The 54,575-nt window shown below is 58.7% G+C and carries 47 protein-coding genes and 1 other annotated feature; of the genes, 7 read left to right on the top strand and 40 right to left on the bottom strand.

What is annotated here, in order from left to right:
* From WC509_06755 to WC509_06695, 13 genes are all read right to left on the bottom strand, one after another.
* Positions 1 to 482 (bottom strand): ABC transporter transmembrane domain-containing protein (locus WC509_06755; protein MFA5007149.1); only part of this gene is annotated, 482 nt, incomplete at its 3' end.
* Positions 479 to 2,188 carry an ABC transporter ATP-binding protein gene (locus WC509_06750; protein MFA5007148.1) on the bottom strand — a complete coding sequence of 570 codons (1,710 nt, stop codon included), beginning with the start codon at positions 2,186 to 2,188 and terminating at the stop codon, positions 479 to 481. The genes WC509_06755 and WC509_06750, both read right to left, overlap by 4 nt.
* Positions 2,185 to 2,628, bottom strand: a complete 444-nt coding sequence (locus WC509_06745) for a MarR family transcriptional regulator (GenBank protein ID MFA5007147.1) — start codon at positions 2,626 to 2,628, stop codon at positions 2,185 to 2,187. Before WC509_06745 ends, WC509_06750 begins: the two co-directional genes overlap by 4 nt.
* Before the next feature lie 143 nt (positions 2,629 to 2,771).
* Positions 2,772 to 3,395: a CatA-like O-acetyltransferase gene (locus tag WC509_06740; GenBank protein MFA5007146.1), complete on the bottom strand. Its 624-nt coding sequence runs from the start codon at positions 3,393 to 3,395 to the stop codon at positions 2,772 to 2,774.
* Positions 3,396 to 3,414: 19 nt separating this feature from the next.
* Positions 3,415 to 4,302 (bottom strand): hypothetical protein, encoded by an 888-nt coding sequence (locus WC509_06735; protein MFA5007145.1) that lies wholly within the window; start codon positions 4,300 to 4,302, stop codon positions 3,415 to 3,417.
* A 17-nt stretch (positions 4,303 to 4,319) separates the two neighbouring features.
* The gene (locus WC509_06730) at positions 4,320 to 4,901 is read right to left on the bottom strand and encodes a hypothetical protein (protein MFA5007144.1); all 582 of its coding nucleotides are present in this window, start codon (positions 4,899 to 4,901) and stop codon (positions 4,320 to 4,322) included.
* Between the two features lie 65 nt (positions 4,902 to 4,966).
* Complete coding sequence (gene fba, locus WC509_06725) at positions 4,967 to 5,839, bottom strand: class II fructose-1,6-bisphosphate aldolase (protein MFA5007143.1); 873 nt, start codon at positions 5,837 to 5,839, stop codon at positions 4,967 to 4,969.
* 139 nt (positions 5,840 to 5,978) lie between these two features.
* Positions 5,979 to 7,295, bottom strand: a complete 1,317-nt coding sequence (locus WC509_06720) for a TldD/PmbA family protein (GenBank protein ID MFA5007142.1) — start codon at positions 7,293 to 7,295, stop codon at positions 5,979 to 5,981.
* A 2-nt stretch (positions 7,296 to 7,297) separates the two neighbouring features.
* Positions 7,298 to 8,695, bottom strand: a complete 1,398-nt coding sequence (locus WC509_06715; protein ID MFA5007141.1) for a TldD/PmbA family protein — start codon at positions 8,693 to 8,695, stop codon at positions 7,298 to 7,300.
* A 121-nt stretch (positions 8,696 to 8,816) separates the two neighbouring features.
* Entirely contained in the window at positions 8,817 to 10,310 is a 1,494-nt protein-coding gene (locus tag WC509_06710) for a carboxypeptidase M32 (GenBank protein MFA5007140.1), read from the bottom strand.
* Between the two features lie 46 nt (positions 10,311 to 10,356).
* On the bottom strand, positions 10,357 to 11,316 hold the full coding sequence (locus tag WC509_06705; GenBank protein MFA5007139.1) for a DUF4097 family beta strand repeat-containing protein: 960 nt from the start codon (positions 11,314 to 11,316) through the stop codon (positions 10,357 to 10,359).
* Positions 11,276 to 11,635, bottom strand: coding sequence for a PadR family transcriptional regulator (locus WC509_06700; protein ID MFA5007138.1), 360 nt, complete (start codon positions 11,633 to 11,635; stop codon positions 11,276 to 11,278). The genes WC509_06705 and WC509_06700 overlap by 41 nt, the downstream gene beginning before the upstream one ends.
* Positions 11,636 to 11,943: 308 nt before the next feature.
* Positions 11,944 to 12,279, bottom strand: coding sequence for a hypothetical protein (locus WC509_06695; protein MFA5007137.1), 336 nt, complete (start codon positions 12,277 to 12,279; stop codon positions 11,944 to 11,946).
* Between WC509_06695 and WC509_06690 the strand changes: the two genes are divergently transcribed.
* The gene (locus WC509_06690) at positions 12,272 to 13,876 is read left to right on the top strand and encodes a hypothetical protein (GenBank protein MFA5007136.1); all 1,605 of its coding nucleotides are present in this window, start codon (positions 12,272 to 12,274) and stop codon (positions 13,874 to 13,876) included. The two genes, WC509_06695 and WC509_06690, sit on opposite strands and share 8 nt — an antisense overlap.
* Before the next feature lie 273 nt (positions 13,877 to 14,149).
* Here WC509_06690 and WC509_06685 read toward each other — a convergent pair whose 3' ends face one another.
* The 5 genes from WC509_06685 to WC509_06665 form a co-directional block, all read right to left on the bottom strand.
* Entirely contained in the window at positions 14,150 to 15,757 is a 1,608-nt protein-coding gene (locus WC509_06685) for a CTP synthase (protein MFA5007135.1), read from the bottom strand.
* A 126-nt stretch (positions 15,758 to 15,883) separates the two neighbouring features.
* Positions 15,884 to 16,399 carry a DNA-directed RNA polymerase subunit delta gene (gene rpoE / locus WC509_06680; GenBank protein ID MFA5007134.1) on the bottom strand — a complete coding sequence of 172 codons (516 nt, stop codon included), beginning with the start codon at positions 16,397 to 16,399 and terminating at the stop codon, positions 15,884 to 15,886.
* A 22-nt stretch (positions 16,400 to 16,421) separates the two neighbouring features.
* Entirely contained in the window at positions 16,422 to 16,784 is a 363-nt protein-coding gene (locus tag WC509_06675) for a DUF1934 family protein (GenBank protein MFA5007133.1), read from the bottom strand.
* Positions 16,785 to 16,847: 63 nt separating this feature from the next.
* Complete coding sequence (locus WC509_06670) at positions 16,848 to 17,831, bottom strand: bifunctional oligoribonuclease/PAP phosphatase NrnA (protein ID MFA5007132.1); 984 nt, start codon at positions 17,829 to 17,831, stop codon at positions 16,848 to 16,850.
* 1 nt (position 17,832) lies between these two features.
* Positions 17,833 to 18,771, bottom strand: a complete 939-nt coding sequence (locus tag WC509_06665) for a bifunctional oligoribonuclease/PAP phosphatase NrnA (GenBank protein MFA5007131.1) — start codon at positions 18,769 to 18,771, stop codon at positions 17,833 to 17,835.
* A 183-nt stretch (positions 18,772 to 18,954) separates the two neighbouring features.
* Here WC509_06665 and WC509_06660 point away from each other — a divergent pair, with 183 nt between their 5' ends.
* Entirely contained in the window at positions 18,955 to 20,595 is a 1,641-nt protein-coding gene (locus WC509_06660) for an endonuclease (protein ID MFA5007130.1), read from the top strand.
* A gap of 82 nt (positions 20,596 to 20,677) precedes the next feature.
* Here WC509_06660 and WC509_06655 read toward each other — a convergent pair whose 3' ends face one another.
* The 14 genes from WC509_06655 to WC509_06590 all read right to left on the bottom strand — a co-directional run bounded on the left by WC509_06655 (position 20,678) and on the right by WC509_06590 (position 40,309).
* Complete coding sequence (locus WC509_06655; protein MFA5007129.1) at positions 20,678 to 21,898, bottom strand: Fic family protein; 1,221 nt, start codon at positions 21,896 to 21,898, stop codon at positions 20,678 to 20,680.
* A 142-nt stretch (positions 21,899 to 22,040) separates the two neighbouring features.
* On the bottom strand, positions 22,041 to 23,345 hold the full coding sequence (locus WC509_06650) for an O-antigen ligase family protein (GenBank protein ID MFA5007128.1): 1,305 nt from the start codon (positions 23,343 to 23,345) through the stop codon (positions 22,041 to 22,043).
* A gap of 203 nt (positions 23,346 to 23,548) precedes the next feature.
* Positions 23,549 to 29,392 (bottom strand): immunoglobulin-like domain-containing protein, encoded by a 5,844-nt coding sequence (locus WC509_06645; GenBank protein ID MFA5007127.1) that lies wholly within the window; start codon positions 29,390 to 29,392, stop codon positions 23,549 to 23,551.
* A 20-nt stretch (positions 29,393 to 29,412) separates the two neighbouring features.
* Positions 29,413 to 30,918, bottom strand: coding sequence for a thermonuclease family protein (locus WC509_06640; protein ID MFA5007126.1), 1,506 nt, complete (start codon positions 30,916 to 30,918; stop codon positions 29,413 to 29,415).
* A gap of 43 nt (positions 30,919 to 30,961) precedes the next feature.
* On the bottom strand, positions 30,962 to 32,668 hold the full coding sequence (locus WC509_06635) for an extracellular solute-binding protein (protein ID MFA5007125.1): 1,707 nt from the start codon (positions 32,666 to 32,668) through the stop codon (positions 30,962 to 30,964).
* 50 nt (positions 32,669 to 32,718) lie between these two features.
* On the bottom strand, positions 32,719 to 33,648 hold the full coding sequence (locus WC509_06630) for a carbohydrate ABC transporter permease (protein MFA5007124.1): 930 nt from the start codon (positions 33,646 to 33,648) through the stop codon (positions 32,719 to 32,721).
* A 12-nt stretch (positions 33,649 to 33,660) separates the two neighbouring features.
* Positions 33,661 to 34,563, bottom strand: coding sequence for a sugar ABC transporter permease (locus tag WC509_06625; protein ID MFA5007123.1), 903 nt, complete (start codon positions 34,561 to 34,563; stop codon positions 33,661 to 33,663).
* Between the two features lie 14 nt (positions 34,564 to 34,577).
* Positions 34,578 to 35,657, bottom strand: coding sequence for an ABC transporter ATP-binding protein (locus WC509_06620; GenBank protein ID MFA5007122.1), 1,080 nt, complete (start codon positions 35,655 to 35,657; stop codon positions 34,578 to 34,580).
* Positions 35,658 to 35,803: 146 nt separating this feature from the next.
* Positions 35,804 to 36,142, bottom strand: a complete 339-nt coding sequence (locus tag WC509_06615; protein ID MFA5007121.1) for a hypothetical protein — start codon at positions 36,140 to 36,142, stop codon at positions 35,804 to 35,806.
* 101 nt (positions 36,143 to 36,243) lie between these two features.
* Positions 36,244 to 36,843, bottom strand: a complete 600-nt coding sequence (gene recR, locus WC509_06610) for a recombination mediator RecR (protein ID MFA5007120.1) — start codon at positions 36,841 to 36,843, stop codon at positions 36,244 to 36,246.
* Position 36,844: 1 nt separating this feature from the next.
* On the bottom strand, positions 36,845 to 37,150 hold the full coding sequence (locus WC509_06605) for a YbaB/EbfC family nucleoid-associated protein (GenBank protein MFA5007119.1): 306 nt from the start codon (positions 37,148 to 37,150) through the stop codon (positions 36,845 to 36,847).
* A gap of 15 nt (positions 37,151 to 37,165) precedes the next feature.
* Complete coding sequence (gene dnaX, locus WC509_06600) at positions 37,166 to 39,052, bottom strand: DNA polymerase III subunit gamma/tau (protein ID MFA5007118.1); 1,887 nt, start codon at positions 39,050 to 39,052, stop codon at positions 37,166 to 37,168.
* A 27-nt stretch (positions 39,053 to 39,079) separates the two neighbouring features.
* Positions 39,080 to 39,772, bottom strand: coding sequence for a phosphoenolpyruvate-utilizing N-terminal domain-containing protein (locus tag WC509_06595; protein ID MFA5007117.1), 693 nt, complete (start codon positions 39,770 to 39,772; stop codon positions 39,080 to 39,082).
* A 57-nt stretch (positions 39,773 to 39,829) separates the two neighbouring features.
* Entirely contained in the window at positions 39,830 to 40,309 is a 480-nt protein-coding gene (locus tag WC509_06590) for a hypothetical protein (protein MFA5007116.1), read from the bottom strand.
* Between the two features lie 68 nt (positions 40,310 to 40,377).
* Here WC509_06590 and mnmE point away from each other — a divergent pair, with 68 nt between their 5' ends.
* Positions 40,378 to 41,727 (top strand): tRNA uridine-5-carboxymethylaminomethyl(34) synthesis GTPase MnmE, encoded by a 1,350-nt coding sequence (gene mnmE, locus WC509_06585; GenBank protein MFA5007115.1) that lies wholly within the window; start codon positions 40,378 to 40,380, stop codon positions 41,725 to 41,727.
* A gap of 118 nt (positions 41,728 to 41,845) precedes the next feature.
* Here the strand turns inward: mnmE and WC509_06580 are convergent, their stop codons facing one another.
* Positions 41,846 to 42,661, bottom strand: coding sequence for a tRNA 2-thiocytidine biosynthesis TtcA family protein (locus WC509_06580; protein MFA5007114.1), 816 nt, complete (start codon positions 42,659 to 42,661; stop codon positions 41,846 to 41,848).
* Positions 42,662 to 42,830: 169 nt separating this feature from the next.
* On the opposite strand from WC509_06580, the gene WC509_06575 reads away from it, so the two are divergent.
* From WC509_06575 to WC509_06560, 4 genes are all read left to right on the top strand, one after another.
* A complete protein-coding gene (locus WC509_06575; protein MFA5007113.1) occupies positions 42,831 to 43,214 on the top strand; it encodes a hypothetical protein in 384 nt (127 codons plus the stop codon).
* 6 nt (positions 43,215 to 43,220) lie between these two features.
* Positions 43,221 to 43,682, top strand: coding sequence for an NfeD family protein (locus WC509_06570; protein ID MFA5007112.1), 462 nt, complete (start codon positions 43,221 to 43,223; stop codon positions 43,680 to 43,682).
* Positions 43,679 to 44,347: an RDD family protein gene (locus tag WC509_06565; GenBank protein ID MFA5007111.1), complete on the top strand. Its 669-nt coding sequence runs from the start codon at positions 43,679 to 43,681 to the stop codon at positions 44,345 to 44,347. The genes WC509_06570 and WC509_06565 overlap by 4 nt, the downstream gene beginning before the upstream one ends.
* A gap of 106 nt (positions 44,348 to 44,453) precedes the next feature.
* Entirely contained in the window at positions 44,454 to 45,422 is a 969-nt protein-coding gene (locus WC509_06560) for an SPFH domain-containing protein (protein ID MFA5007110.1), read from the top strand.
* A gap of 94 nt (positions 45,423 to 45,516) precedes the next feature.
* On the opposite strand, the gene WC509_06555 is transcribed toward WC509_06560, so the two are convergent.
* From WC509_06555 to WC509_06525, 7 genes are all read right to left on the bottom strand, one after another.
* On the bottom strand, positions 45,517 to 47,007 hold the full coding sequence (locus WC509_06555) for a metallophosphoesterase family protein (GenBank protein ID MFA5007109.1): 1,491 nt from the start codon (positions 47,005 to 47,007) through the stop codon (positions 45,517 to 45,519).
* A 70-nt stretch (positions 47,008 to 47,077) separates the two neighbouring features.
* Complete coding sequence (asnS, locus tag WC509_06550) at positions 47,078 to 48,484, bottom strand: asparagine--tRNA ligase (GenBank protein ID MFA5007108.1); 1,407 nt, start codon at positions 48,482 to 48,484, stop codon at positions 47,078 to 47,080.
* A gap of 1 nt (position 48,485) precedes the next feature.
* Positions 48,486 to 49,196, bottom strand: a complete 711-nt coding sequence (locus tag WC509_06545) for a DNA alkylation repair protein (GenBank protein ID MFA5007107.1) — start codon at positions 49,194 to 49,196, stop codon at positions 48,486 to 48,488.
* Positions 49,197 to 49,234: 38 nt separating this feature from the next.
* Positions 49,235 to 49,439: a binding site (T-box leader), on the bottom strand.
* A gap of 988 nt (positions 49,440 to 50,427) precedes the next feature.
* Entirely contained in the window at positions 50,428 to 50,964 is a 537-nt protein-coding gene (locus tag WC509_06540; GenBank protein MFA5007106.1) for a hypothetical protein, read from the bottom strand.
* 10 nt (positions 50,965 to 50,974) lie between these two features.
* On the bottom strand, positions 50,975 to 52,543 hold the full coding sequence (locus tag WC509_06535) for a recombinase family protein (GenBank protein ID MFA5007105.1): 1,569 nt from the start codon (positions 52,541 to 52,543) through the stop codon (positions 50,975 to 50,977).
* Between the two features lie 157 nt (positions 52,544 to 52,700).
* Positions 52,701 to 53,237, bottom strand: coding sequence for a hypothetical protein (locus WC509_06530; GenBank protein ID MFA5007104.1), 537 nt, complete (start codon positions 53,235 to 53,237; stop codon positions 52,701 to 52,703).
* On the bottom strand, positions 53,230 to 54,575 hold a 1,346-nt coding region (locus tag WC509_06525; protein ID MFA5007103.1), incomplete at its 5' end, for an RHS repeat-associated core domain-containing protein. The genes WC509_06525 and WC509_06530, both read right to left, overlap by 8 nt.

The raw sequence follows: 54,575 nt of genomic DNA, 5'->3' as shown, positions 1-54,575 counted from the left end.
TTGGACAGCGAGGCGTTGATCGTGTCGATGTCGTAGGAGATGACGCTGATGATGTCGCCCGTCTGATGCCGGTCGAAGAACCCGACCGGCAGCGAGGCGAGCTTGTCGAAGGCGTCCTTGCGCATCCGGTAGACGATGTTCCGGCTCAGCCGGATCATCAGGAGCGCGAGCAGGTATCCCAGCGCCGACGACATCACGTAGAAGCCGACCATCATCCCGACGTAGCGGAAGACGACCGCGAAGTCGACGCTTCCGGCCCCGGGTTCGATCGCGTCGATCGCGTAGCCGGACAGTTTCGGACCGACAAGCGAAAGAAGGTTGCTCGCGACGCTCAGGACGAAGGCCAGAAGCAACAGCCATTTGTACGCATAGAAGTATTTTCCGAGGCGGCGGAGGATAAGCGTCGTCTTGACGGTGGGACGTTCGAACTTGCCGCTTCCGGCGATGCCCTTGCCGAAATCGGGACCGGTCTTCGGACTCATCGCGCCGTCCCTCCCATCTGCACTTCGTAGATCTCGCGATAGCTCGCGCAGGACGAGAGCAGTTCGCGGTGCGTGCCGTAGCCGATGGCCTTTCCCTCGTCGAGGACGAGGATCGCGTCGGCGTTCTTGATCGTGCTCACGCGCTGGGTGACGATGATCGAGGTCGTGTCGCCGTACTCCTTCGACAGCGCGCGGCGGAGGGCCGCGTCGGTCTTGTAGTCGAGCGCGCTCGAGCAGTCGTCGAGCAGCAGGATCTCGGGGTGGGCGGCGAGCGCGCGGGCGATCAGAAGACGCTGCTTCTGGCCGCCGCTCAGATTCGCGCCCTTCACCGTCAGGACGTGATCCAGTCCTTCCGGCCGTTCGGCGATGAAATCGGCCTGGGCGGTCTTCGCCGCGGCGACGATTTGCTCGTCACCGAGCGCCCGGCCGAAGTCGATGTTCTCGCGGATCGTGTCCGCGAACAGGAAGTCGTTCTGGAAGACGACGCCGAACTTCGTGTGAAGGACCTCCGTAGGCATGCCGTCGAGGCGGTCGCCGTCGATCCGGATCTCGCCCCGGTCGGGGTCGTAGAACCTTAGGAGCAGTTGCAGAAGCGTGGTCTTGCCGCTGCCGGTGGGACCGATCACGCCGAGCGTCTGGCCGCGCTTCAGGGCGAAGCTGACGTCGGACAGGTTGTTCTGGATCTTGTTGTAGGAAAAGTCGACGTGACGGAAGACGATGTGGTCTTCACCGTCCTCGTGGTCACGTTCCGCGGTCGCCATCGTGTCCGGCGCATCCAGGACCTCGGCGATGCGCCGGGCGCTGGCGGCGCCCTTGGAATACATCATGAAGAGGCGCGACACCATCATCAGGGCGTTCAGGATGAGGGCGAAGTAGCTCAGGAAGGCGATGATCGTCCCCGGTTGCGAGACGCCGGCGTCGACGCGGAAGGCGCCGACGACGATCACGAGCGACAGTCCGACGTTCAGGAGCACGTTCATCGCCGGATTGGTGATCGCCATCAGGTTGCCGGCGCGCTGGTCCTTGCGGATCAGACGGCGGTTCGCCTCGTCGAAGCGCTCCTTCTCGTATTCGGTCTTGGAGAGCGCCTTGATGACGCGGACGCCGGTCATGTTCTCCTGGACCTTGCGGACGAGCTGGTCGAAGGCGACCTGCGTCTCGGTGTAGCGCGGGATGCCCCGCTTGGAGACGTACCAGACGACGAGCGAAAGCAGCGGCAGGGTGCCGACGAGGACGAGCGTGAGCATCGGCTCGAGCGTGAGCGAGACGAAGATCCCGCCGAGCAGGATGATCGGCGCGCGGATGCCGAGACGCTGCATCCGGTCGATCATCGTATGGACGTTGTAGGTGTCGGAGGTGAGCCGGGAGATGAGCGACGGGATCGTAAAGCGGTCGGTCTGCGCGCACGAGAGGGCCGAGACGCGTTCGAAGAGATCGTGACGGAGACGTTCGGTGATGTCCCGCGAGATCTTCGTCGACATCCGGTTGGCGACGATGTTCCCGACGAGCGCGAGCGCGGAACAGAGGACCATGAGGGCGCCCCAGAGGAAGACGGCGTTCATGTCCCCCGAAGGCACCGCGTCGTCGAGGATAGTCGAAAGCATCCACGGCAAAAACAGTTCGATGACCGTGGCGGCGAACTTGATGAAGATCTGCAGGCTCATCACCGGCAGATGCGGCCGGACGAACCCCCAGACGCGCTTCATCGGGCGTCTTCCTTCCGTTTCGCGTCGCGGGCCTCGGCCCTCGCCGCGACGCGTTCGAGGAGGGCGTTCAGGGTTTCCGTCTCCGCGGGGGTGAACTCCGCGCAGAGATAGTCGCTGTATTCCCGAAGGACGGCCCGCACGCGCGGCAGCGCCTCGATCGCCTTCGCGGTCGGATGCACCTCGATCACGCGCCGGTCGTCGGCGCTTTTCCGTCGCTCGACGTAACCAAGCCGTTCGAGCAGGACGAGTTGCCGCGTGACATTGCTGCGATTCACGTGGAGACGCTGCGCGAGCCGCTCCTGCGAGATCCCGGGCTGGCGGCAGAGATGCAGGATGTAGCTGCTCTGGTAACCGTTCAGTCCGAGGTCGGCGAGTCGATCGCCGTGGAATTGGATCGCGCATCGCGCGGTGACGCTGATGTACTTCATGCATCCGGTCATACGGGTCCTCCGTCGTGTCTTATCGTTGCGCACGCAACAGATTCAGTTTACTACGGTTTCGCCGAAAGTCAAATGGATTCGGTAAAAAAAGCGAAAGAAAGACCGTCCGGAGAACGGACGGTCGGATCGATCCAGCAGGGATGTCAGACCCTGTCGAGCAGACGCTGCATGGTTTCCGCGAAGGCACCGACGTCCTGGCCGTCGACGAGCGCGTGGTGCGCCGCGACCGAAAACGGGATCAGCGTCCGGCCGAGGACGTCGCGGTACTTTCCCCACGTCAGGCGCGGGAAGGAATCGTCGGGGTTCCCGGGCATCGCGTGTTCCACCGCGGTGAACGAAACCCAGGGCATGCTGGTGATGAAGTAGAGGTCGTCGACGCCCGGCTCGTCGGCCACCGAGACCGACTTGCGGGCGATCTCCGACAGGCGCTCCGCCGTGGCGATGAAGGTCGCCTCGTCCTCGTGGTACGGGACCGTGAGGAACCGGAAGACGCCTTTGTCGGTCATCATCGTGAACGACGGGCGGCAGGTCTCGTGCAGGACGACGGCGTCGCCGCGGAGACGGAGACGGAACGCCTCGACGGCGTTCGCCGCGGCCGTCGCCACGCGCGTGAACGACAGGAAGAACGGCTTCCCTTCGGCCTTGATCCGCGCGAGGAACGCCGTCAGGTCGAGGTCGAAGCAGACGTTGAAGAAAGGATCGCGGTAATTCTTGAAAAGCTCGTAATGGGCGCGGCGGTTCCAGGTGTTCGGGTCGATCGTCTTCACGGCCTCGAAGCCTTTCCCGTCATTCGCCTTCCGGCTTGTCTTCGTCCGTTTCCGGCGTCTGCGTCTCGATCAGGGAAGGATCGGCGGGGGCCGGTTCCTCTTCCGCCGGCCGGATCACGTAGTCGTCGGGGTTCACGGTGTTCTGGAAGAGGGCGCGGGCGCGCAGGGCGGTGTGGTGGTTCTTGCCGTTGGCGATGACGAAGGCGAGCTTCTTGTCCATCGCTTCGACGTCGCCGACCTGACGGTCGTAGAGGGCGAGGCGGTACTGGTGGATGAGTTTGGTGGAGATGTAGCCGTCGTCGCGGTTGAAGTGCTTCTCCATCACTTCGCGGTAGTGCTCCGGATCAAGCGAGAGCTTGTCGAGGGCTTCGAGGATCTCGAGGTAGTTGGCCGCATAGCCTTGATATTTCGGCGCGATCCGCGACTGGATCCCGCGCAGGCGCTCAAGCCCCTCCTTGAAGGCGGCCTCGTCGCCGAGCTCGAACTCGGCATAGCAGACGAAGGAGACGATCAGGACGTGGTAGACGCCGTCGAGCCGGTCGAGGCGGATGCCGTTGAACGTGCGGACCGCGGCTTCGTAATCGCCCTTGTAGTAGAGACCCATGCCGAGGTACATCGCATAGATCGCGGCGATCTTGTCGGTGGGGGCGTTCTCGACGCCCTCGCGGGCGAGTCGGACGGCCTCCTCGACGTCGAGGTCGTAGTCGACCAGCATCGTGAACTTGGTGCCGAAGACCTGGAGCGGTGCGAACATGCGGGTGCGCAGGACGGTGAAGGCGGTCATCGCGACGAGCGCGATCCAGAGCCAGTATTCGGACTTTCCGAAGAGCGCGTTCAGGACGATCGCGGCGACGCTCGCGACGCCGATCAGGACGATGACGATGATGTATTTCTTGCGGTTGAACATGGGGGATCCTTCCTTTCTCAGATATCGTTTCCCAGGACGATGTCCTCGTCCTCGAAAAGGTACAGTCCGAACGTCTCGGCGACGTCCATGAAGATGTCGATGATGCCGTAAAGTTCGAAGTCGACGTCGCCGACGACGTCCTTCACGACGCTGTCGACGTAGACGCCGAGGTTCTCGTCGATCCCGGTCTTCGCGTCGAGGATGTCCTCGAGGAAATCGAGCAGGTCTTCGAGCTTCTTGGGGTCGTAGTCGGCTTCCTTCTCCTCGAGCTCGTAGCGGACGTCCTCGACGAACAGGATGTGGTTCACCGCCGGGGCGTACTCCATGAAGACGTGCAGGTCGCCCTTGAACTTCGTCTCGAGGTAGAGCTTGCACGATTCGAACTGGTCGTGGAGGAATTCGAGACCGACGTGGAAGATGCGCTCGAGGTCGGAGTCGAACTGCATGCGGTCGCCCTTGACCTCCTGATACACGTGGTCGAGCACGGCATACACCGGCAGGAACCGATCGTAGAGCGGCGAATCATGCTCCTTCAGCTCCATGTAGAATTCGTGGTTTTCGGCGATCCAGGCGAGATATTCGCGGAACAGGTAATCCATGCGTTTCCTCCGTGGCGGGTCGTAAGAGAAGGAAAAACCACTAGCGCGTAGTGGTTTTTCGCAAATCAGGCTTTGTTGGCGGAACCGAACAGGTTGATCTTCTCCCTGACGGCGGCCTTGATCGCCTCGTAGCCGGGGGCGAGCAGCTTGCGCGGATCGAATCCCTTCGCCTTCGTGTCGAGATCCTTGCCCTCTTCGACGTACTTGCGGGTCGCGGCGGCGAAGACGAGCTGGCATTCGGTGTTGACGTTGATCTTGGCGACACCCAGGGAGATCGCCTTCCGGATCATCTCGTTCGGGATGCCGGTACCGCCATGGAGCACGAGCGGCGTGGCGGGGACTTTCTTCTTGATCGCGGCGAGGGTATCGAAGTCGAGACCCTTCCAGTTCGGCGGATAGATGCCGTGGATGTTGCCGATGCCGGCGGCGAGGATCGTCACGCCGAGCGCGGCGATGCGGGCACATTCGTCCGGATCGGCATGTTCGCCGCGGCCGTGGACGCCATCCTCTTCGCCGCCGATGGCGCCGACTTCGGCTTCGATCGACAAGCCTTTGGCGTTGCACAGGGCGACGAGTTCGGTGGTCTTCCTGACGTTCTCGTCGATCGCGAACTCCGACCCGTCGAACATGATCGAGGGGAAGCCCGCATCGATCGCCTTGAGGGCGCCTTCGTAGGTGCCGTGGTCGAGGTGGACGGCGACGGGAACGGTGATCTTGAGCGAATCGACCATCGCGGCGCACATCGCGACGACGGTCTTGTAGCCGGTCATGTACTTCGCGGCGCCTTCGGAGACGCCGAGGATGACCGGAGAGTTCAGTTCCTGCGCGGTCGTGAGGATCGCCTTGGTCCATTCGAGGTTGTTGATGTTGAACTGGCCGACGGCATAGCCTTCCTTGAACGCTTTGGTGAGCATTTCCTTGACGGAAACAAGTGCCATATGATGCCTCCATGGGTGTTGATTCGTGTCTTTTTCCAACCTCCATTATACAGAATGGGAGGTTGAAAGTAAAGGCAATTCCCCCAACGCGGCGGGAGATGAAAAGGGACCGGCCTAAGCCGGTCCCGGAGGGGAAACGTCAGATGCCGGCGACCGCCATCGAGGCGATCTTGACCGACGGCGTGGTGATGCCGTAGTAGCCGGTCTTCGAGTCGTCGGCCACGCCGACGACGTCCTTCATCATCTGGACGAAGTTCCCGGCGACGGTCACGAGCGCGACCGGCGCGCCGATGATGCCATCCTCGATGACGAAGCCCGAGGCCTGGAGTGAGAAGTCGCCGGAGATCGGGTTGGCGCCGGCGTGGGCGCCCTGGACGTCCTTGATCCAGAGGCCCTTCTTGCAGGATTTCAGGAGTTCTTCCGGTTTCGACGTTCCCGGCAGGAACTTGAGGTTGACGGCGGCGACGGCGGATCCGAAGCCGTTGCCGGTCGAGGCGACGCCGTCCTTCTTCGCGGTCACGAGGTTGTAGAGGAAGGTCTTCAGTTCGCCCTTGTCGATCATCGCCTTGTAGCGGGTCGCGACGCCTTCGTCGTCGAACGAGCGGGAGCGGCTCGATTTCGCCTGGAACGGATCGTCGACGATCGAGACCAGCGGCGAGCCGACGACGGTGTTGAGCTTGCCCTTGAGCAGCGACATGTTCTTCTGCACGGCTTCGGCGGAGAAGATGCCCTGGAAGGCCGAAAGCAGGGTCGCGAGCGCGTCGGCGTGGAAGACGATCTCGTACGCGCCGGTCGGGACCGGTTTCGCGCCGAGCGCCTTGACGGCGTCGCTCACGATCGCGCCTGCGAGCTTCTCGGGGACGAAGTCGGCCGGGTCGTTGGAGACCACGAGGTCGAAGGAGGTACGCTGGTCGGCTTCGTTCTTGACGATCGCGGAACCGCCGAACATCGCCGAATTGACGACGTTCTCGAGCTTGAGGCCCTTCGTGTTCTGAAGGAGGACCTTGCGGGTTGTCTCGGTATACATCGACTCGACGATCGTGACCAGCGGATCGGCGGCGTGCATCGCCTTGTCGAGCGCCTTGACCTTGGCGATCTTGAGGGCGACGTCCTCATTCGTGAGATTCTCGTTCAGCAGGCCGTCGAGCTTGGCGTATTCCTTGTCGCCGGCGTAGATGATCGCGTCGTCGAGCGAATCGATGATCTTCGCCGATTCGATGACGGCGTCGACGATCGTCGGAATCAGCGAATCGTCGAGGACCTCGGTGACGTAGCTTCCCATCTTGCCGTTGTAGACGCCGCGGACGGTCATGCTCGACGTGTCGGCGATCTCGTACTTGTCGAGTTCGCCGTCGAAGACCTCCAGCGAGAGTTCGCTTCTGTTGGAGAGGAAGACGGAGACGTCGCTTACGCCTTTCGCCTTGGCTGATTTGAAAAGCAGTTCGATGTTCATCATCGTCATTTCCCTCCCTTGCGGCCGCCGACCGTGATCGACGAGACGCGGATGGTCGGCTGCCCGACGTCGGCCGGGATCGAACCCGAGGACGAACCGCACATGCCGCGCGCGCGGTCGAGGTTGCCGGCGATCATGTCGATGTTCCAGAGGATCTTCGCACCGTTGCCGACGAGCGAGGCGCCGCGGACCGGTTCGGCGATCTTGCCGTTCCGGACCATGTAGCCTTCGGACACGGCGAAGTTGAAGTCGCCGTTGCCCGGATTGACGGAGCCGCCGCCCATCTTCGCCGCGTAGAGTCCGTATTCGGTGGCGGCGATGATTTCCTCGAAGGTCGAGGTGCCGTTGTCGATGTAGGTGTTCGACATGCGCGACGTCGGCGAGTAGCGGTAGGACTCGCGACGCGACGAACCGGTCGGCGCATGGTTCATGCGGCGGCTGTTCAGCTTGTCGACCATGTAGCTCTTGAGGATGCCGTTCTCGATCAGGACGCGACGCTGCTGCGGGTAGCCCTCGTCGTCGAAGTTGGCGGAGCCCCAGCCGTGTTCGATCGTGCCGTCGTCGATCGCGGTGACGATCGGCGAGGCGATCTGGGTGCCGAGCTTGCCGCAGAAGACGGAGGCATTGCGGGCGACGGACGTCGCTTCGAGCGAATGCCCGCAGGCCTCGTGGAAGATGACGCCGCCGAACTTGTTGTTGATGATGACGGGCATGATGCCGGACGGGCAATCGTCGGCGAAGAGCATCGTCTTCGCCGTGCGGGCCGCGTCGCGGGCCGCCTCGGCGACATCGAACTCCTCGAAGAAGTACTCGTAGCCCTTGGCGGCGCCGGGTCCTTCGCCGCCCGTCTGCATGACGCCGTCCTTGGAAGCGATTGCCTGGATGTAGGCGCGGACATGGGTCCGGCAATCCTCGACGAAACGGCCTTCGCTGTTGGCGATCTGGACGTTCTGCACCGAGTCGAGCAGGTTGACGACGACCTGCGTGATTACCGGGTCGACCTGCTTCGCGGCGTCGTACGCCTTGCGCATGAGTTCCACCTTCGTCGCCCGGGCGACCGAACGCGGATCGACCTTCGCGCGATGGCGCGTGCCGATCTCCGGTTCTCCAAGCGAGACCGGCGCGATCTTCGCGGCGTTCTCGAAGGATTTCGACAGGTCGGACGCCAGTTTCACGACGTCGTCCGGATTCTTGCTGTTGGTATAGCCGTAGACGCTCCGAAATCCGAGGGCGAGACGGATGCCGACGCCGAAGATCTTCGCTCCGTTGGCCTTCTCAATCCGGCCGCCGACCAGCTGGATGGTCTCGGAGGACGTATCCTCGACGAAGACCTCCGCGAAATCGGCGCCGGTCGCGAGTCCGGTCGCGATCGTTTTCTCGATCAGAGACTTTTCTAAAAGCATGCTGCCACCTCCATGGATGTTGAAAGAATTATAACACGCGGGCGCGGATGAGGACAAGGCTTTTTCCCATATTGGGTTCATGAAAAGGGGCGGCGCCTTGGCGGCGTCGCCCGCGATTTCGTCAAGAAAGGTACAGAAGGGTATATTTGCGTTTGAGATAATCGACGTAGTGGGACGGGTCGAACGGCGCGCCCGTGACGTCGAGCATGATCTCTTCCGGAGACTTGCTGCCGCCGAACCGGTGGATCTTCTCCTTCAGCCAGGCGTTGATCGGTCCCATGTCGCCGGAGCGCAGGATCGCGTCGACGTCGAGTTCCTTCCTCATCGCGTCGTAGATCTGCGCCGCGTAGGCGGTTCCGAGCGCGTAGGTCGGGAAGTAGCCGAAGAGGCCGCTCGACCAGTGGACGTCCTGCAGCACGCCGAGGGTGTCCGTCGGCGGGACGATGCCGAGATAGCTCTTCATCAGCTCGTTCCATTTCGCCGGCAGTTCGTCGACGCCGAGTTTGCCCGAGAAGAGCATGCGCTCGATGTCGTAGCGGACCATGATGTGGAGCGGATACGTGAGTTCGTCGGCTTCGGTCCGGATGAACGAAGCCTCGACCTTGTTGGCGGCGCGGACGAAGTCGGCGACGCCCACGTCCCCAAGCTGCGTCGGGAAGCGGCGGCGAAGAGCCGGAAGATGCTTCTCCCAGAACGGCTCGCTCCGTCCGAAGACGTTTTCGTACATGCGGGACTGCGACTCGTGGATTCCCATCGTGGTTCCGCTCGCGAGAAGCGTCGGATCCCAGACGGGGTCGATCTGCTGCTCGTAGGTGGCGTGCCCGAGTTCGTGGATCGTCGAGAAGATCGACCCGAAGACGTCGTTCTCGTCGTAGCGGGTCGTGAGCCGGACGTCGGCCGGGGAGGTGTTCCACGTGAACGGGTGCACGCTCTTCTTGAGGAGACCGCGGTTCGTGTCGAACTTCATGACGTCGAGCAGATGCCGACTGAACTTCTGTTGTCCCTCGACCGGGAATTTCCTGCCGGCGATCGGATCGACGCGTCCCTTCGCGGCCGCGAGGACCTGCTTCACGAACGGCACGAGGTCGCGCTTGAGGACGGCGAAGAAACGGTCGTACGCCGCCATCGACATGCCTTCCTCGAATTCGTCGAGGAGGACGTCGTACGGTTCGCCGGGAATCCCGTAATAGCCGACGAAGCGGCGGTTGGCCGCGACGATGTCGGCCAGGAAGGGCTTGAAGGCGTTCCAGTCGTTCTTCGCCTTCGCGTCCTCCCACGCGGGCTGGGCGAGGGTGAGGAGCCGCTGGTAGGCGACGAATTCATCCTCGGGGACACGGACGATCTTGTCGAGCGCCTTCTTGGCGCGGCGGATCTCCTTGGCGGTCGCGGGATCGAGCTTGTCGATGTCATGGTAAAGGGCGTCGACGATCTCGCGGTACTCGGGGCTGGTGGAGCGACGGAAGATCTCCCCGCCGATCGCGCCCATGACGTCGGCGCGCGCCGCGAAGGCGCCGCGCGGGGCTTCGGTCTCCGAGTCCCAGCCGATGACGTTCATGACGTACTGGTAGATCTTGATCTCCTTGACGAGGGTTCTGAAGCGTTCGATGTGGTTCATGAAGGGGTCCTTTCGTGAGATGGATTTCGTTTCCGAATCCATTATATCATTTTTCGCGGATGCGGATCGTCCCCGAAAGGGATTTGGTGGATTTGACCGCGATCGGCCGGGACCGGTCGGCGTTGTTGATCTCGACGTCGCCGGAGACGCTGTGGAGTTCGATCGACTCGGGATAGAACTCGGTGCCTTCGAGATCGCCTGACACGGTATGGAAGACCGCGTGACGGCAGGTCGAGTCGACGATGGCGATGTCTCCCGAGGTGCTCGCGAACGTCATGTCGCCCTCGCAGACGAGATGCTCGACGTCGAGGTCGCCGGACACCTGGGTGACGAAAAGCGTCCCGACGATGAGGTGGGCGATCCGGATGTCGCCGTTCACCGAGGCGATGTCGACCCGTTCGAACGCGCCGTCGGCGATCGTGCCGTCGCCGGAGGCGATGTTGATCTTGAAGGTCGCGGCCTTGATTCCAGCGACCTTGTAGTCGCCGCTCGCCTGCTGGATGACGATGTCGCCGACTTCGAGGTCGGAAGGGATGCGGATGTCGAAGCGACGCGCGCCGCGGTCGAACCATCCGCCCTTCTCGCCCTTCTTCATCCGGACGTAGAACTCGTGACCCGAGAAGCCGATCTCGTAACGGTCCATCGAGATTCGGCCGTCGACGAAGACGGCGATGTCGGCGCGGGATTCGGCGACGAGATCGATGTCGTCGGAGGCGAGCCGGATCGCGATGTCGATCTTCTTTTCGGGCGGGACGGCGGCGAAGACGGCGCCGGACGCATCCTTCGGTTCATCGCGGTCGCGTTTCGCGCCGCAGGATTCGACCAGGTCGGCCGCCACCTTGCGGGGGCTGCCGAACTTGGTTTCGATGTCGGCTTCGGAGAGACCGCTGCGAAGGGCTTCGCCGATCATTTCCTCATGGTCGGCGAGGATGTCGTTGATCTCCGTTTCCGAGAAGCGCTTGGTCTCACTCAATGCGGTCTTTAAAGCGTCTAAATACTTCTTCACTGTTTTTTCCTCCTTCGTTCAGGATCTCGTAGACCCCGGTGATGAAATGATCCCATTCGTCGCGCAGATTGAGATAGTGTTCGAAACCGCTCTTCGTCATCCGGTAGTACTTCCTCGGCGCACCGAGGTCGGATTCGCGCAGATAGGTTTCGCAGTGGCCGTCTTCGGTCATCCGGCGCAGGATCGGGTAGATCGTGTTGTCGTTCACGTCGAGGTGCTTCGAGACGTTGCTGATGACGAGGTAGCCGTACATGTCCTCGCGTACCAGCTGCGACATCACGCACAGCTCGACGATGCCGCGTTTGAATTGTGCATTCATGCAATCCCCTCCTTCGGTAGTCATTATAACACACTACTGTGTACCACACAATAGTTATTTGACGAAAATGTCGACGAAAACAAGATTCGGGATCGTCCATGGTCACGAATCGAAAGTTCGTTGAATCCGGACCGATGTTTTTGGATCGCATATGGTTGCTTCCGCAAGCGTGATATAATAAAAACGACAACACGATCCGACATGAACATGGGCTGGAACACCCGATGACGGAAACAACTGCGAATGCGTCGACGGACGATCGTCCGGTTCGACCCGGCATCGATCGCGAACCGATCTGAATGGATGATTCACGACGATTCGAAAAGGGGGAGTACCATGAGAAGATTCGGAATCCTGTTTTTGCTTGTGGCGGGTTTTTCAACGCTCTTCGGGTGCGGTTTGTTCGGAATCCCGACATCGACGGTGACCACCGCCCCAACCGCTGCGACGACATCGGCGACCACGGCCGCATCAACGACCGGTGAAGTGAACGTGACGACGACCGTCTCGGCATCGACCGTCTCGGCATCGACCGTCCCGGCAATCACCACCGTCGGAACGACCACGGCCGCGATTACGACGACCGTTTCGACAACGACGGCCGCGACCACAACGACCGTTTCGACGACCACGGCCGTGATCACGACGACGACCGGAGAAACGACGACGATCGAGACCGTCCCGATCGTCACCGGTCTGACGAACGCGACGACCGCCGATCCCGGGCCGATCGCTGGCGCGCTGATCGATGAAGTCGCCCACCTCTTCGTCTCGGGGATGCAATGGTTCGACATCGTTCTCGAGGAAGACGGGCTCGTGAAGGTCTATTCGCTCGGCGATCTCGACCTGCAGTGCCTGCTCTTCGATTCCGACATGATGCCCCTGTTCTCCGACGACGACTCCGGCTTCATCGGCAATTTCATGGCGGAGAGCTACCTGACCGCGGGAACATACCATCTTTCCGTGTTCGGTTATGACGAGACGGTGTCCGGCGACTACCGCATCGTTGCGGAACTCCTCACTGACACGGATGCGGCCTTCGTCGTGAACTCCCCGGTCGAACATGTCGCCGGGGCTGTCGATCTCTTCGACTTCACGATCACCGAGGAAGGATACTTCACCGCTTATACGCAAGGCTTCTTCGATACGTTCGGCTATCTCTACGATGCGGAAGGAAATCAGCTCCTCGAAAGCGACGACGACGGAACGAACTACAACATCCGCTTCGACGCGTATCTCATGCCGGGCGACTATTCCATCACCGTCGAGGGGTACGAATCGACGGGGACGGGGTCCTACCGCATGGTCGCCTACATCGTTCCCGAAGTCGCCGGCGACCATTTCTACAGCCACGACGCCACGCTTCTGGCGGGAGGAGAGCACGAATACCAGATCGTCGTCGACGAGGCCGGCTATCTCACGATCGCGACGCTCGGACTCCTCGACACCTACGGATACCTCTTCGACGAATCCCATGCGGTCCTCGAGCACGACGATGACGACGGTTACGAATACAACTTCATGATCGAATGCTATGTCGAACCGGGAACATATTACGTCAGCGTCGAAGGCATCGACGATGAGATCGCCGGGGATTACCGGATCAATGCCGATTTCGTTCCCGCACGCTCGCCGGACCATCGATTCACGGCGGACGGGCACATCGATTCGGACGGCTTCGTCTGGTACGACATCGTCGTTCCCGAAGAAAGCTACATCATGGCCTACGCCGAAAGCGACATGGACTCCTACGCCGAACTCTACGATTCGGACATGGTCATGCGACTGTACGACGACGATGCCAACGGCAACAGCGATTTTCTCATCCTGTATCGCGCGCAGGCGGGAACGTATCATCTGAAAGTCTGCGGCTACGACGCCACCGACGAAGGCGACTACCATCTCGTGGTCGACCTCGTCCCGATCAGCGGGACGATCCCGGGATATGTCCAGAGCACCTTCGCGACGGTGGTCGCGGGAATCGGCGAGACGCATACGGTCGTCCTTACCGAACCCGGGTATCTGACAGTGTTCGCGATCAGTTCGATCGACACGTTCGGTTCGATGTACGACGGCGAGATGACGCTTCTAGACACGGACGACGATTCCTACAGCGAATCCAATTTCATCTTCGGCGCCTATGTCGAGGCGGGAACCTATACCTTCGTCGTCGCGGGTTACGACGAGGAGATCAACGGCACGTACCTGTTCGTCGTCGGTTTCGCACCGAACGTCGAGTGAACCTCACAACGCCAAAGAAACGGCGATGCGGAATCGAAACGGGGTTCATGGATCGCATCGATCCATCCCCCGAGTCGATGTCGCATTGAAATACGGAGTCGTCCGCTCCATGATCGTTCTGACGACCGCCTGTCGGGGCGGTCGTCTTTTTCGTCGATCGCGAAAACCCCGGCGAAAAAGAAAAGACCAGGAGATGAATCTCCTCGTCTCCGTATGCGAAAAGGGTCGCATCGATCCGGATCCGATCGAATCCGTCTCCATGCGACCCTTGCGTCATTTCTTCAGGGAACTCGCCGCACCGATGAAGTCGCGGAAGAGCGGCTGCGGCCGCTGCGGCCGGGAGACGAACTCCGGATGGAACTGACTGGCGACGAACCACGGATGGTTCTTGAGCTCGATGATCTCGCACAGGCCCGTCTCCGGATTGATTCCCGAGAAGACGAGACCCTGTTTCTCGAAGAGTTTCTTGAACTTGTTGTTGAACTCGTAGCGGTGGCGGTGGCGTTCGCGGATCCGTTCCGTCCCGTAGGCTTTCCCGGCGAGCGTGTTCTTCTTCACGTCGCAGTTGTAGAGGCCGAGGCGCATCGTGCCGCCGAGATTGATGCCGACGTACTGCTCGGGCAGGTAGTCGATCACGTTGTAGATCGTATCCTCGTCGAATTCGGTCGAGTTCGCCTCCGGCAGGCCGCAGACGTTCCGGGCGAATTCGATGATCGACAGCTGCATCCCCAGACAGAGCCCGAGGAACGGGACGCCGTGCTCGCGGGCGTATTTGATCGCGGCGATCTTGCCGTCGATGCCACGGTTGCCGAACCCGCCCGGAACGAGGACGCCCCTGCAGCCGGAAAGCAGTCCGGCGACGTTGTCGTCGTTCACTTCGGCGGAGTTGATCCAGCGGATCTTGACCTTGACGTTATGGAAGTACCCGGCGTGCTTGAGCGCTTCGGAGACCGAGAGGTAGGCGTCGTGGAGCGCGACATACTTGCCCACGAGGGCGATCTCGACCTCGTTCTCGAGGTTGCGGATGGTCTCGACGAGACGCGTCCAATCGGAGATGTCGCAGGGGGGAGCCGACAGCCCGAAATGGTTCAGGACGAGGTCGTCGAGGTGCTGCTCGTGGAAGTGGAGCGCGACCTCGTAGAGGATCTTGACGTCGATGCACTGGATGACCGCTTCTTTCGTGACGTCGCAGAACAGGGCGATTTTCTCACGCATCGAATTGGTGATCTCATGGCTCGTGCGAAGGATGATCACATCCGGCGTGATGCCGAGCGAACGCAGTTCCTTGACGCTGTGCTGGGTCGGTTTCGTCTTCAGTTCGCCGCTCGTCTCGAGATACGGAACGAGCGTGTTGTGGATGTAGAGGGTGCTGTTGTAGCCGTAGTCGCGGCGGGTCTGGCGGATCGCCTCGAGGAACGGAAGCGATTCGATGTCGCCGACCGTGCCACCGATCTCGGCGATGATAACGTCGGCGTCGGATGCGGTCGCGGCCGCCTCCAGACGCGACTTGATCTCGTTGGTGATGTGGGGGATGACCTGGACGGTGCCGCCGAGGAAATCGCCGCGGCGTTCCTTCTCGATGACGGAGGAGTAGATCTTACCGGTCGTGATCGACGACAGGACGGACAGGTTCTCGTCGATGAAGCGTTCGTAGTGGCCGAGGTCGAGGTCGGTCTCGGCGCCGTCGTCGGTGACGAAGACCTCGCCGTGCTGGAGCGGCGACATCGTGCCCGGATCGACGTTGAGGTACGGGTCGAACTTCATCATGAACACTTTCAATCCGCGATTCTTCAGAAGTCTCCCGAGCGACGCCGCGGCGATGCCCTTGCCCAGGCTGGAGACGACGCCTCCGGTGACGAAAATGAACTTGGTCTGCTTCATCGATGACACTCCTCGTGGCGCTTTTGGAAAACAGAAAAGGGTTCCCCTGGCGGAGAACCCCGTTTTCAAGCGAGCTCTTTAAAATTATAACAAATCCGTTTTGAAAAGACAATCGCTTTCGACGCATTATTCCTCGTCGTACATGTCCTCGTAATCGTCCATGTATTCGTTGTACTTGTCGTCGTCGAACGTCTCTTCTTCGGCCGGAACATCCTCTTCGACGAGTTCGAATTCGCCCTCGGATTCGGCTTCCTCGTCCTCTTCCTCTTCATCGAAGCCCTCGTTCTCGTCTTCGGACTCGGATTCTTCTTCCTCGTCCTCGGATTCGAATTCGGCCTCTTCTTCCTCTTCCTCTTCGCCCTCGTATTCGGGGAACTCCTGGTAGTACGCGCCGTCCTTGTCCCACATGTCGATCGACTGGCGGTACTTCAGATCCCAGAGGTCGTCGCCCATGTAGATGAACTTGGCCGAGACGATGAAGTCGGCGTAGAACTGGCTGATGACCGCGGCCTTCTCGTCGTCGGTCATTTCCTTGGCGGTGCTGAGGGATTGGAACAACTCGAGGAACGTCATCGGATTCTTGTTCTGCGACAGGATCTGTTCCGCAGCTTCCATCAACGACAGTTGTCTGATATCGGTCATGTTTCTGTGTCTTCCTCCGTTTTCATTTCCATTCGATCGACATGCGATGGCGGGAGAGGACGCGGCCGTCTTCCACGAGGTCGTACTCGAGGTCGATGCGGTCGCTTCTCACCCGCAGACGGCGGGTCGTCGCGGACGCCCGGATCGTCGCTTCGGCGGTCCTGAGGACGCCCGTCGTCGCGGTTCCGGTCTTGAATGTGAAATCCATGGTGGCGGTGCCGGCGCGGAGCACGCGGACGGTGTCGTCGTCATACTCGATCCGATAGTCGTTGCCCGATCCGTCGGCGAAGGACAGGATGCCTTCGTCGATCGCGGCGTCGGCGCGGAAGATCGTGTCGATTCTGCCGTCCACGGTCATCGAGAACGTGATTTTTGCTGGTTCCATGGTCCACCTGTTTAACGCTAACCTATTATATATTATAACGTTTCCAAAAACAAGTGCAAAAAATCAAATATTTTCGTGCTCGATTTCAGCCTTTTTTAGCCTGTCTTTATAGGTTTTCACGAGTTCGTCGGCGTCTTTCAGCATCGCGTCGACGGTCTCCCAGTTCCCGACGTTGGCACCGCATGCCATCGGGTGTCCGCCGCCCTGGTACTTGGCCGCGAGTTCGTTGATCGCCGGTCCCTTGGAGCGGATGCGGGCGCGGACGATCGCGTTCTCGTATTCGGCGAACAGGATCCAGACGGGGCAGTCGGCGAGCACGGAGAGCTCGTTGACGAGCGAGGTCGCCTCTTCGAGCGAGACGCCATACCTGGCGATGACGTCCGGCTTCATGCGGATGTAGGCGACCCCATTCGGCGTCTTCTCGAAATTGGTGAGGACGTATCCCTGCAGCTTCATCTGGTTTTCGGTCCGGACGTCGAGCGTCATCAGGATGTCGGCGAAGTCGAGGCCGAAGTCGAGCAGCGAGGCCACGGCCTTGAAGGTGTCGGAAGTGACCGAGCGGTACTTGAAGCGTCCGGTGTCGGTGACGATGCCGGTGTAGAGGGCGCGCGCCGCCGCCATGTTCATCTTCAGGACATGGGAGTATTCCTGGAAGAATTCGAGGATGATCTGCGACGTGGCCGGCCGGGTGGTGTCGACGTACTGGTAGTCGCCGTAGGCGTCGACCGGCAGGTGGTGGTCGATCTTGATCACGTGGGCGCCCTTGACGAAGCGCTGGTCGGCGACGCGGTCGCGCGTCGCGGTGTCGACGACGATCGAGAGCGCACCCTGGTAGGTCTCGTCGGGAATGACGTCGACGTCGCCGAGGAACTTCACGTACTCGGCGGTTTCGCCGACGATGTAGATCCGCTTCTGCGGGAACGATTCCTGGAGGATGTACTTGAGGCCGAAGCCGGCGCCGTAGCAGTCTCCGTCGGGACGCATGTGCATGTGGATGATGATCGTGTCGTAGGCCAGGATCTTGTCGAAGATGTACTGCTTGTCCATGTCATTCTTCCTCCGTTTTCTTGTCGAGTTCGGCGAGGACCTCGTCCGTGGCTTCCCACGAATCGACGACGCAGCCGCAGGCTTGCAAATGACCGCCGCCACCGAACTTCTTGGCGACGTCGAGGATCGGGATCGACCGGCTCCGGAGCTCGCAGAAAATCCTGCCGGTGTTGAGGTCGTAGGTGAAGTTCGCCCAGATCGGCACCTCGCGGATGCCGGCCATCTGGTTGACGAGCCCGCGGGAGACCGTGTGCGTGTCCACCTCGTGCCGTTTCAGGAACGCTTCGTCGTTCTTGCGGTAGGCGACGTTCTTCGCGGTGAGCGAGATCGAGTTGAAGAACGCCGACTTGAGCTTCTTCATCGAGAGCGACTCGGCGTACATGCGGTCGTAGAGGGTCTGGATGTCGATGCCGGCTTCGAGCAGCGACGCGGCGATCCGGAAGGTCTCGGGGGATACGCTCTTGTACAGGAACCTGCCGGTGTCGGCGACGATCCCCATGTAGAGCGCCTCGGCCGCGGGCAGCGGAATCGTCCACCCGGCGTCGATCAGGAAGCGGGCGACGATCTCGGCCGTCGACGAGGCCTCGGGACGCTGGATCCACAGGTCGTGACGGATGTCGGGATCGTTCCGGTGGTGATCGATCAGGACGAGCGTCTTCGCCTGCTCGTAGAGGTCGCCCTCGAGCATCTGGCGCGAGACGGTGTCGAGAATCACGACGAGAGCTTCGCGATAGTCGGAGACGTCGACGGGATCGAGCGGGCCGAACTGGTTCAGGGCGTTCGTATCGCCGGCGACGAGGATCGTCTTGGTCGGATAGCGAAGTCTCAGGGCGTGGCAGAGACCGAACTGCGCGCCGAGGGCGTCGAGATCGGGATTCTGGTGGCGGAGGATGATGATCTTCTCGTTTGTATCGACGAGACGGATGAAGGAATCGAACATGGGCACCTCGGATGTTGTCTCAAGAGTATATCATTATAACACATGCGCGGGCGTTTTACGCAAGCGATGCGCGCGAACGTGATGTTTTCATCCGCAATCGGCCCCCTTTCGCGTCAAACGCTTGTTGGCGATTCATCTTGATTGTGATATACTGTTTTTATCGACAGAAAAGGTGTGATCCACATGGGTTTTCTCAACAAGAAACTGCTCATCGCGCTCCTTGCGCTCCTGCTCGCCGGCGGACTTGCCGGCTGCGACCTGCTTTCCAGCGTCACGACGACGCAACCGGTGACGACGGCCTCGACCGCCGCCTCCACGACCGAACCGACGACGGCGCTGACGACAACCGCGCCGCAGCTGACGACCACGGTCCACAACGTCGCGATCCTGCTTTCGGGGACGTGGAAGACCGTCTATGATTTCGGATCTCCGTTCGATCCGACCGGTCTCGTCGTCACGCTTCTGAGATCGGATTCGTCCGAAACCGTCGTGGGCGAGTATTTCGTCCTCGGATACAACTCCTCCGCCCCCGGTCTTCAGACCGTGCGGATCCGCTACGCCGGCCTTGAGGCGGAGTTTGTCGTGTACGTGAAGGAGGCAACGGTCCTCGAAGACGTCGCCCTCGTCCTCGACCTTCCCGACAAGCTCGTCTACCAGCCCGGACAGACGGCCGACTGGACCGGACTCGCCGTCCGTGTCGTCCAGTCCGACGGCGACCGCATCGAACTGACGCCGGCGGCCTACGAGCTCTCCGGATTCGATTCGTCGGAACCGGGACTCGTCACGATCACCGTGACCTACGGCGACCTGACGGCCGCCTTCCCGATCTACGTCGCCGAAACCGCGGTGGGCGGCATCTCGCTTTCCGTCGTCCCGCCGATCAAGACCGTCTATGACGAAGGTCAGGCGTTCTCCGTCGCCGGCATGGTCGTGACCTTGAGCGTTCCGGGCGAAACCCCGATCACCCTCGCCTCCGGGCAGTATGCCGTCGACGCCCCCGATACCGATGTCGTCGGCACCCACGACGTCGCGGTGACGGCGCTCGGACTGACCGCCTGGTTCTCGATCACCGTCAACTCGACGAGTTCGGTCCTCGACCTCATGCCCTACTACGACGCCGCCGAGGGTTTGACGGGAACGCAGCTCGCAAACGCGCTGCGCACCATCATCACCACCGGTTACGTCGGATACAACTATTCGGGAACGACCGGAACGACGACGCAGGTCATCATCGCCGTTTCCGACAAGGATCCGGGTCGGACGGGCAACTACCTGATCGACATCTACACCGGAAAGTCCCTGAGTTCCGTCTGGGACTCGGGCGCGACATGGAACAAGGAACACGTCTGGCCCCAGTCTCTCCTCGGTTGCACCGCAAGCGGCATCAATACGTGTTCCGACGTCCACAACCTGAAGCCGTCGAGTCCCAGCATCAACAGCCAGCGTTCGAACGACTGGTTCGCATCGGTCATTCCCCATGACTCGAGTACGCTCGTGGACGACGATTCGTACGCATCCGGTTCGACCTTCAATTACGAAAACGAAACCTACGATTACTTCGAGCCGCGCAACGAAGTCAAGGGCGACATCGCCCGGATCCTGTTCTACATGGCGATCCGATATCAGATGACCCTGGTCGAGTTGAACCCCGGACAGACTCCCGCGATCTATCAGATGGGCGATCTCTCAACCCTTCTTGCGTGGAATCTCGCCGACCCCGTCGACGACTTCGAACGGAACCGGAACGAAGTGATCTATTCATACCAGCACAACAGAAACCCCTTCATCGATTACCCCGAACTGGCCGATTTGATCTGGGGCTGAACCGTTCAAATGAAACGGAACCGAGAGGGCGCGTCTGCGCCGACTCGGTTCCGTTTTCGTTTACAACTCCTGTCCGCTTGTTTCACATCAACCACCAGGCATCGCGTTCCAGTCGGAACAGCTTCGCCTTCTTCCGGTCGACGGCGGAGAGGATGCGAAGATCGAGGAGGGCGTTGAGGAGGTTCAGGCAATGGACCTTGCTATAGGATTCGCCGGCGAAATCGCGGAAATCCTTCCAGTCGAAATACCCCTCGGTCCCGGGCATCGCGAGCACGTGCTTCAAGGCGATTTCTTCCGAACGTCTCAATTGTTTCCCTGCGGACTTGATCCGGCGCAGCAGGGTATAGTAGTTGATGTAGACCTTCGTGTAGTCGAGAATGACGTCGGCCGCATATTCGACGAAGTACGTGATGTCGTTTTCCATCGTCCTCGAATTGGCGATCGCCGCATAATATCCGGCTTTGTTGACCTTGTTTCTGATCGCCTCGCTGACGAACAGGAGGGTCAGCGAGGGCGCGTGCTTGACGTTGTACCAGAAGGACAGCATGCGCGCCATGCGGCCGTTGTAGTCGAAGTAGGGATGGATGTAGATGAAGTAATAGTGGATGACGTGCGAGGCGACGAGATGCTCCTCGTAGGTCTTGTCGCGATCGATGTACGCCAGCAGGTCGCCGATCATGTCGGGAATCCGGGTTCGATCGACGCCGCGGTCGACGACGGCGCCCGCGACGTCGACGATCTGCACCGCGTCGTTCCGGTAGATGAGCCCCTCTGGCAATTCGTCTCCCGGGTTCAGGCAGCGGTTCGACAGGATGCGATACAACTGATGGATGTTTTGCTCGGTGATGTCGTGTTTCCGTACGAAGTCGAAGCCCAGCAGCATGTTCTTCACGATGATGTCGTTCTGATCCGTCAGGATGTCGTAATCGATCCGATGCAGTTCTTCGATCCGGGCGCGCGTGCTGCGGACGCCTTCGATCGAGAGGCTGGACTCGATTTCGGAATAGATGAAGCCGTTGAGCGGTTCCGAATCCCGGAAGTCGGCATACTCGCTCAAGTCCGAGTTCATGACCAGTTCCTGAGCACCGACGATCTTGAGGAGCGGCTCGGAGCGAAGCCAATATACGATCCTTTCATCGTGTTCCCCGCGCAGTCCCGGCTTGACGTAGTCCTCATCGCTTTGCTTCGCCAGATTGACATCGTCGATCTCAACCTTCTTCATGCCGTATCGATACATCAGTTCCGCCCGCGCCGGGTAATGTTCGAGCGAACCGCAAAGTTGTTTGTAATCCGTATATGTCATCGCTCTGTCACCTCGCATATATAGTTTACATTATGGTTTACGATATGTCAACGTTTCTATTAACGATATGATTTACAATGCGGTTCAAAAAAAACAAAAGGGAATCGAGACGACGCCGAGGCGTTCTCCCGATTCCTTATTTCTATGCCCTCACCAGCTCGTTCTGCGGGACCCGGTACGCGTTCTCGCAGACGGCGACGATGATGACGATCACGATCATGAACTGCGGCATGAAGTAGATGTTGTCGACCATGCCGTGCATGTGCGCGCCGAGGAGGGCGATGCCGAGGAAGATCGCCTCCGGCGTCCTTCTCCGCAGGACCCACTTGAACTGCACGAACACCTGCATCGCCAGCCCGGCGAGGCCGACGAGGCCGAGGGTCGCGGCGGTGTGCAGCACGGTGTTGTGGAACATCCGGAAGTCGCCCGCCTCGTCGAGTCGGGCGAAGAGCCCGTTTCCGAAGAGGGGATGTTCCCTGAATTTGGCGATCGCGTCGAGCCAGATCGGAATCCGCCCGCTGTCGTCGAGGAGGAGCGTCGACAGCCGGTCGAAGAGGGTGACGAAGAATTCCTTTCCGATCCACGCGGCGAGCGCGATGGCGCCGAACGCGGCGAGGAAGTGGAGCGCGGTGTGCCACCAGCGCTTCTGCACCATCAGGTACAGGGCGCACAGGCCGAAGGTCCCGGCGAAGGCGATGATCCCGCCCCGCGACGCCGTGAACAGGAGCATGATCCCCTCGAAGATCCCGACGATGATGTAAAGCAGCGGGAGCTTCGTCGTCTTGGCGTAGTAGTAGGTCATCGGTACGAAGAGGATCAGATAGGTGGCGATGTAGTTCGAGATGCCCCAGCCGAGCGTGATCGTCTTGTTTTCGATCGCGTAGAGGACGTCGTCGACGCGGAGGTAGTAGATCAGGACCTCGGCGGAGACGACCAGCCCGAGCAGGAACATCATCCGGATCAGATACTTCACGTGGTCGCCCTGGATCGTGTTCACGTAGAAGAGGTACACGGCTGCGTAGAGCAGGCCGACGAGGGCATAGAATCCGTACATCGGCGAGAGCGTGTCGACGGCGTTGATCGTCGACAGCGCGACCGCCGCGAGCATCACGAGGATTCCCGGAAGCATCGCCCCCCGAAGCAGATTCACGCGGAACCGGACCGCGTGGACGATCATCCCGAGGAGGATCGCCACCGGCGTCATATAGATGTAGAGGGGCACGCCGGAGAAGGTCCAGTCGGTCTTCGAGACCATGAAGAGAGCGTTCATGAAGAGCGGCACCGTCGGGATCGTATCCTTCAGAAAGACGAACTCGACGAACATGAGGCCGAGAACGATCGGCAACCCGTAGTCCGCCCACCCCATCGTCCAGACGACGACGGTGGCGAGACTGATGATGAGCTGATAGGGAAGACCGGTCAGGAACCGGTCGAGTCTGTCCTTCATGTCGTCCTCCATGGGTGTTCGCACTTACTATGATACTAAAAACGACCCGGTTTGTCACATGAAACCGTCAAACGGGACATAATCCGGCCCGAGCCATGAAAAAGCCCCGCGGAACGGGGCGCCCGAAGGCGTCCGTTCGCGGGGCTCGATCATGTCATGCGGTTGAGATCGTCGGGGACTTTCTCAACTTTCCCTTCAAAGGTTCAGGAAGGGATGTAGCGGGAGACGCGGACCTCATGAACGACGAGGTTGCCGGTGACCTGGTTGACCGCGAAATTGTTGAAGCCGATCGCGAAATCGGTGATGCCGGTCGCATAATAGCCGGAATCAGAGAGCTTCACGTAGACCCAGCCGGAGGTGCCGGCCGCCGGGAGCGTGATCGGGAAGGCGTTCTGGCTGCCCCAATAGAGCCACACGTTGCAGAGCGTCGTGGTATTCGTGTTGTTCGTGACGTAGAACCACAGGTAGTTGTACGCATCGGTGGCGCCGAAGCTGGCGAGCGTCGAGTACTTGCGTGCAAGCCACCAGCCGTCGTTCGCGGTGGCCGGGAGGGTCATGACCATCGTGTCGTTGGTGGCGTCGAGCTGCAGGAGGTCGCTCGGGTCGAGGGCGTTGGAGCTGTTGATGCGGGCTGTCCATGCGGCTTCGAATTCGGCTTCATCCGCATAGGTGAAGGTGTCGACGAGGATTGTCGTTCCGTCCATGAGGTGCCAACCGAGGTAGGAAGCGGTATTCTGCGGATATGCGACCCATTCGAGGCTGGGATCGAACGCCGCAGCCGCGTCGGTGCGGCCGCTCTTCACGGTGGAGATGCGGACCAGTGTGAATTCCGAGGTAGCCACGCCGCCGACGGACCAATTGGTGCCCGGATCGGTTCCACCGAGTTGGCCGAAGCTGTCGATGATCGTTCCGTCGTTCTTGAGCGTCAGGGCATCGTCGCCGTTATAGAAGGTGACTGCGCTGGAGATGCCGTCAGCCGGTTTGAATTCGGCGGTCGCGCTCGAGTTGTAGATGACGATGACTTCGCCCGGTAGCAATGTGCCAGTCAGGGCCAGCGTCTGGGAGGGCGTCGTGGACATCACGCTGCTGACGTAGGTGGAATAGAGGTCGACGACATAGGTCGAGAGGTCGATCGCGATGCCGGTGCCGTTGTAGATCTCGAGGGCCTTGTTGTTGGAGGATCCTTCGATGTATTCGGAGAAGATGAGGTCGCTGGCCGCATCGGCGCCCTTGACGACGACCGAGACGTTCGCGGTGCCCACTTCGGCGCCGACGGTGATCTCCACGACGACCGCTTCGACGGTCGGTGCGAAGCCGGCCGGCAGGGAGGCGACGTTGATGTTCGGAGCCGACCAGGTGACGATGCCGGTGAGGGCGACGCCGATCGTGACGTTGGTGATCGAACCGTAGAGCGCGGTGCCGATCTCGTAATCGCCGGTCTTGAGAGCCGTGACGACGTCCGGCAGGTCGGCGAGCGCGAGCGCCAGCTTGTCGGCGTCGGTCATCGCGACGAGCGTGACGGGGATGACGACCTCTTCGGTGACGGTGCCGTACGTCACGACGACCGTGACGGTGCCGCTGACGGTGCTGGCCGGCTGCGAACCGAGGGTGAGCCCGGTGGCGCTTTCGGTCAGATAGGAGGTCAGTTCGGCCGAGATGACGGTGATGTCAAAGGCGGCGAACACGGGGGTCGGGAGCACATAGTCGGCGGTCAGTTCCAACGAAGCGGGAAGCTTCGCGGAATCGAAGTCGACGGCATCCTGATCGGTGATGGCGACCATGGCGAAGGCGCCGTTCATGCGGATGCTGCCGTCGCTGCGGTATTCGCCGATGATCGCGGTCAGCGTGATGTTGGCGCCGACGATGTCGGCCAGGACGGTGCCGTCGGAGAACTCGACGTAATAGAACTGGAGACGATCGGTGCCGTCGGACAGGAAGTAGTTCGAGCCGTCCTTGACGACGGTGCCCGACACGACGACCTTCTGGGCGAGATACGGAGACGTGTTCGAGTTCGTCGAGTCATACGCCGCGATTTCGGCGATGGTCGCGCTGATCGGGGTATACTCGGCCGGCGTCGCGCTCTCGAGAATGACGCGCATCGTGGTGGTGTCGACTTCCGGCAGATAGTAGTAGCTCTTCATCGTGCCTTTGATGAGGACGACGTCGCCGATCGCATAATCCGCCTTCGGGAAGGAATAGTACACGTAAATGACGTTCGTTCCGTCGGTGATGAAGGCGCCGCTGTAATTCGTCGCGTTCGACGTCTTGAATTCGATGATCGTGCCCATGACGTACCCGATGTCGCCTGCGACGCTGCCCGTGCCGACGAGCGTGCGGATGTAGGTGTACGCTTCGGTGCAGGACAGGACGGTGAGCGCGCTCACGTCGATCGTGAATTCCTTCGTGTCCGTGAAGGTGCTCAGCGTGAGGGTCGCGGTGACGGTGACGCTGTAGGCCGCGCCCTTGTAGTTGAGGGTCAGGACGTTCGTCGCGAGCGACGCGTCGGTCGTCTCGGTGAGCGCCCAGGTGATCGCGGAGCCGTTGGCGCCGGTGGTCGGGAGGGTGATCACGTCGAGTTCGTTCGCGGCCGCCTGGACCGTGAGGGCTTCCTTGTCGGCGGCGAGCTTCACTTCGAGCGTCGAGATCGAGATCGTGTAGTCCTTGGTCGTGACGATCGGATCGCCGACGGCCGGGGTGTAGGTGAAGGTGCCGGTGAGGACCGCTTCGGACGTCGTGGCGACGTTCGCGTAGGTCACGACGTTGTCGACGAGCGAGGTGATGAACTCGGCGCCCGACTTGATCGCCCAGGCGATGGTCGATCCGTTCGTGGCGGTCGTCGGAAGGTTGACGACTTCCTCGGCGACGACGGAGGTCTTGACGATCGCGCCGGCGACGTCGTCGGCGGCCTTCTGGGCCTCGGTCAGTTCAAAGGTCGAACCGGCGCCGGTGATGCGCCATGCGGAGTAGCTGCCATAGTAGTCGTTCAGGAAGCCGGTGAAGATGACTTCCTTGCCGTTGAGGGCGGAAAGGGTCGACAGGTCGGAGACGATGCGGGAGAAGACGAGCTTCTGCGTTCCGACCATGAGGAACGTGGACGAGTCGCCCGTTCCGACGGTGAGGACGCCGACCACTTGGATCTTGTTGGAATAATAGGGCGTATTCACGTTCGTGTAGCCGTAGATCTGCTCGATCGTCAGCTCGACGGTGTCGAATACGGCGGGGGTCGCGCCTTCGACCTTCGTCAGGACGGTGATGTTGGAGACTTCGGGCAGATAGTAGTATGTCATGATCTGGCCCTTGATCAGGACGACGTCGCCAAGGGCGAACGCGTCGGTCGCAGTCGTGCCGGTATAGACGTAGACGACATGGGTGCCGTCGGTGACGTAGATGCCTTCGTAGGCGGCGAATCCGGACTTCCACTTGAAGCCGAGGATCGTGCCCTGAAGCAGTTCGACGGTGCCGTTAACCGCGCCGGATGGAGATCCGCCGAGTACCGCGATCTTGTCGAACGTCTCGGTGACGGTGAGCGGGACGATCGGGGACACGACGACGGTGAAGTCCTTCGTGACCGGGGTCAGCGCGCCGAGCGAGACGGTCGCGCGGAGGACCACGTCGGTGTCGACGGCGACGTCGGGATAGGTAACCGATCCGGCGGCGATGACCGCACCGCCCGAGATGACTTCCCAGGCGACCGCGGTGTCGTACGCGCCGGTGGCGGGCAGGGCGACGACGTCGTTGGCGAGCTGCTCCAGCGAGATGGTGAGGCTGCCGACGGCGGCGTCAAGAGCTTCCTGGCCTTCCAGCGGAACTTCTTCGAACGTCGAGTTCGTGCCGGTGATTCTCCAGCCGGGGATCGACGAGTTGTAGTCGTACAGCATGCCGGTGTAGATGACTTCCTTGCCGTTCAGCGAAGCGAGTCCGGCGAGGAACGCGGCGGAACGATAGAAGTACAGCTTCTGTCCTTCGGCGTTCTGGATGTAGGTGGTGTTGTCGCTCGTGCCGACGACCAGCGTGCCGCGAATGCTCACGAGGGTGCTGTAGTACGGGCTGACGGTCGTCGAGGCGACGGTCTCGTAGATCTGGGCGATCGTGACTTCCGTCGGCGTGAACGCGGCGGGCGTGCCGTCCGCGACCTTCTGCACGAGGGTCATCGTGCCGATCTGCGGCAGGTAGTAGTACGTCTGGATCGTGCCCTTGAGCAGGACGACGTCGCCGACGTTGTAGGTGACCGAGGTGAAGGCGGCCGAACCGGTATGGGCGTAGAGGTAATGGACGCCGTCGGTGATGAACATGCCTTCGTAGGCGGTGCCGCCGCTGTTGTAGCGGAAGGCGACGATCGTGCCTTCGACCATCTCGACGGTGCCGGTGAGTATGGGACCCGAGAATCCGAGGCCGGTCGCAAGGGCCCATGCTTCCGAGACGGACAGCGGGACGATCGGCGCGACCGCGATCGTGAAGTCCTTCGTGGTCGGGGTAACGACGCCCGCGAGCGTCAGGGTCGCGCGGAGCACAACGGAAGTGATTTCGTCGACGGCGGGCATCGTGGCCTTGCCGTCGGCGATGGTCGCGCCGCCGGAGACGACTTCCCAGGTTATGACGGAACCGTAGTTGCCGGCCGCCGGGAGCGTCAGCTGCTCTTCGGAGAGCGCCTCGGTCGCAAGGTTCAGGGCCGTGGTGTCGGCGTCGAGGGCTTCCTGTCCTTCGAGCGGAGCGAGTTCGATGTCCTCGGCGAGTCCGTCGAAGGCCACATAGACCTCGGGAACGCCGGGTTCGAGAGCGCTCGATCCGGTGTAGTACACGTAGTAGACGACGTCGATGGTGATGACCTTGCCGACGACCGCTTCAAGCGCGTCGATCGAATCGGCGTTCGACATGTAGTAGACCGTCGCGACGCGGGTGGCGCCGTCGAAGAGGTAGACGTTGTTGTACGCTCCGCGAAGCTGCGGGGTCACGGTGATCGTGAAGACCTGGCCGTGCAGGGTCTTGACCGGATCCATGCCGATGAGATCGGCGGGATTCTCGAGGACGATCGGCGTGATGTCGATCTCGTTGCCGGTCGAAACGACTTCCTGGAGCTTCAGGTTGATGAGCTGATACAGCGTGTAGGAGCTGTACTTGCCGTAGTAGGCCTTGATGTGGACTTCGTCGCCGACGTTGATCACGGCGTTCTTGATCGCCGTGGCCGACGATGCCGTGTAGACGGCGAGGAACGCGCCGGCGTCATCGACCATGAAGTATCCGCCGTTGAACGTGGCGTAGACCAGGCCGGTGACTTCGATGTAGTCGTTCAGCGAGGAATTCGCATGCAGTTCCACGAACGACGTGTAGAGCGTCGCCAGAGGCTCTGCGATGACGAAGATCGTGCGGGTCGTCTGGACCGACGTTTCGCCGATCGTGAGCGTCGCGGTGAGCGTCACGGGGACGTTCACGCCGCCGTCTTCAAGACGCTGGCGCGTGACGGTGACGTTCCAGGTTCCGTCTTCGTTCGCGGTCGCCGCGATCGCGGCCGACGCAATGTTGTTCGAGGACCAGGTCACGGCCGCGCCGCGGACCAGGCCGGGCAGCGTGAAGTTCGCCGTGATCGTATCCGAACCGGTGATGATGATCGTGTTGGCGGCCGCCATCAGGTACTCTTCGACGGTCTGGGCGACGACGGTCACGGTGAATTCCTTCGTCAGGGTGACGGCGCCGAGGGTGACGGTTGCGGTCAGGGTGACGGTCGCATCCCCGTCTTCATAGCCGGGGACGGTCACTTCGCCGAAGATGTTGATCACGTCTTCGTCGGAGGAACTCCACGAGACCATGACGCCGTAGGTGGTCGGCGACGGCAGGGTGATGTCGGCGCTGACGGCGGAGATGTCTCCGAGCGTCAGGGCGTCGATGACTTCCTGTACCTTGGCCTGGTTCGACATCGTCGAGACCGTGGTGACGGTCGTGGCGGTCGTCGGCGCAGTGGTCGGCACGGTGGTTGTGATCTCATCGCAGGCGACAAGCGCCATGAATCCGGCGATGATGATGCCTAGCAGTGCGAACTTTCTGAACTTCATATTACCCTCCTTATTCCTTTTTATTCTATGATCGTGATGTCGGCGGCGAGCGTCAGCATCAGTTGGAACCGATCGTTGTCATAGACGTATCCGTCCGGAGATTCGAACGAGAAGTCGTAATAGCCCAGCGGCCCGTTCACGCTGACGATCTGACCGACGGAAAGCCCGAGGTCTTCGGCGGTGAATCCCGTATCGCTGTCGATGCGGACGACGATGCGGTGTCCCGATGCGTCTTCGCAGACGACGCTCGAACCGGCGGCGTTGATCGAGACGATTTCCAGCTGGGACAGCCGCACGTAGGCGCCGATGCGGGTGAAGGTGAACGCCTCGTACGTCATCAGAAGCGGTTCGACGATGTTCCCCGTCGAGTTGAGAGACATGTTGATGGTGTTGAAGTTGGTGAGCTGCGGACTGCCCGAGTAATACGTCGGCGTGAGCGCGCCGATCGTGACGTTGGCGCCGACCTGCAGGACCACCGATCCGGTCATCGAATAGATGAAGACGCCGTATCCCTCGTCGTCCTGGATGTAGACGCTCTTGCCGAGGCGCGCGGTGACGGTCCCGGTCACGACGACCTTGAGGCCGACGTAGTCGTTGAAGTTTTCGAGAAGATGCCGGATCGACATCTGCGTGCCTTCCTTGCTGTAATCGTAGAGCGGGTCGAGTTCGCCCCAGACGCGACGCTTCGTGAGCGACGCGTTCCAGTCGGCGAGGGTGAGGATCTGCGTGAAGCGACTGCCGACGGAGACCTTGCTTTTCGAATAGGCGAGTTCGACGAGTTCGAGGTTGAGCAGGTAGAATTCCCCCTCGGCCGACGTGCGGTACCAGATCCAGGCGAGATAACGGCCGTTGCCGTCCATGCGCTCGCCTTCGGCCTGGAGCACGATCGTCTCCGCCGACTGGAGGACGGCCTTGGTGTAGTTGGCCGCGGTCTTTCCCCAGGGTTCGTAGAGCGCGGTCGACTCCGGCGTGTCGATTCCCAGATAGCGGACCGAGAAGCTCGTCCCGTTGCTTTCGAAATGGGTCGTGTCGCCGTCGACGTAACGGAAGACGGTCACTTCCCCGATGCCGTCGGCGATGAATTCCTTGTCGGCGTAATCGGCGGGAGTGATTTGCAGCGGAACGTCGTCGTCATCGACGTATTCGGAGATGTTGGGGTAGTATTCGACCTCGAGGTGGAGCGGCGTCGTATAGACGCGGATCTCCGTCCCGGGAGCGACGAGCGAACCAGTAACGATTCCGGAACCGAATTTGACGAACTTGTCGTAGTCGGACTCGTCGTCATACACGACCGAGACATCGAAGTAGTATCGGACGGTCAGACCGAGCGCCGTGAGGGTGGACGTGATGTCGGCGCGCGACATCCCCGTGAGGTCGGGAACGGTGACGAGCTCGTCCGTCGTCGTGGTCGTTTCGGTCGTCGGGACGGTCGTCGCGGTCGTCGCCGCGGTCGTGGTCGTCGTGCATCCCGTAAGGACGACCGTCGCGAATGCGGCGACGAGGAGCGTGAAGAATCGTTTGATCATCGGAATCGTTCCTTTCGAAGCGGGAGGATGGGTTCGAACCCGGTCATCCGAGGATGAGCTGGCTCTTCATCGCCACCAGGGCCTGTTCGGGGGTATAGGCTTCGGTGATGATGTTCTCGAGGCAATAGCCGGCCTCGACCCTGGCGATCGCCGAACCCGCGAGCAATCCCTTCGCGGCGAAGGCGGGGTCGTACTTGTAGTAGGAGTTCTGGTTGCGGGCGATGTTGGCGACCATCGACTTGTAGAGGAAGTCCCAACGGACATCGGCGACATCCCAGTCGGGTTCGCCGTCTGCCGCCCAGAAGTCCTGCGCGATCTCGAGGAAGTCGGCGTAGGTGGTGCTGTACGTTCCGGTCATCTGGATCGGCACTTCCGAGGTATAGGCGGAAATGCGGGCGGGCAGGTAGCCGGTATCCATCGCCCAGCGGGCGGTGTTGTCGGTGCTGGTAAGATACTTGATGAAGAGCCAGGCATAGAGACGTTCCGTCGTCGAAGCGTTCTTGAAGATGCCGATGTTCGGTCCCTGCTGCACGGAGGAGAGGTCGCCGGTGAAGGTGAACGCGGTCTCGCCGGCGTGGATCGTGACGGTCTGGTCGTCGGCGGTCACGGCTTGCGGCACCTGGACGAAGTCGGGCTGGAAGGATCCGAACTTCAGCTTGGACAGGTCCTCGGGAAGGTTCAGCTCCGGGATGTTGTACGTCACGCCGGCGGTGGAGCCGACCGACATGCAGACGTCGCCGAAGATGAAGTTGTTGGAACCGTAGGATTCGTTGAAGACGATCGGCAGCACCATCGTGTTGTTCTGGAACATGGCGTTGATGTACGTCAGCATCGAACGGGTCGTCGCGTTGTCGATGAGGATCTCGCCAAGCGAATTGGTGTAGGGCGCGCCGAGCTGGCGGCTCAGGTTGATGTACATGTTGCCGGAGGAGTCGTAGTTGATCAGATAGGCGCACTTCTTGTTCGCGACGTCGGTGACCGGATCCTCGTTCGCGTCGACGAGCGTGCTCTGCAGGACGCCCGCGAGCTGGTTGATCTGCTCGAGGGTCAGCGGCGTCGTGTGCGAGAGGTAGCCGTTGTCGGAGATCTCGATGCCGAGTGCGCGGATTTCGGCGATGTGGTACTTCAGCACGTCGACGTTGACGACCATGGTCTCGGTCGACTTGGAATAAGGTACGGAATAATAGTGCCCGCCGACGTACTGGTTGTTTTCCGCAAGGTAGGACGGGACGAAGTCGGCGAGGTCCAGCCCGACCAGAACCGTCTCGCCGAAGATCGAGGAGGTCGAGTCGGTGATCTCATAGGCGATGTTGGAGTTGATGAAGTTGTCCAGCGAATAGGCCGCGTCGCCGTCCACGTAGTTGGCGAAGTGGTCCGGGTACCCGAGCGCCATCGTCGGGACGACCGGCGGATTCAGGCCCATGCCCATCTGGATCTTCTCGCGAAGCGTGTTGTAGTCCGTCTGCGAAGTCGACGTGATCGTGACGTTCGGGAACATCGCCTCGAACTCGGCGATGATCTGGTCGAGAAGCGCGGTCTTGCCCTGGCCGTAGATGTGCCAGAAGATGATTTCCACTTCATCGTCGGGCAGATCCTGATAGACCAGCGGACGGGTGGTGGTGAGTTCCGTTCCGGTGATCAGATCCGTCGTCGTGATTTCGGCGGTGGTCGTCGTCGTGACGACCTCGACGCATCCGATGACGCTGAAGACGGTCACAAAGGCGACGAGCAACAAAAGAACTTTTTTCATTCGAATCCTCCTATGGTGTTTGTACGTACTGATCCTATGGAGAGGGCCGTTCAGCCCTTGATGCCGCTGCGGGACACGCCGCGCATGATCTGCTTGCGGAACGTGAAGAACAGGATGAGGAGCGGGAGCGTGACGAGCGTGGCCGCCGCCATCTGCCGGCCGAAATCCGTGCGGCCCGTCCCGATGTCGGTGAAGGCGCCGCGCAGACCGTTCGAGACGAGTCGGAACTCGTCCTTCATCGTTACCATCGCGGGCCATACGTACGCGCTCCATGCGCCCATGGAGTTGAGGATGATGATCGTCACGATCGTCGGCGAGGCGACCGGGATCATCACCTTGAGAAGATAGCCGAAATCGGTCGTACCGTCGACCTTGGCGGCGTAATAGAGTTCGTTCGGGATCTGCTTGAAGGTCTGGCGCAGGTAGAACGTGTAGAAGACGCTGGTCATGAACGGGACGGTCATGGCGATGAGGACCTGGCCGAAGGTCTGGTCGAAGGTGTACAGGCCGAGATTCGCGATCGTCAGGAAGTTGGTCAGGATGAAGATCTCGCCCGGAACCATCATCGTACCGAGCATGATCGCGAAGAGCGTGTCGCGGCCCTTGAAGTTGAGTCGCGCGAACGCATAGGCGGCCATGATCGTGGTGACCGTCGTGCCGGCGGTCGTGATGAGCGACACGATGACGGTGTTCTTGAGGTAGGTGAAGAACGGGAAGAGCGGTTCTCCCGCACGCGTTCCGCTTTCGACCAGCTCGAACAGCGCCGTGTAGTTCGTCAGCTGCCATTGCGACGGCTTGAGCCAGAGAAGCGGCGGAATCTCCTGCATCATGAGCTCGCTTTTTAGCGACGTCAGGATCATCCAGTAGAACGGAATCAGGATCGCGACCGCGACCACCCCGAGGAACGCATAGGAGCCGATGTTCCCGAGGATCTTCTTGGTGCGGTAGGCCTTTTTGTTGACAACGAAGAGATCAGACATCGTCGGCACCTCCTAGTAGTGCACCCTTTTCTTCGACACGACGCCCTGGATCAGGGAGAAGACGACCGTGATGAAGAAAAGGATGATGGCGGATGCCGCGGCATAGCTGTAATACCCCGATGAAGACAACTCCGCTCTGAATTTGTAGACGTAGGCGACGATCGTGATCATCGAATACGACGGGTTGCCCAGTTTGGTTCCGAAGAGACCGATGACCGAATTATAGGCCTTGAGGGCGCCGATCATCGAGGTGATCGAGATGTAGAGGATGATCGGCGAGAGCAGCGGGACGGTAATCCGGCGGAACACGGTCCATTTCGAGGCCGAGTCGATCTTGGCCGCGTCGTAATACTGCTTGTCGATGTTCTGCATGCCGCTCGTGAAGACGAGGATCTTGAATGCAAGGCTCTCCCAGATCGTGAAGACGAGCAGGGCGGTCATCTGGGTCCACCAGCTGGAGCGTCCGCCGATCCAGTCGATCGGAGACATGCCGAACCAGCCGAGCACAAGGTTGATGAGACCGTAGTCTTTGTGGAACATGACGGAGAAGGTCATGCCGACGGCGATCGCGTTCGTGACGTACGGAAGGAAGAAGACGGTCTGGAAGAATTTCGTGAGCTTCGGGATCGACTTCAGGGCGACGGCGATCAAAAGCGAGATGACGATCGAGATCGGAACGGAAACGAAGGCGATCACGAATGTGTTCTTCATCGCGGACCAGAACTGCGGATGGTTGAGAACGACGAGATAGTTACCGAAGAGGGTGTATCCCTCGATCGTCCCCTGGATCGGGCGGTACCCCTTGTAGAACGAGATGATGAAGGCGTTGATGAGGGGATAGAACGTGAACACCGCCATCAGGATCAGCATCGGCGCCAGATACAGCCATGCCTTCCAGTTGTTTTTCGTTTCCATGACGACGTCCCCGCTTACAGGCGTTTTCCGTCAAGGTCGAAAAGATGCATCTTCTCGGGCTTGACGGTGAAATGGACGACGTCCTTCGTCTTGATCCGGTGCTCCGCGTCGACGATCGCCTTGAAGGTCTTCTTGTCGAGGAGTGTCTTGGTGTCCATCTCGGCGTCGAAGATCAGCGTCGTGTCGCGGCCGATCGTCTCGACGAGGTCGATGTCGAATAAAAACGGGCTCTTGTTGGTCTTGTCGATGACGAATCCTTCGGGGCGGATGCCGACGTTGACCTTCTGGTCGGGCAGTTCGGTCTTGCCGACCTCCATACCGTTGACGAGAATGGCGCCGCCCTTGATCTCGCCGTCGAAGACGTTGATCTGCGGGCTGCCGAGGAACTTCGCCACGAACAGGTTGACGGGGCGGTCGTAAACGTCCTGCGGATGCCCCATCTGCTGGATCACGCCGTCCTTCATCACGACGATTTCGTCGGAAATGGACATCGCCTCTTCCTGGTCGTGGGTGACGAAGACCGTGGTGATGCCCGTCTCGCGCTGGATGCGCTTGATCTCCTCGCGGGTCTGCAGGCGCAGGCGGGCGTCGAGGTTGGACAGCGGTTCGTCGAGCAGGAGGACGCGCGGCTTCTTGACGAGGGCGCGGGCGATCGCGACCCGCTGCTGCTGACCGCCGGACAGTTCCTTCGGCTTGCGGTCGAGCATCTCCTCGAGACCGACCAGCTTGGCCATCTCGTAGGTGCGCTGTTTCGCTTCCTCCGCCGGAACGCGCAGGTTCTGCAGCGGGAACAGGATGTTCTCGCGGACGGTGAAATGCGGATAAAGGGCATAGTTCTGGAACACGAGACCGATGCCGCGCTTCTCCGGCGGCATCTCGGACACTTCGTCGCTGCCGAAGAAGATCTTGCCTTCGTTCTGGCGAAGCAATCCGGCGATCAGGTAAAGGGTCGTCGACTTCCCGCAGCCGGACGGTCCGAGCAGGCCGATCAGCTTGCCCGACGGAATCGTCAGGTCGACATGGTCGACGGCGTGGACCTCCTTGCGGTTCTTGCTGGTGAAGATTTTCGTGAGGTTGACCATTTTGATTTCCATACTGTATTCTCCCTACGCATATGATGTCGAAAAAGCGCGTTGCGACGTGCCTTGAATCCGTTCGTTTCCGTCCGATGTACCGGCATTCGAAAGGAATGTGCGGCCGCTTTTCAAACGGCATGAAAAAAAAAGAGGATTGCCTTTCGTTATAAAGGCAACACTCTTATGATATGTAGCAATGAAAATGCGGTCGTGGCCTCGGTCGTCGGAACGAGTCCGCCGATGATGCCGTTGAGCGCTCCCGAAGTATACAGAAAATACCCGACCACGCCGATGACCGCAAGCACGAGAATCATCTTGTACGTCTTCTTGATGAAAGTGAAAACGCCGATCAGGATGAAGATCGCGGCGCCGGCGAGGATGGCGGCCTGCATCCAGACGGCAAGTCCGGTAAGAATGCCGAGTCCCTGTGTGATGTACGGTCCGACGAATTCTTCGATGGTTTCGATGATGCCGGCAAAGACGAAGGTTCCTTGAATCGACATGCAAATCACCCCAGATTTTGTTGCGGGATTGTTCCCGCCCTATGTAGTATTATTATATCATAAGAACGTCATGCGCAATACGCGATTTTCGGCTTTTCGAATCAAAATGAACGGCGGTTCTGGATCGCGCGCGAAAGGGTCGCGTCGTCGGCGAATTCGAGATTCGCGCCGACGGGCACGCCGTAGGCGATCCGCGTGACGAGCAGGTCGGTGTCCTTCAGGATGCGGCGGATGTACATCGCGGTCGCCTCTCCCTCCTGGGTCGCCCCGGTTGCGAGGATGATCTCCTTGACCCGTTCGTCCTGGACGCGCGGCCAGAAGGCCTTCAGGTTCAGTTCTTCGGGACCGACGCCGTTGATCGGCGAGAGCGCGCCGTTTAAGACATGATAGAGTCCGCGATAACCGCCCGCCTTTTCGATCGAGAAAACGTCTTTTGACGTTTCCACGACGAGAATGCGGGTGCCGTCGCGGAGGGGATCGGCGCAGACCTCGCACCGTTCGCCGTCGGTCAGGTGACCGCAGATCGGACAGGGACGGATCGACGCTTTGGCGTTCTGGATCGCGGACGCGAACGCCTGGGCGCTTTCTCCGTCCATGCGATGGATGGTGTGGAGGGCGAATCGTTCCGCGGTCTTGCGCCCGACCCCGGGATACTTCATGAATTCGCCGATCAGGGTCTCAAGCGACTGGGGGAACCGCACGTCAGATCCCCGGGAAGCGGATGCCCTGGGTCAGCGAGCCCATCGTTTCCGCGACTTCCCTGTCGACTTTCGCGAAGGCGTCGTTGAGCGCGGCCTTCACCAGATCCTGAAGCATCTCGACGTCGTTCATGTCGAGTTCGTCCTTCTTGATCTCGATGCTGACGATTTCCTTGGTCCCCTTGACGGCCGCCTTTACGACGGATCCGCCGGCCTGTCCGTAGAACGTCGAGTTGTTGATCTCGTCCTGAGCCCGCTTGAGGTCTTCCTGCATCTTTTGGAGTTTCTTAAGCATTTGCGGATTGATCATTCGATTAACCTCCGGTCAACGTTTGACCTTGACGAGATCGCCGAACAGGTCGATCGCGTCGGCGACAACTTTCTCGATTTTCGGTGTCGCCTTTTCATCGGTGTCGGCGGATACGTCCCGCAGGTCGGGACAGACGATCGGCGAGAGCTTGATGTTCCTGCGACCCTGGCGATAGAGGACGGCGAACTCTTCGGAGATGGCCTTGAAGACCTCTTCGGGCAGTGCCATATAGTCGATGTCGCGATCAAACGACTGCTTCAAGACGTCCTTGACCACGGCCTTGGCACTCGGCGCCATGAGCTTGTTGCATGCGCCGGCGCCCTTGAACGTCACGATGATCCGACCGAATGAACTCGCCATCAGCGTACCCGCGGCGAAGATCTGTGCGACCTGCGCGCCGGATGCTGCGGACGCGTTCTTTGAAAAAAGATGCCAGTTGTTGATGAGAAAGGCCTTGTCGTTCCGGTTGCCGTTGTTCAGGACGTCTTCGATGAAGCCGATGTCGTACGTCTTGGAAATGTCGACACATGCAGATTCGGGTGCGGTTTGTGTGTCATTTGCGGGCTTTTCTACACTTTCTGGAACGAAATTTATTGTGTCGGAAATCGCTGTTTCTGGCTCTTTTTCGGTCTGGTCGATCGGTGCGTTTCCGCTCGTGGTATCTTTCTCTTGTTTTTTGGTATGGATCCGTGAAGAAGCGGTGGAATCGATAGTTTTTGTCGATTTTTGAGGTGCGGATTCGACTAAAGCACCCTTTTCGAGCTTCTCCAACCGGTTTTCGAGCTCATTCATCTCCCTTGCGACCTTGGCGTCGCTTTCGGGCTCCTCGTCGGTCATCTTGATGAAGGCAAGTTCGAGGTAAAGACGCGGGTTATTGCTCCAGCGGATGTCGTTCGCCGCCTTGTTCAAAATATCGAGATAGAAGAAGATTCTGCGGTTGCTGAGGGCTTTAGTAATTGATATGAACTCCTCGTTCTTGCTTAATACAGACAGCGAATCGGCGAACCCGACGTTCTTGTAAACGAGCACGTCGCGATAGAACTGGATCATGTTCTGACAGATCTTGGCGACGTCTTTTCCGGACGCGATCAGCTCGTCGAGCGCCTTGATCGCCTGCGCGGAGTCCATTTGCCAGATCTCGTGGACGATTTCCATCTGTTTGGAGAACGATACCGCACCGCAGATCTGATTCACGTCGTCCAGCGTGATCATTTCGGGGCTGAACGAATATGTCTGATCGAGCAGACTGAGCGCATCGCGAAGTCCGCCGTCGGCGAAAATGGCGATCTGGTTCACCGCGGCTTCCTCAATGTTGATGTGTTCCTTCGCGATGACTTCCTTCATCTTTCCGGCGATCTCGACGGGAGTGATCGCCTTGAAATCGAAGCGCTGGCAACGCGAGTGGATCGTCAGCGGGATCTTCTGAGGTTCGGTCGTACAGAGGATGAAGATCACGTGTGCCGGCGGTTCCTCGAGCGTCTTGAGCAAGGCGTTGAACGCTCCTGTCGAAAGCATGTGGACTTCATCGATGATGTAGACCTTGTATTTCACATAACCCGGCAGGTATTTCACCTTGTCCCGGATCTCGCGGATCTCGTCGACGCCGTTGTTGCTGGCGGCGTCGATCTCGATTACGTCGCTGATCGTTCCGTCCTGGATTCCCAGGCAGTTCGGGCAGACGTTGCACGGATTCGCGATCGGGGCCTTCTCGCAGTTGACGGCTTTCGCCAGGATCTTCGCGATCGATGTCTTTCCGGTTCCGCGCGGGCCGCTGAAAAGATAGGCATGAGCGACCTTGCCCGAAGTCAATGCGTTCTTGAGCGTCGTCGTGATGTGGTTCTGCCCGGCGACCTCGGTGAAATCGATAGGGCGGTAGGTTCGGTAGAGCGCCTTGTAACTCATCGGTCGTTCTCCTTTCGTGGATTTTCTTCAGCGGTCGTCGTCGAGGACGGTGACGGTTCCTGCATCGCCGTCGACGACGACGCGATCGCCGTCGTTCAACGTTCGCAGAACGTCGGGCACGATGACTCCCGGCAGTTCCTTGACGCGGGCGATCATCGAGGAATGCTGGTCGTACGCCCCCGTTTCCGCAACGAAGCCGACGACATGGGGTTTGTGGCAGTTGCGGATCACGGACGGACGCATCTGGTCCATGACGATGATGCGCGGTTCGGCGAAGTCGAATTCGCGTTCATACTGCGCCGCAACGAGCGCATGCAGGACGCGGTCCGTGGCGTCGATGATGTCGATGACGCGATTGCGCATGTATGCGTTTGTCAACACGCTGAATCTGGCGACGATGTCTTCGGCCGCTCCCCGATAGGCGCGAAAGGCCGATTCACCGCGTTCGATGCGGGCGTAGACGTCGTCGAGCAGGATCGGATCGCACACCATGAGCTTGTGCGACTCAAAGACCATCCTGACCGCGTCGCCATGGGCCGGATCGCTTTCCTCGACGTCTTTCTCGAGTTCTTCGACACTGCGTCGAATCGCGTTATCCAAGGCTTCCTTTTGATTTATATTTAAATCAAAAAGAGGTTCGGAACCACGGGCCGGTCGATAGCGGAAGACGATGCCGGAAGCGATTCCTCGATGGATTCCCAATCCCTTCACAACACGCATTCTGTCCACTCCCGTACATCATATTATACTCGATTCGCGGCTCTTTGAGTACCGCGATCACCTTTTCTCGGACAGTTTCTCGCGCACTTGCGCGATCACGAATGGCATCGCCTTCGCCTCGAGACTGCGGGGTTCGAACCGCCTTTCAAGCCGGGCGATCGAAAACTTCTCGCTTTCACCGTTCTGCGTCAGGTAGAATCCGTATTTGAGCGCTTCCTGGAAGCGCGGACTCTCCTTGAGACGACGGAAATCCTCGATCAGGAACAATTCCGAGTTGCGCATCCGTTCCGCGATCGCGTCCAGATACAGCCCTTCATAATTCGTCTTCTGCTTCTTGTCCTGCAGTCTCTGCATGATGTAGTCGGACAGGAACATGAAGACGGCGAAGATGATCGGGAACAGGATCGCGTTCCACAGGTCGGCGGTCTCATACGTACCCGCGAAATGCTTATACAGAGCCACGCCGCCGAGCGCGGCGAGCGCGAGCGCATAAAGCGCGAGATAGAATTTCCAAGACTTCAGACGTTTCTGATTCATGATGTCATCACCCTCAAGTATTATACAATATGCACCCCCGTTATGATAGAATATTTACGGTGATGCCCATGCTCTACGATACCATCGTCGGGATCGCGACGCTTCGCGGGACCAGCGCCATCAACGTCATCCGGGTATCCGGCGACGACGCCATCGCGGCGGTCGCCTCGGTTTTCCGCGGCCGCGATCTGAACGATGTACCGAGCCACAGCGTCGCTTACGGCCACATCGTGGACGACGGCTTCGTCGTGGACGAGGTGCTCGTCAGCGTGTTCCGGGAACCGAAGTCCTTCACCGCCGAGAACGTCGTCGAAATCAGTACCCACGGGGGCTTCCTCATTCCGGAAAAGATCGTCTCGCTTCTCGTCTCGAAGGGCTGCCGGGCGGCGGAACCGGGCGAGTTCACCCGCAGGGCGTATCTGAACGGCCGCATCGACCTTTCGCAGGCGGAAAGCGTGATGGATCTCATCAACGCCAGGACCGATGCTCAGCTCCGCCTTGCCCATCAGGGCCTCGACGGTCGCGTATCCGTGCTTGTCGCGGGTCTGCAGAAGGAGATCCTCGATGTTGTCGCAGCCATCGAAGTGAACATCGACTATCCCGAATATGACGACGTCGTCGTGATGACCGACGCCGTACTGGCGCCAAGACTGACCGACATGGCGGCGCGGATCGCCGACATCCTCTCCAAGGCGGAGACCGGGAAGGTCATCCGCGAAGGGGTCAGGGCGGTTATCGTCGGAAAGCCGAACGTCGGCAAGTCGAGCCTCCTCAATATCCTCCTGAAGGAAGAGAAGGCGATCGTCACGGAGATCTCGGGAACGACCCGCGATCTGGTCGAAGGGGAACTGAATCTGGGGGGAATCACCCTGAGGCTGATCGATACCGCCGGCATCCGCGAAACGACGGATGTCGTCGAAAGCATCGGCATCGCCCGCAGCCGCAAGGCGATGGCGGAGGCGGATCTGGTGATCCTGGTGCTCGATCAGAGCGCATCGTTCACCGAGACAGACCGGCAGCTTCTCGAGGTGACGCGAAACAAACCCAGGATCGTCGTCGGGAACAAGGTCGACCTGGGCAAACGGACGCCGGAGGGCGTCGACAGGATGATCGACGTTTCCGCGAAGGACGGAACCGGCATCGCCGAACTGGAGCGCGAAGTACGGCGCCTGTTCGTCGACGAGGCCGTCGTGGCATCCGGCGAGACGATCGTCGCGAACGCCCGCCACATCGGGAAACTCAAGGAAGCGGCAACCGCCCTCCGCGATGCGCTCGACGCATGCGCCGCGCATCGACCGGTGGACATGATCGAACTCGACATCCGCAGAGCCTGGGAATCCCTTGGCGAAATCACGGGGGAATCCGGAAGCGATCTGCTGATCGAAACGCTCTTCTCGCGGTTCTGCCTCGGCAAGTGACATGTTTCACGTGAAACGTCATCAAGTCCTACGAAGCGCAATCGAATGAAAATCCGGACCAGCGGCGGGTCCGGATTTTCATTCGATCACATGCGCATCATCGAAATGCGGTATCATCTCAGTAGTCGTCGAGAAAGGTCCTCTCGTCGTCTTCGTTCCGATACCCCAGAACTCCGTTGAGATTGACGTTCTCGGCGCTTCGGAAGATGTTGATGTCGATGTTCATGTACACTTTCCGGAGCGATGCGATCAGGTTCTTGATCTCGCCGCGCTTCGAATCGGTCTTGGTGAGGATGAAGCGGCAGCCGCAGTTCATCGCCTCGAGCTTGTGATAGTTCATGAAGCGGACGATGTCGTGCTCCTTGACCAGGTACATCGGCCGGATCAGTTCGATCTCCGGATAGTTTTCCGAGCGGATCTTCGGAAGCATCGTCTTGAAGGTTCCCGCATAGAACATGTTCAGGAGCGTCGTCTCGATCACGTCGTCGAAGTGGTGCCCGAGCGCGAGCTTGTTGCATCCGTACTTGCGTGCGAGTTTATAGAGGACGCCCCTGCGCATCCGGGCGCACAGGAAGCACGGATCCTCTTTGGCGTATTCCTCGGTGACCTTGAAGATCGCCGAAGGCTCGACGGCGACGTCGATCCCGAGCCTTTCACAGGTTTCCTTGTGTTTTTCCAGCTTTTCCGGCGAATAGCCCGGATCCATGGTCAGAAAGACCATCTCGAACTCGACATTGCCGTGACGGCGGTACTCCTGAAACAGCTTCGCGAGCAGAAGCGAGTCCTTCCCGCCGGAGAGGGCGACGGCGATCCGGTCGCCCGGTTCGACGAGATGGTACAGGCATATTGCTTCGACGAACTTGGAATAGAGCGGACCCTTGAACGTCTTCGTGATGCTGCGCTCGACGACGTCGCGAAAAGAGAATACACGCATCGGTCTCACCTCCGGGAATGTATCCATTATACAGGAAACGAGGCTTCTTGTAAATCGTCCAAACCACCTTGTGTGATTGAAAATAATTTTAAATAATTCTTGATAATTCGAATGTAAACTGATATAATTCGTTGTGTGGGGAATACGTATTATAATGGAGGTTGCAAGCATGACCAATTTCGTATGGGCGTCCAAAAAGCCGCTCGACGACATCGCGACGATCTACGAATCGAACATCACGCTGAACAAATCGGCGAGTTCGTATTTCGAATCGGCCTACGTCGTCCTGCTCGGTTTGGATCGCGAATCGCAACGGATCGCCGTCAAGCCGGTGTCCAAGGAAGAAGTCTCGCTCGGGTACATCCCCGAGGAGCAGCAGCACAACATCACCGTGAAGCCGAGCTACTCCCGCATCTGCAACAAGCAGTTCGTGCAGGAGGCCGCGGCGCTCGCGGGGCTCAAGTTCGAGCCGGGGCAGGCCTTCAAGTTCGAGGCTTCCTGGAACGACAAGGAGCATGCGCTCATCATCGATTTGAAACACAGAGAGGGGTAATCCGCCATGTACACGTTGTCGTTGACCTTGGGTGACATCATGGTCATCGTCTGGTTCGCCATCATCATCTTCGCCGCCGCCATCGAGGCGCTCTCGATGGATCTCACCAGCATCTGGTTCTCGGGCGGTGCGCTGCTTGCCCTCATCATCGCCGCCATTTTCGGCGATCGGCCGGGGTCGATGGTCGCGCAGATCGTCGTCTTCATCGTCACCTCCGGCGCGATGCTGATCGTGCTGCGCCCGATTCTCCAGCGCCATCTGAAGAAGAACGACGTCCGGACGAACGCGGACTCCCTCGTCGGCAAGACCGCGATCGTACTGAAACGCATCACGCCCGACGACCGCGGCGAAGTCCGGATCGAAGGCAAGATCTGGTCGGCCGTCGCCAACGAGACTCTCGAACCGGAAGCCAAGGTCGAGGTTCTCGCCATCAGCGGCGTGAAACTCGTGGTGCGCAAGTTCCAATGAGTGCCGGATTCCTGAAACGGGCGTTGTCTTCCCTGGTCGACCTCGCCCTCGTCTTCGCGGTCGTCACCGCCGTCTTCTTCATCGGCGGACGCACGCTCCTGCAGAACCGCATCGAAAACTACGACGTGATCGACGCCGAGTACCAGGAAGTCCGCACCGCTCGCGACGAGGACCTCGCCGTCATCTATGCGGACTACCAGGCCGCCCTCGAACTCGCGGGCGACGACGAGACCGCCAAGACCGCGGCCGCGACCGAATATGCGGTCGCGCAAGCGCTCATCGACGCCCAGTTCTCGGCCGACATTGCGCCATTCAACGACGTCCTCACCGGATACTACATGACCATCATCTACTTCTACTCGATCGGCATCCTGATCCTCATGGGCATCTATACGCTCGCCACCGGATCGAAGACGCTCGGCAGACGTCTGATGCAGATCCAGCTCTCCGGTCCCGTCAACCCGCTCTCGATCTTCTTCCACGACATCATCCTGAAGTATTTCTTCACCATCATCGTCTTCTCGGTTTCGCCGTTCGCCGGCGCCATCCTGCTCGCCCTGTCGCTCCTCATCGACGTGATTCTCATGAGTTTCACCAAACGCCGGGCGACGTTCCGCGACCTGATGCTCAAGATGCAGGTCGTCAAGACCGGATACGGCTACTGATCCATCATTCTCCGGAGTGACCCACGCCGCGCCGCACGCTCCGGAATCCGGCGGCGATTGATTCTCATAACGATTCAAGACAATGTTTCCTTAGGAGGGAAAAGACATGTTTCAACCGTTGTTTCTCGATATGGGTTTAGGCTGGTGGATTCTCATCGTCGTCGTCCTCATCGGCCTCATCTACTTCAGCACCCGGATCCGCGTCGTTCCCCAGGCGACCCAGCTCGTCATCGAACGCCTCGGCAAATACCACGACACCTGGAACTCCGGCATCCACATCCTCTGGCCGTTCTTCGACCGCGTCAAGCGGACCTACAACAGCCGCGGCCAGATGGCCGACGTCATCACGCTCAAGGAACAGGTCCTCGACTTCGTCCCGCAGGCCGTGATCACGAAGGACAACGTCACGATGCAGATCGACACCGTCGTGTTCCTGCAGATCACCGACGCCAAGCTGTTCGTCTACGGCGCCGACAACCCCGGCCTGCTGATCGAACACCTCACCGCCACCACCCTTCGTAACATCATCGGCGAGCTCGAACTCGACCAGACGCTCACCAGCCGCGACGTCATCAACGAGAAGATGCGCAGCATCCTCGACGTCGCCACCGACCCGTGGGGCATCAAGATCAACCGCGTCGAACTCAAGAACATCATCCCGCCGAAGGAAATCCGCGAGGCGATGGAGAAGCAGATGCGCGCCGAGCGCGAACGCCGCGAATCGATCCTGATCGCCGAAGGCAAGAAAGCCGCCGCCATCCTCGACGCCGAAGGCGAGAAACTGTCCGCCATCCTGCGTGCCGAAGCGAAGAAGGAAGCCGCCATCCGCGAGGCGGAGGGGCGCGCCGAAGCGATCCTCAAGGTCCAGGAAGCCACCGCACGGGGCGTCGAACTCATCAACAAGGCCAATCCGTCCAGGGAATTCCTCACCATCGAAGCCTACAAGGCGATGGAGAAGGTCGCCGAAGGCCAGGCCACCAAGATCATCGTGCCGTCCGACATGGCGGGCCTCGTCGGCCTCGCGACCAGCGTCGCCGAAAGCCTGAAGAACCCGCCCGCACCCGAAAAGAAGTAACCATCACGACGAAAGCGGCTCCCGCACCCTGCGGAAGCCGCTTTTTTCGTATGCTGAGACCGTTGGCTCCGCGCCGGTTCGTCTCTTCGTTCCGTCAGCGGATCGTGAACCGTTCGAGGATTCCGACGCCCGAGGGCACGATGTCGGTCGGATTGTTCTTGTACAGAACATAGGAGACGACCTCGATCGAGTCGGATTTCACCGTGACGATCGGGATTACCGGGTTGTTCCCGGCATAGACGAACTGGAGGAAGATCCCCGATGCGTCGCCGGCGTCGTAGAATTTCGTCCCGGCGGTATTCCCGACGAGGTAGGTCGGTCCGATCGAGGACGAATAGTCGTTGAAATCCGCTCCGTCTCCGGGGCCGAGGAGCGACACGGTTCCGAGCGGATAGTCGTCGGCGCGGCCGAAGAGGACCGCGGCGCCGCCGGAATAGACGGAGCGCGAATACTGGTGGTCGTGCCCCGAGAGGACGAGATCGACCCCGTATTCCTCGAAGATCGCCGGGAGCGCTTCGCGGACGGCGGTCGTGTCGTAGGTGGCGGAATAGGGACCGCGATGCATGAAGACGATGATCCGGTCGGTTCCGGCCGCCGCCAGATCTGTTTCGAGCCAGTCGAGCAGGATCCCGACGTTGGCTTCGTCGCGATCGAGGCATGCGGTCGTCCCGTCGCAGAAGATCTCCGTGTCGAGGGCGACGAAGTGGACGCCGCCGTAGTCGAAACTGTACGTCTTCCCGCGGTCGACGTTCGCCGGGCGACGGTCGTCCGCGAGTTCGACGAACGCGCCGTAGGTCGGTCCGTTGGTCGGAAGGTGGGTGTAACCGTCATATTCCATGAATGCCATCCGATCCTCGGAAATCGCCCCATGCTCATGATTTCCGATCGTCGTCGCGATCGGTTTCCCGACCGCGAAGACGGATGCGTAGCGCAGGAAGGACTGCCACTGGGTGCGATCGTCGTGGTCGTTCACGACGTCGCCGACGAACAGGCCGAAATCGACGTCGACGCCGGCTTCGGCGCGAACGCTCAGAAACGCATGCGCGAAAGCCATGTAGCCGATCTGGTCGTTCTCCTGCGGATCGGCCATGAATGCGAATGCGAATTCCGTGATGTCCGACGCCGGGCACCGGTAGGTCCGCCATTCATCGGATTCCGTGCCGTCGGCGCTCTTGACGCGGTATTCGTACGTCACTCCGGGAACGAGCGGGCCGATCGTCGCAGCGTATGCATGAACTGTCCGCCGCCCGACCATCATCGTCTTCAGAATCGCCGAAGCGGTCTCGACGACTTCGGGATCGGACGCGACGCGCCACTCCGCGACGCCGCCGGTGTCGGCGGAGAGGACGAAGTTGACGTTGACGTAGCGGTCCGGATGTTCGTTCATGTAAAGCGCGACGTAGAATGGATTCGAGATCGCCATGACGAGATCGAGCGTCGATGTGGACGCCACGGTCGTAGGCTCGGTCGTGTCCGCAATCGTCGTCGGCAAGGAAGTCGTCGACGTCGTCAACGTCGCGGCGCCGCATGCGGCCGTCGCGAACGCGAACATCGCGATCGACAGGAACATTACGCATCGTTTCATCGGGATCCTCCTGCCGGGGTCGCCGGGCGAGACGAAAACGGCAGGCGTTCTCGCCTGTCGTCGCATTTCATCAGAATTCGCAGTTTCGCGGCGTGCGCGGGAACGGGATCACGTCTCGGATGTTGTCGACGCCGGTCACGTACATGATCATGCGCTCGAGGCCCATCCCGAAGCCGGCGTGCTTGCAGCCGCCGTAGCGACGTAGGTCGAGGTACCACCAGAGGTCCTTCTCCGGTACGTGCATTTCCTTCATGCGCGAGAGCAGCATGTCCAGGCGTTCCTCGCGCTGCGAGCCTCCGCAGAGCTCGCCGGATCCCGGGACGAGCAGGTCGACGGCGGCGACGGTCTTCCCGTCGTCGTTCTGACGCATGTAGAAGGCCTTGATGTCCTTCGGCCAGTCGGTGACGAAGACCGGACCGCCGAAATGCTTGGTCAGATACTTTTCATGCTCGGTCGCGAGGTCCTTGCCTTGGACGGGGGCGTTCTCGAACGCCTCGCCGGATTTCTGGAGGATGTCGATCGCGTCGTGGTGCGTGACCGTCCGAAACGGCGTCGAAAGCACGTGCTCGAGTTTGGCCTTCAGGCCCTTCTCGACGAATGCGTCGCAGAACTCGATCTCCTTCGGACAGCGGGTCAGGACGTGGTCGATGACGTACTTGACCATGTCTTCCTGGAGCTTCATGTCGTCCTTGAGGTCGGCGAAGGCGATCTCCGGTTCGATCATCCAGAACTCGGAGGCGTGGCGCTGGGTGTTGGAGTTCTCGGCGCGGAAGGTCGGGCCGAAGGTGTAGACGTTGCGGAACGCCATCGCGTAGGTCTCGACCTGAAGCTGGCCCGAGACCGTGAGGTTCGTCGACTTCCCGAAGAAGTCCTTCCCGAAGTCGATTTCCTTCGCGCCGCTCTTCACGAGCGCCTCGAGGTCGAGGGTGGTGACGCGGAACATCTCGCCGGCGCCCTCGGCGTCGGAGCCGGTGACGATCGGCGTGTGGACGTAGACGAAACCGCGTCCGTTCAGGAAGCTGTGGATCGCGAACGAGACTTCGGAACGCACGCGGAAGACGGCGTTGAAGAGGTTCGTGCGCATGCGAAGATGGGCGTTCTCGCGAAGGAACTCGCGGCTGTGGCGCTTCGGCTGGATCGGATAATTCTCCGGCGAATCGCCGAGCAGTTCGATCCGGCGCGCCTTGATCTCGAACGGCTGCTTCATCGCCGGGGTGAGTTCGAGGATGCCCTCGACGGCGACGGCGGCGCCGACGCGGAATTTCTGCGCGTCCTTGAAGTTCTCGATCCTGCCGTCCTCGTAGACGACCTGGATCGTCTCGAAGAACGACCCGTCGTTCAGGTCGAGGAAGCCGAATTCCTTCTGACCGCGGTTGTTCCGGATCCAGCCCGAAAGGGCGACGGTCTTCCCGCCGAATTCCTGGTATGCGCGATACAGTTCCTTGACCGTCGTGGACGGCCGTTCGATGGTGGCCATGCTATTCCTCCTTGAAGATTCCCTTCAGAATGTTCTTCCGTTCCGTCTCCGTATGGCGTTCGATCGCGTAGCGAAGGGTGGTTCGTGGCAATGCGGTGTAGTTTTTCTTGAGAAAAGCGTCGAGCTTCGCCCGGTCGCGCTTCCCGACCTCGCGGAGCATCCAGCCGAGCGCCTTGTGGATCAGGTCGCGGTCGTCGGGGAGCGCCGCGGCGAGGACGGCGAGCGTCTCGTCCAGCAGGCCCTTGCGGATCAGGGTCAGGGTCGAGACGATCCCGACGCGCTTGGTCCAGAGATGATCGCTTAAGACGAGGCGGTGCAGGAGCGCGAAGTCCTTCGTCTCGGCGACGCGCAGGCCGACGACCGCCGGACAGGACATGTCGACGAGGTCCCAGCCGTTGACGCGGTCGAGGCGCTTCAGGTACCACTCCATCACGTGTTCGCGGACGGCGCCCGGTCCGCGGGTGGCGAGACGGGCGAGGATCTCGACCGCGACGGCGCGATGGTCGTGGATCGGCGAGGCGAGCAGGCGGTCGAGTTCGGATTCGGTGATCGATTCGTAGTGGTGGAGCGAGACGGCGTGGATTCCGGCGGCGGGGACGCCCATGAAGAGGTCGCCGTGCTGGTAGTCCCCTTCGCCGGTCTTGTGGTAGTAATTCGAGGCAAGCGGGGTCTCGTTCGTCTTGCGAAGTTCCAGTTCCTCGAACGCATCCATACGGTCTCCCCCCTTCCGGAAAATAAAAAATCGCCCTCAAAAAGGACGATGTCTTCACCGCGGTGCCACCTTGTTTCCGGATTTCTCCGGCACTTGACGTCATAACGCCGACGCGCGTACGGTTCTACTTCGTTCTTCCGTCTCTCCCGGGTGTTCTTCGGACGCTGTCGGACGCGGGGCTCGCACCATCCCCCGTTCGCTTCACTCCATTGAGCGTCGTACTCTTCCGTTCTTCGATTTGCCTATATTATAGCACAACCGTTCCGCTTGTAAAGGCAAACTAGAATAAGAGGACGCCTCCGGGGAGATTCCTCAGAGGTGTACGGTCAAAATCGCATGTCATACAAGGCATCCCTGTTTATCACAGCCCGTTAACTTTGTGCTAGAGAATAATACGATCATTGGATGAGCGGAATCGAGCGAACGCGAATCCATATGGATACGCCTATTACCCACATTGCGTTTCGCTGTTTTCCATCACGCCCTCATTAACACGAACAAGACTACCCCCTCTTGACCGGATCGAGTCGTCATTCGAATTGTTGCGTGTCGTGGTCGAGTCGCTTCCTGCTTATACATGTGGTGTCGCAGACCACTCCTTTATTTCCATACCAATCCAATATTCACACTCGTAACCAAACACGTCGACTTCGACAGGGCTTTGCTTCGGTGAATTCGTCCTGATCGTGTAGCGCGATCGGATCCGATCGAGTTGTGTCGAAAGAAATAGGATTTCTTCAACCCGCCCTTCACAACGGTTTTTTGTCGTTATCTTCGCATATAGAGAAAAATAGATTGACAGAAGATAGTTGGTCACTCATTATAATCCATACTTATCAATTTATTGATGCACGATTAACGTATTGGTTTTTTCATCGATGTCTATGCGACGTTTTGTTAGCATTCTGTTTTCGTGATTCAAGAACTCGAGCCACCTTCTATGCAATATCTGCTTTGTTGATGGTAGTGATAGGCTCCCCTTTTGTGCGATTTTGATTTTCATAATCTTTTTCCCGACACTTTGGTTTCTAAAGATCTTGTCACCCAAAAAATAATACGACAATGATATTGTTATAAATGGAATAAGGTAATAATCCAAAACGGCCTGACCCATTGTTCCCATGATGATAAACGGAATCAAGTCTAGGAGAAATGTAACCGCCCAATCAAGAATAATGCTTATAGAGTATCTCTTCGCTATGTCTCTATTCTCCGCTTTCATTCATCGGCCCTACTCTTTCTTATCCAGTAAGTCCCAAAAATATCCAAGGAAATTCAATTCGATGGATTTCGAATAACCCAATAACCCCGCGCCAACACGAGCGGTAATCTGTACTCCGCCATCTATTCGGAATCCGTCATCTCCCCAGCCGGCCCGCACATATAGTCCGCCGAAAGATAATCCAACAAATTGATTATCTGTGCCATCTATTTCTGTATATCGTTCATAGTACGCCGCACCACCGTCGACAATTATGCTTGATCGTAATTGTTCAAGTTGATTTCCGTGAACATCGTTTACTTCTCCAGACTGGTTGATTGCAACATATAGCGCTTTACCTGATATGGCTTTTCCAAATGCAAAACTACCCGATTCGATAGAACCGCTAATATTTGTAACGGTAGTAATTTCCTCAACCGCGTTTTGAATCGTTGGCGATGTTGCGAATATAGCGAAAAGGAGAAGGCTGACGACCAGTAACGTAACCCACAGTTCCCCACTCGGGTCTATATTCATCACCGGAGTAATGTATACAAGAGTATCCACAAAGCTACTCCTAGAATTTGTAATGAATCTCCATCTTTCTGGAGTTGTCCGGTCCCTTCTCTTGGAAAACAATAATTAATTCAACCAAGTCGTGAAGAATTCCTTGATCCAATTCGGTTAGGATCTCAAATCGGGATAGATTCTCACAAAACGAAATAACCCTTTCTTGTTTCTTTTTCAGCTCATCGAGATCCGGCCGAAATTGTTTGATGTTCCTAATCAGAGACATTTTTTCTACGTCATATGATTTGTCAAGAATCAAGAATTTTTCTTCTTGAATCTTCCCCAATACGAAGCTCTCATAGAGCGCCTTGGTAATTTGGTCGATTTCATGTATACGTTTTTCTTGATTAATCACGCCTTCTGATATGTCGTCAAGCCGATTCAGAAAGTTTGTTTGATAATGAATGGTATCCAGGACCGCATTCACTCCGTTTTTTGACAAGGCGATCAACTGATTCAATCTTTGCAGAACAAAGTTCTCCAATTGCTCATAGGTCACATAATGGCTACAGCATCTCGTTGTTCCATATCTGCGGTAAGTACTGCAATCGAAGGTGCCGTAACATCTCCTGTTTGGGCGGATCGAGAGGGTTAATGTTTTCCCGCGGTTTCCGCAGCGAACCACCCCTTTGAAAATGTTCTCGTGTAAGGTTTTGGGTGTTTGGGGTCTCAAGTGAATTCTTGCTCGAACAAGATAAAGGGATTCCTCATCAATGATCGCCTCGTGCCTATGCGCCGTGACGATCCATTTTTCTTCTGGGTTTTGAAGCAGCTTCTTGCTTTTGTATGAACTTGTCTGATGTGGATTGCAGACGATGCTGCCTGTATATTCGCGGTTTTCAAGGATGTTCAATAAGGTTTTTGTCGACCAGTCAAAGGGGAATCGGTCGATGGCGTCCGAAGGGTATTTTCCCAATCGTCCGTAAAGTTCTGCCCTCGGGGTCATTACCCGATCATTTCTAAGGGCTTTGGAAATTCCGTAGACGCTTACCCCACTCAAATATAGATTGAATATCTTTCTCACAATCCGTGCTTGGGCAGGATTAATCACGAGTTGATTCTTGTTATCTTGACTTTTGTCATATCCGTAAGGGGGGAAGGGACCGGTGAATTCTCCATTCAGGGCTTTTGTATGATATGCGCTTCGAATTTTTTTGCTGATGTCTCTGGCATACCATTCATTCATGATGTTCCTGAATGGGGCGAATTCGTTGTCGTTCAAAAGGGTATCAACTTGGTCATTGATCGCGATGTATCTCACGTCATTCGATGGAAAATACTGTTCGATATAATATCCCGTGGAGAGATAATCTCTTCCTAGGCGGGACAAATCCTTGGTGATAACGATTCCCACCCTGTTGTTCTCGATATCGTTTTGTAATTCGCCGAACCCGGGGCGATCGAAATTGGTTCCGAAATATCCGTCATCGATGTAGAACTTGGTATTCAGCATGCGATGCTGATTCGCATATCGTTTCAAGAACGTTTTTTGCGTTTCGATGCTTGAGCTGACACAATTAATTTCATCTTCTCGAGAAATTCTGCAATACAGCGTGGTTATTTTTTTCCTTTCCATGATTGCACCTGATTCAAACAGACTCGACAAGTCCATTATACATTAGGTTTTCATATGGAAAAAGCCGCATTTTGAGGCGGACGACTTCAAGTATTCATGTCTGAAAAACGCAGTATTTCTGCCGCGTGAAGACTATTGGAGTCTGTCTGCCTTTTTTTCAATTGTCCTCTGGAAACCAAAACTCCTTTTCGATGAACCGGGTCATTCTTCCGGAATTGTCGCTAAGTTGACTTAAACTGTCATCAAAAAAGAACAGGAATGAGATTTGGTGATTAGCGTCGGAATATCCGATCATACCGAATTGTTCGGGATAATCAAAATTATCATCATCCACGACTTTTATAGTGAAACTTTCATATTCAAATTCCGTTTCAGGGATTAGGTAATAATCATTTTCCACTAAAGGTGTTTGCAAAAATAAGTACGATCCAAGGACGGTTTCCTTGGCGGTTTCGTATGTTTCATCTGAATACGTTATGACCAAGTTGATTGACTGTCCTAGTCGATCATAATAATAAATTTCACAAGTTTGGAAGGCCGGTATATCAGTTAAAACCGGCATAAAGGCATTTGATCCGGGTATTGAGTCGAGGTATTCTTGATAATCATCCGTGTTTGTGTAGACTTGCCCACAACCCGTAATCACCAAAGCGAAGAGAATCAATGTAAAACAAACTATCCATTTTTTAGGCATGATCGTTACCTCTGTCCTGGTTGATATATTGGAAATAGTCGATGATAACCAACACCGGGCTCATTGAAGTCTCTATAATGACCGATGGAAAACTTACATACCATTCCTTTTCATTGAAGACGGTCCTGCCGATATCCGCATGCGCTGCGCGATCGTTTTCGCTTTCCAAAAATCCGAATCGGCTGGGAATGTAGGTGATATCATATCCGGCATTATGAACCATCCACTCCGATGCGATTCCGGTTGCGGTTCCATTAAAACAGTCACCATGACCGCTAAAATATCGAAGGTAAATAGAATACCCAAGTACAACCGAAGGATTTTGAACCTTATATGAATTTACAATTCGTCCTCCGTCACCCGACTCGGACTCTTCAAAGTATACGTCACCGTTGGCAATATCAATTACATCTTGGGTGGCCCAAGTTGCATACACTACGGTTAAAATCAGTAGCCATATTGGAAAATCTCCGTCGCTGTCTGTATACATTACTGGATTGTTCGCGCAGTAGGTGTACATGTTGACGGAGGCGATGTCGCCAAGTTCCCCAAGCAAGCCGTCCGCGTTCAGGAATCGCGACAAGGCCGGGGAGTAATAGCGGCTATTTAGATAATACATCCCGATTTCTGAATCATATCGATATCCACGATATGTATATGGGTTAATCTCGAAGATGTTACCATTAGGATCGTCAGGATTGTTGATGACGTTCCCATACGCGTCATATTCGTATTGCACGAGTTCGTTTCCGGCTTCGTCGATGACGCCGATGACGTTGCCCTGAAGATCCTTCAGGTAGTAATAGGTAGCATCTTCATAAACGAAGCCTAGGATGCTTCCGTCGGAATCGATCAGGTAGCGGATCTCGTAGGTGTTTTGAGTGACGCCGCTCACTTTCCTGACACAGACTTCACGATGGACGGTCGACCCAAGCAGATCGTAGGTATAGGTCTCGACCGTCGTTCCGACGGTGACGACCTTCGAGACGCGGTATCCCTGGTCGTTGTACTGATAGGCGATGGTCGCCGCGACGGAATCGTCCGCGTTGCGAACCGAGATTCCGGCCAGCTGACGACCGTCCCAGGAGAACTCGGCGTGATCGTAAGTCGTTCCTCGGAAAACGAAATTCGTTTGTTCGAGCGGATTGCCTTGTTCATCATATTCCGTATATCCGTGTGAAACGGTGCTTACAAAATCCATTATAGCATACGATTCGAGCTGATCCAACCACTCCGAGGAATAATTGAATGTCTTCGCTTCGTCATATCCGCCGACGAAGAACACGATGTTGAAGGTGACGTCGACCCCGAGGGCGGATGTCGCGTGATAGGTTCGGT

The organism is Candidatus Izemoplasmatales bacterium, assembly GCA_041649275.1.
In the GTDB taxonomy this organism is placed as follows: Bacteria; Bacillota_I; Bacilli_A; order Izemoplasmatales; family Hujiaoplasmataceae; genus UBA12489.
The sequence above is the reverse complement of the archived record's forward strand: the minus strand, read 5'-3'. Positions and strand labels throughout refer to the sequence as shown.

What these genes read in the sequence shown, in the direction of transcription:
- WC509_06570 (MFA5007112.1), top strand. Translation starts at nt 43,221, where the DNA reads ATGTACACGTTGTCGTTGACCTTGGGTGACATCATGGTCATCGTCTGG.
- rpoE (MFA5007134.1), bottom strand. Translation starts at nt 16,399, where the DNA reads ATGACCGATATCAGACAACTGTCGTTGATGGAAGCTGCGGAACAGATC.
- WC509_06560 (MFA5007110.1), top strand. Translation starts at nt 44,454, where the DNA reads ATGTTTCAACCGTTGTTTCTCGATATGGGTTTAGGCTGGTGGATTCTC.
- asnS (MFA5007108.1), bottom strand. Translation starts at nt 48,484, where the DNA reads ATGGCCACCATCGAACGGCCGTCCACGACGGTCAAGGAACTGTATCGC.
- WC509_06635 (MFA5007125.1), bottom strand. Translation starts at nt 32,668, where the DNA reads ATGAAAAAAGTTCTTTTGTTGCTCGTCGCCTTTGTGACCGTCTTCAGC.
- WC509_06700 (MFA5007138.1), bottom strand. Translation starts at nt 11,635, where the DNA reads ATGAATGCACAATTCAAACGCGGCATCGTCGAGCTGTGCGTGATGTCG.
- WC509_06645 (MFA5007127.1), bottom strand. Translation starts at nt 29,392, where the DNA reads ATGAAGTTCAGAAAGTTCGCACTGCTAGGCATCATCATCGCCGGATTC.
- WC509_06575 (MFA5007113.1), top strand. Translation starts at nt 42,831, where the DNA reads ATGACCAATTTCGTATGGGCGTCCAAAAAGCCGCTCGACGACATCGCG.
- WC509_06720 (MFA5007142.1), bottom strand. Translation starts at nt 7,295, where the DNA reads ATGATGAACATCGAACTGCTTTTCAAATCAGCCAAGGCGAAAGGCGTA.
- WC509_06650 (MFA5007128.1), bottom strand. Translation starts at nt 23,345, where the DNA reads ATGAAGGACAGACTCGACCGGTTCCTGACCGGTCTTCCCTATCAGCTC.
- WC509_06640 (MFA5007126.1), bottom strand. Translation starts at nt 30,918, where the DNA reads ATGATCAAACGATTCTTCACGCTCCTCGTCGCCGCATTCGCGACGGTC.
- WC509_06625 (MFA5007123.1), bottom strand. Translation starts at nt 34,563, where the DNA reads ATGGAAACGAAAAACAACTGGAAGGCATGGCTGTATCTGGCGCCGATG.
- WC509_06670 (MFA5007132.1), bottom strand. Translation starts at nt 17,831, where the DNA reads ATGGACAAGCAGTACATCTTCGACAAGATCCTGGCCTACGACACGATC.
- WC509_06595 (MFA5007117.1), bottom strand. Translation starts at nt 39,772, where the DNA reads ATGCGTGTTGTGAAGGGATTGGGAATCCATCGAGGAATCGCTTCCGGC.
- WC509_06605 (MFA5007119.1), bottom strand. Translation starts at nt 37,150, where the DNA reads ATGATCAATCCGCAAATGCTTAAGAAACTCCAAAAGATGCAGGAAGAC.
- WC509_06675 (MFA5007133.1), bottom strand. Translation starts at nt 16,784, where the DNA reads ATGGAACCAGCAAAAATCACGTTCTCGATGACCGTGGACGGCAGAATC.
- WC509_06615 (MFA5007121.1), bottom strand. Translation starts at nt 36,142, where the DNA reads ATGTCGATTCAAGGAACCTTCGTCTTTGCCGGCATCATCGAAACCATC.
- WC509_06545 (MFA5007107.1), bottom strand. Translation starts at nt 49,196, where the DNA reads ATGGATGCGTTCGAGGAACTGGAACTTCGCAAGACGAACGAGACCCCG.
- dnaX (MFA5007118.1), bottom strand. Translation starts at nt 39,052, where the DNA reads ATGAGTTACAAGGCGCTCTACCGAACCTACCGCCCTATCGATTTCACC.
- WC509_06715 (MFA5007141.1), bottom strand. Translation starts at nt 8,695, where the DNA reads ATGCTTTTAGAAAAGTCTCTGATCGAGAAAACGATCGCGACCGGACTC.
- WC509_06710 (MFA5007140.1), bottom strand. Translation starts at nt 10,310, where the DNA reads ATGAACCACATCGAACGCTTCAGAACCCTCGTCAAGGAGATCAAGATC.
- WC509_06620 (MFA5007122.1), bottom strand. Translation starts at nt 35,657, where the DNA reads ATGGAAATCAAAATGGTCAACCTCACGAAAATCTTCACCAGCAAGAAC.
- WC509_06660 (MFA5007130.1), top strand. Translation starts at nt 18,955, where the DNA reads ATGGGTTTTCTCAACAAGAAACTGCTCATCGCGCTCCTTGCGCTCCTG.
- WC509_06665 (MFA5007131.1), bottom strand. Translation starts at nt 18,771, where the DNA reads ATGTTCGATTCCTTCATCCGTCTCGTCGATACAAACGAGAAGATCATC.
- WC509_06590 (MFA5007116.1), bottom strand. Translation starts at nt 40,309, where the DNA reads ATGAATCAGAAACGTCTGAAGTCTTGGAAATTCTATCTCGCGCTTTAT.
- WC509_06535 (MFA5007105.1), bottom strand. Translation starts at nt 52,543, where the DNA reads ATGGAAAGGAAAAAAATAACCACGCTGTATTGCAGAATTTCTCGAGAA.
- WC509_06745 (MFA5007147.1), bottom strand. Translation starts at nt 2,628, where the DNA reads ATGACCGGATGCATGAAGTACATCAGCGTCACCGCGCGATGCGCGATC.
- WC509_06580 (MFA5007114.1), bottom strand. Translation starts at nt 42,661, where the DNA reads ATGCGTGTATTCTCTTTTCGCGACGTCGTCGAGCGCAGCATCACGAAG.
- fba (MFA5007143.1), bottom strand. Translation starts at nt 5,839, where the DNA reads ATGGCACTTGTTTCCGTCAAGGAAATGCTCACCAAAGCGTTCAAGGAA.
- WC509_06565 (MFA5007111.1), top strand. Translation starts at nt 43,679, where the DNA reads ATGAGTGCCGGATTCCTGAAACGGGCGTTGTCTTCCCTGGTCGACCTC.
- WC509_06530 (MFA5007104.1), bottom strand. Translation starts at nt 53,237, where the DNA reads ATGCCTAAAAAATGGATAGTTTGTTTTACATTGATTCTCTTCGCTTTG.
- WC509_06750 (MFA5007148.1), bottom strand. Translation starts at nt 2,188, where the DNA reads ATGAAGCGCGTCTGGGGGTTCGTCCGGCCGCATCTGCCGGTGATGAGC.
- mnmE (MFA5007115.1), top strand. Translation starts at nt 40,378, where the DNA reads ATGCTCTACGATACCATCGTCGGGATCGCGACGCTTCGCGGGACCAGC.
- WC509_06555 (MFA5007109.1), bottom strand. Translation starts at nt 47,007, where the DNA reads ATGAAACGATGCGTAATGTTCCTGTCGATCGCGATGTTCGCGTTCGCG.
- WC509_06685 (MFA5007135.1), bottom strand. Translation starts at nt 15,757, where the DNA reads ATGAAGCAGACCAAGTTCATTTTCGTCACCGGAGGCGTCGTCTCCAGC.
- WC509_06630 (MFA5007124.1), bottom strand. Translation starts at nt 33,648, where the DNA reads ATGTCTGATCTCTTCGTTGTCAACAAAAAGGCCTACCGCACCAAGAAG.
- WC509_06730 (MFA5007144.1), bottom strand. Translation starts at nt 4,901, where the DNA reads ATGGATTACCTGTTCCGCGAATATCTCGCCTGGATCGCCGAAAACCAC.
- WC509_06735 (MFA5007145.1), bottom strand. Translation starts at nt 4,302, where the DNA reads ATGTTCAACCGCAAGAAATACATCATCGTCATCGTCCTGATCGGCGTC.
- WC509_06655 (MFA5007129.1), bottom strand. Translation starts at nt 21,898, where the DNA reads ATGACATATACGGATTACAAACAACTTTGCGGTTCGCTCGAACATTAC.